Genomic DNA, 57,249 nt, shown 5'->3' on the forward strand with positions numbered 1-57,249 from the left:
GAACATCATTAAACGGTCGAGGACCCCCAACCACGTTGGGGGTCCTCCCGCATTTAACACCCCACCCAAAAACACCCCCACCGGAAACCCCACCCGGCTCAGCCGGGAAACCGCCGCCCATCAATCCACGCCAAGAGCTCGACGGCGTGGGCCGTCCGCTGTTGGCGAAATCGGGGTCGGAAAGGCCCTGATTCCGGGTTTTTTCCTCAAAAAAGGCCGAAAACACGCGGAATTTGCCGCCTCGACCGCGGCAAGCTGGTAAGTTTTCGAACAGTGGCTTGTGCGCATGCCGTGTGCAGGCTCCAAAAATCATGACCGTCCAGGAGGACATAAATGGCTAAGAACCGTAGTGAACTTGTTGCAGAGGTAGCAGGCAAGGCCGGCACCAGCCAGGCAGCCGTCAACTCCGTGCTGGATGCATTGTTCGAGGTCTTCGAGACCTCTGTCGCCGCCGGCGAGAAGATCACCATCCCGGGCTGGCTTGCAGTTGAGCGCACCGACCGTGCCGCTCGCACCGGCCGCAACCCGCAGACGGGCGAGACCATCCAGATCGCCGCGGGCCACAGCGTCAAGCTGACCGCCGGCTCCAAGCTGAAGGCTGCGGTTTCCAAGAAGAAGTAGCTTTCCATAAAGGCTTAAAAGGAGCGGCGACCCATTGGGTCGCCGCTCCTTTTTCCTTGGGGCCCGGCTCCGGCGGCCATACCGAGGCGGCTGGGACGGCGCTCGATTCGGTGAGCAGGCGGGGCGTAGCGGACAATGGAGCTGTGCCTTCCGCAGCAAAACCCCGCCCCGCCGCCGCCGCTCCTGCCCCTACGGGGGGAGCGCGAAGTGCTGTTGCGGGCCCTGCAGCTGTCTCCAGGGGTTGGCTGTACGCCGGACTCGCCGCGTTGTTCCTCGGCCTTGTGGCGGCCCTGCTGTTCTCCGGCGCCGCTGCAGCGCGGTCGGTCTCCGACCCGGGCGCCATGGTGCGCTGGGGCCTGCCGGTCAGCAAGGCAGTGCATAACGTCTCGCTTGCCACCGTGATCGGCGGATTGCTGTTCGCCGTCGGCGTCCTGCCGCGGTCCTTCGCCGGGTCCCGTTCCAAGGCACCGGACGCCCCGGAGCATCCGGCCTTCAGCCGCGCGCTGGCTGTCGCCGCCGCCGCGGGGGCCCTCTGGACATTGTCAGCGGTTGCCGTGCTCGTAATGAGCTACTCGGACATCGCCGGCCAACCGATCTCCGGTGATCCGGAATTCACCCGCTCTTTGGTCTACTTTATGACGGACATCGAAACCGGCCGCGCCTGGCTGGCCGTTGTCATCATCGCAGCCGTGGTCACCACTGCGCTCTTCGGCGTCCGCTCGATGGGAGGACTGGCGGCAACCCTGGTTCTCTCGCTGGTCGGGCTCGTCCCATCGGCGCTGATCGGCCACTCCGCCAGTTCGGCTGATCATGAAGGTGCCATTAACTCGCTCGGGCTGCATCTGGTTGGGGTCTCGGCCTGGGTGGGGGGCATCATCACCCTGGCCTTGCTCTCCGGCGTGCTGGGCGGCACAACGGCGGAGCGGGCGGCCGGTGGCCGCCGGGACATCACCGAGCCGACGCTCAGGCGCTTCTCCGCACTGGCGGGCTTCGCCTTCATCATGGTCTTCGCCTCCGGGGTGATCAACGCCAGCATCCGCCTCACGTCCTGGAACAATCTCCTCGGTTCTTCCTATGGGCAGTTGATCCTGGCCAAGGCAGCGGCCACCCTGGTCCTTGGCGGCATCGGACTAATGCACCGGCGGTGGGTGATCCCGCAGCTCGGTAGCCACGCCGGCGGCCTGTCCGCCCGTCGTGTGCTCTGGCAGCTTGTGGTGGCTGAGCTGCTGATCATGGGCGCGACATCGGGCATCGCCGTCGCGCTTGGCCGATCGGCACCGCCGCAAGATCCGGCCCTGTTGCCGGCCGCCTCGCCGGCCTTCATTCTGTCCGGCTACGAACTGCCACCGGAGCTCACCCCGGAGCGCTGGCTGACAGAGTGGCGTCCTGACTGGCTGTGGCTCACTGCGGCGGCCTTTGGCCTCGCCACCTACATCCTGGGCCTGCGGAAAATCCGCCGGCGTGGGGATTCCTGGTCCTGGTTCCGGGCAGTCAATTGGGTGATCGGGCTTGTGCTCTTGAGCTATGTGACTTCCGGCCCGCCAGCCGTCTACGGCCGGGTGATGTTCTCCGCGCACATGGTGGACCACATGGCACTGACCATGGTGGTTCCCATCTTCCTGGTCCTCGGGGCCCCCATAACGTTGGCACTGCGTGCGCTGACGCCGCGACGGGACAGCTCCCGCGGCCCGCGCGAGTGGCTGCTTATCTTCATCCATTCGAAGTTCTCCCAGCTCGTGACGCATCCGCTGTTCGCCGCCGCCAACTTTGCCGGTTCGATCGTGTTGTTCTACTACTCGGATGCGTTTGGTTACGCGATGCGCGACCACGTGGGTCACGAGCTGATGAACCTGCATTTCGCCCTCACCGGCTACATCTTTGTGCTGACCATGCTCGGAACCGACCCGTTGCCCCGGCGTGCGCCCTACCCGATGCGGCTGCTGCTGCTGCTGGCCACGATGGGTTTTCACGCTTTCTTCGGTGTAGCGATCATGGGCGGTACCGGGCTGCTGGCCGCGGACTACTTCGGCAACCTGGGCCGGGCCTGGGGCCCTTCAGCGCTGCTGGACCAGCAGATGGGCGGCGCGGTGGCCTGGGGCATCGGCGAGGTGCCCACCTTGCTGGTGGCGATCGGCGTCGCCGTGATGTGGTCCCGTTCCGACGCGCGCGAGTCGAAGCGCACCGACCGGGCGGCGGACCGGAATAACAACGCCGATCTCACTGCTTACAACGATATGTTTGCCAAGTTGGCCGAGCGCGATGCCCGGCTGGACGAACGCAGCTCAAAGCTGGAAGGACGCTCATGACCGAAACTGTACGCACCCACCTCCGGGTCCGGGCCTCCGAACTGGTGGGCCGCAACTGGCTCAACACCGGCGGCAAGTCACTGGACCTGGAATCCCTGCGCGGCAAAATCGTGCTGCTGGACTTCTGGACCTTCTGCTGCATCAACTGCCTGCACGTACTTGACGAACTCCGCCCGCTGGAACAGCGGTACTCCGATGTCCTCGTCACCGTCGGGGTGCATTCTCCCAAGTTCGAGCACGAGGCGGATCCGGTGGCCTTGGCGGCTGCCGTCGAACGTTATGAGATCAGCCACCCGGTCCTCGATGATCCAGAGTTGGACACTTGGAAGGCCTACACGGCCCGGGCCTGGCCCACCCTGGTGGTCATTGACCCAGAGGGCTACATCGTGGCGCACCTCTCCGGTGAAGGCCACGCGGATGGTCTCGCCGTTCTGATTCCGGAGCTGATTGCCGAGCACGAAGCCAAGGGCACGCTGCACCGGGGCGACGGGCCCTATGTGGCGCCGGAGCCGACGTCGGACACCCTGAGGTTTCCGGGCAAGGCCCTGTACCTTCCCGCTGGCCGTGGCGCCGGAGATGCTTCGGAAGCAGGTTCCTGGCTCGTCACCGACACCGGGCACCACCGCCTGGTAGAACTCTCCACTGACTTCCAGACTGTGCTTGCCACCTACGGGTCCGGCGAGAAGGGCCATGCCGACGGTAACGCCGCTGCAGCCCGCTTCAACGAACCGCAGGGTCTGGTGCTGCTCCCGGCGGATGCCGCGGCGGCGGCAGGGTACGACGTCGTTATCGCCGATTCCGTGAACCACCGCCTGCGCGGGCTGTCCCTGGCCGACGGAGCCGTCAGCACCTTGGCCGGCAACGGCGTGCAGCGGCTGCTGGAGACCGGACCGGCCCGGGTGGATGAGGAAGGCGCCGCCTACGGCGCCCGGCTCGAGGCGGATCCGCTGCGCGTTTCGCTCAGCTCGCCCTGGGACGTTGTCTGGTCCAGCAAACTCAACGCCGTGGTGGTCGCCATGGCCGGGGTGCACCAGATCTTCAGCTTCGACCCGCGCTCCGGCGCCGTGTCCATCATCGCCGGAAATGGCCTCGAGGGACTCCTTGACGGCCCGGCGGCGGAAGCATGGTTCGCCCAGTCCTCAGGCCTCGCCGAGGACACCGAGGGCAACATCTGGGTGGCGGACTCGGAAACCTCAGCGCTGCGTAAGCTCATAGTCGGCGACGGCGGCGCCATCACCGTCGAGTCGGCCATCGGCAAGGGCCTGTTCGACTTCGGCTTCCGCGACGGGCAGGCCGCCGAGGCCCGGCTGCAGCACCCGCTGGGTGTGACGGTACTGCCGGACGGCTCGGTAGCCATCGCAGACACCTACAACGGTGCGGTCCGCCGCTATGACCCGGTCGCGGGCACCGTCTCCACCCTGGCGCGTGGGCTCTCGGAACCCTCTGACGTGATTGTGGACCACACCCAGGTGGCCGGCGCCGAGCCGCTCCTGGTAGTGGTGGAAGCGAACAAGCACCAACTGGTCTATGTTCCCATCCCCAAGGAAGCGCAACAGGTGGACGAGGGCGCAGCCCAGACCCAGCGGCCCAAGAGCCCGGTGGCGCCCGGGCAGCTTGAGCTCACCGTCCGCTTCACAGCCCCCACCGGCCAGAAACTGGACCACCGCTGGGGCGACCCCACCCAGTTGAAGATCTCCTCCACCCCGCCGGAACTGCTGGTGGCCGGCGGGGGGACTTCGGTGGGCCTGATGCGCACCCTGGAACTAGCCTCCGACGTTCCGGAAGGTGTCCTGCATATTACCGCCCGCGCCGCTGCCTGCGACGGACCCGAGGAAGCTGACGGGGAGATCCCGGACCACGCCGCCTGCCACCTTTACCAGCAGGACTGGGGCATCCCGGTGCTGCTGCAGGCCGACGGCGACACCGAACTGGTACTGGACCTGCGCGGGATGGACTGAAGTCCTGGCTGGTGCCGCCGGACGGAATGTGCCCGGCCCTCCGTGCAGGGTGCGGGCGGCCGGGACCAGGATGCGGCGGTCTTCGCGGTCTGACCCGTGCTAGTAGCTCAGCAGCGGTGTGACCTTGACCGAGTCGGCGTCCACGTCCAGGCGGGTGGTGAAGCTGAAGTCGTGGACGGCGTTCAGTTCGGTGGTTGCCCCGCTAAACAGGTCCACCTGCCGGGCCGTGATCCGCGCCGTGCCGTTCAGTGGGGCAACCACCCAGCGTCCGCCGAACGGTTCGATGCTGATGGTGGGGTATTCGGTGATACTCCAGTCGATCGTGCCGGGAACCACCTGGTTGAAGGTGGTGTGGTAGAACGGACAGTCCGGCTGGAGCTTCTGCTCTTTGTCCGCAGTGTCGGCGCACGTGTCCAGGAACTCCTTTACCTTGGCGTCCACCGCCTGCTTCAGCCCGTCGGTGGCTTCGGTCAGCAGATTCAGCGGAGCGGCGGGGACATCGCGGCCGGAGAGTGTGGCTTTGGTCGGTGCGGCGGAGAAGTACTCACCGGAGAGGGACGCCTCGTACTCGCCCGGGTAAAAAGCCGCGAAGGAATTCCTGCCGCTGGGCATGTTCACCGGAACCCCGTTGAGGATCGCCTCGCTGGAGTTGACCACTGTGACGTTCAAGACCGGCAGCGCAGCGGGAACAATAGCCCACTTGTGGAAGAACAACCACTCGGTTCCCGAGCGTTCCAGCAGGAATTCGGTCCGCAGTTGGCTGCCGTCAATCGTGTAGTCAATCGGGACCATCACCTGGTTGCCGCCGCGGTCCTCGGCCGCGCCGTACTTCACGCCGCTGATCCGGGCCGCGGCCGTTTGGAGCGCGGTGCCGTCCAGCATGGCCGCGTTGCTCTGCGGAACGGAAGCATGCAGTAAGCCGAGGGCCTTCCCGCCCTCGCCGTTTTGCAGGGCAGCCAGATACTCCCGGACAGGTTGCTGCGGGCTTGCCAGGGATCCGTTGACCAGATTGACCGTCACGATGCCCCCGGCCACGGCAAGCATCAGGCCCAGCAGCCACCCGGCTGCGATCCTGACCAACGCCTGACTCATTTGCACTTACCATACGTTACCTGCACCCTGCAGGAATTCCCTTGTCGTTAGGGACGCGCCCGGCCCGCACGGATCGCGTGGGCTGGGGACGCCGTCCCGCCGGACCTTAGCGGCGGCGCTTCGGGGCGGTACCGAAGACGCCGCGCAGCAGTTCGCGGCCGAGCTGGGTTCCCAGCGAGCGTGCCATGCTTTTCAGCCCGCCGCCCAGGGCGCCACCCAGGACACCGGAAAGGTCGCCGGCTCTGCCGCCGTCCGCCGCCGGGCTGCGCTGGGACTGCCGGTGCGACTCGCGGGGTTCGCGTGGTTCGGGCGCCGCGGCGGGCCGGCTGCTGGGACGGCCCAGGATTTCCTCCTCGATCCGCCGGGCTTCGGCGTCGACGTCGGTGCTGGCGGCACCGGCGGGAGCCGGGGCGGCGGGTCCCGTATCCGGCGAAGCTTTCCCGGAGATCTTTTCATAGGCGGAGACATTGTCGACGGCGGTGCCGTACTTGGCCAGCAATGCGGAGCCGGCCACGGTGCTGGCGATCAACGCGTCGGCGCTGGGACCCATCACCGATTCCGGCGCGCGCAGCCGGGTGAGTGCGACCGGCGTCGGGGCACCATTCTCGTTCATCACGGTAACGACCGCCTCGCCGATCCCGGCGGAAGTAAGGGTTTCCGCCAGATCGTAATCGCTCACCGGGAAGGTGGAGACGGTGGCTTTGAGCGCCTTCGCGTCCTCGGGCGTATAGGCCCGGAGGGCATGCTGCACCCGGTTCGCGAGCTGCCCCAGGACGTCGGCGGGAACATCCTTGGGGGTCTGGGTCACGAAGAAGATGCCAACACCCTTGGACCGGATCAGTCGTACGGTGGTGGTGATCGCAGCCAGGAACGCCTTCGAGGCGCCGTTGAAGAGCAGGTGGGCTTCGTCCAGGAAGAACACAAGCTTGGGCTTGTCCAGGTCGCCGGCCTCGGGCAGGTCCTCAAACAGATCGGCCAGCAGCCACATCAGGAACGTCGAGAACAGCATCGGTTTGGTCTGCAGGGTGGGCAGCTCCAGACAGGTGATCACGCCGCGCCCGTCCGGGGCGGTGCGCAAAAGTTCTGCGGTGTCGAACTCGGGTTCGCCGAAGAACTTCTCCATACCCTGCGCCTCAAGGGTGATCAGCTCGCGCAGGATAACGCCGGCGGTCGACTTCGAAAGCCCGCCGAGTTCCTCAAGTTCGTCCTTGCCCTCCGCGGACGTGAGGAACTGGATGACCGCGCGAAGGTCCTTGAGGTCGATCAGTTCGAGCTGGTTCTTGTCCGCGAAGTGAAAGACCAGCTGCAGGCTCGATTCCTGCGTTTCGTTGAGCTCCATAACGCGGGAAAGCAGGACGGGCCCAAAGGAGGTGATAGTGGCGCGGACCGGGATCCCGGTGCCGTCCCCGCCCAGGGCCAGGAACTCCACCGGGAACGTTTTGCCGGACCAGGGCTGCCCGATCCCCGCCGTGCGCGTGATGAGTTTCTCACTGCCGGTGGCGGCTGTAGCCAGCCCGGAGAGATCCCCCTTGATGTCCGCCAGGAACACCGGGACCCCGGCGGTGGAAAGCTGTTCCGCCATCATGTGCAAGGTCACGGTCTTACCCGTGCCCGTTGCCCCGGCCACCAGTCCGTGGCGGTTCATCATGGACAACGGGAGCCGGACAGGAGCGTCCTTGTGGACCTCGCCGTCGACGATCGCGGCACCCAGCTCAATTGTGGGCCCCTGAAGGGTGTAGCCCTGCTGGATGGTGGCGACTTTGTCTGCGGTGGATTTGATGGCCATGCGGACAGCTTAGCCGGGTCCGGCGGCCCGGACCCGGCTTCAGCGGATGTTGTTTTTATGCTGCTATTCGGCGAGGGCCTTGAGAACTTCCTTCGCCACAGCCTCGCTGGACTGCGGGTTCTGGCCGCTGATCAGGTTGCCGTCGCGCACAACGTGGGAGCTCCAGGCAGCCGCCGTTTCGACGATGGCGCCTTTGTCCTTCAGCTCGTCCTCCACGAACCACGGCGTGTTGGGGCCGGTGCCGCCGTTGAGTTCCTCTTCGTTCGTGAACACGGTGAGGCGGCGGCCGGCGAAAGCAAACGCCCCGGCGTCGTCCGTGGCGCTCAACAGGCCGGCCGGGCCGTGGCAGAACGGTGCGATGACTTTGCCGTCGGCGTTCGCCGCAACCAGGAGCTTGCCAAGGTCCTTGTCCTCGTAAAGGTCGGTCATCGGGCCATGGCCGCCGGGCATAATGACCGCGTCGTAGCCGGCGATGCTGACGTCGGCAAGCACCAGCGGCGCGGACAGCTCAGCGTCGATCGTGGCGATGTAGTCGCGGAATCCGTTCGCCCGTTCCTCGCCGCCGGCGGCCTCGGGTGCGAGGCTGACCTGGTCAACAGTGGGCTTGGCGCCGCCCGGGGTGGCGAGGTGGACGGTGTGCCCGGCGTCGAGCAGGGTCTGATGCGAAACGACCAGTTCCTCAGCCCAATAGCCGGTGGGGTGTTCGCTCCCGTCGCGCATGGTGAGGGAATCGGCGGCGGATACGACCATCAGGATGTTAGCCATGTCAGGCTCCTGTTCTGCCGGCCACGGGGCCGGCGTTGATATTGGGGACTTAGTGGGCGGCTTGGAGCTCGGCGTAGGTGGCGTCGTCCAGGACAACGCCGGCAGCGGCCAGGTTCTCTTCGAGGTGTTTGACCGAACCGGTTCCGGGGATCGGCATCATCACTGGGGAGCGGCGCAGCAGCCAGGCGAGGGCCACCTGCGAAGTGGTGGCGCCCAGCCGCTTGGCAGCCTCATCCAGCGGGCCGCCGGGCTGAGCAAGTTCGCCCGCGGAGATCGGCGCCCAGGGGATGAATCCGATCCCGTTCTCCTCGGCGTAGTTCAGCACGTCCTCGGAGCTGCGGTCGGTCAGGTTGTAGCGGTTCTGCACGGTGGAAACGGTGAAGTACTTACCGGCTGCTTCGAGCTCTGCGACGCTGACCTGGGACAGGCCCAAGGCCTTCACCTTGCCCTCGTTTTGCAGGTCACGAAGCACAGCGAACTGCTCCTCCGGGTCTACCTTGGGGTCGATCCGGTGCAGCTGGAGCAGATCCAGGGCGTCGACCTTCAGTTTTCTCAGGCTCAGTTCGGTCTGCTGGCGCAGGTATTCGGCCCGGCCCAGCGGCACCCACTCGTGCGGGCCGGTACGGGTGAACCCGACCTTGGTGGCGATCCTCAACCCCGCCTTGTACGGGTGCAGTGCCTCGGCCAGGATTTCCTCGCTGATATTGGGCCCGTACGAATCAGCGGTGTCAATGAAGTCGACACCGAGCTCAACCGCACGGCGGACGACGGCGATGGCGGCGTTGCGGTCGGCTGGCTCGCCCCAGACGCCGTCCCCAACAATCCTCATGGCGCCGAATCCCAGCCGATGGACGGTGCCCAGGTCCTTGAGCGCGATCGTGGCGGATGTTTGCGGATGCTGTGAGTTGTTATGGCTCATAGGGGCGGCAACTCCCTGAGCCAGCTGAGTATTCCGGACGCGTCGCAGTGCCGGAGTTCGGCTCCGGCGGACGGGGCTGCAACTATCCCCCTCCTTGAGCCTCAGCCCGGAAAGAGCATGGGGGACGCCACAGCTGGCACAGAAATATCCCGGGGCCCGGCGTCGTTGTCTACAGTGTGCCCGCACCGGGATCCGGTGCGGCTACTGAGAATTCCCCGCTACGAAAGGCCGGCTTTTCCGTGACTGTTCCGCTTTCCATCCTTGACCTGGCAACCATCGGTAAGGGCCAGACGGCGGCCGAGAGCCTGGCGGGAAGCGTGGCCATGGCGCAACTCGCCGAGAAGCTGGGGTACCGGCGCGTCTGGTACGCCGAGCACCACAACATGTCGGCCATCGCCTCGTCGGCCACCAGTGTGCTGATCGCCCACGTTGCCGCGCACACCGAAAGTATCCGCCTCGGCGCCGGCGGGGTGATGTTGCCAAACCACTCACCGCTGACTATCGCCGAGCAGTTCGGCACCCTCGAGACCCTGCACCCTGGACGGATCGACCTTGGCTTGGGCCGTGCGCCCGGCAGCGACCAGAATACGCTTCGTGCCCTGCGCCGCGACCCGATGTCTTCGGACAGCTTCCCGCAGGACGTGCTGGAACTCCAGGGCTACCTGACCGGCCCCACCCGCATCCAGGGCGTGGAAGCCACCCCGGGCAAGGGCACCAATGTGCCCCTGTACATCCTGGGATCCTCCCTGTTCGGCGCCAAGCTCGCTGCGCAGCTGGGCCTGCCCTACGCCTTCGCCTCGCATTTTGCGCCGAACGCTCTGCGGGACGCCGTAGCCATCTACCGCCGCGACTTCCAGCCGTCCGCGCAGCTGGACGCCCCGCACGTGATTGCCGGCGTCAACGTGATCGCGGCGGATTCCGCAGCCGAGGCGCAGCAGAACTTCCAAGCGACCAAACGCGCCAGGGTCTCACTGTTCTTCGGCAACGGCCGCGAATTCAGCGACGACGAGGCGGACATGGTCCTGGAGTCGCCGCAGGGCCAGCACATCGCCCAGATGATGAAGTACTCGGCCGTGGGCACCCCCGACGCCGTGTTGGAATACCTGGACGGATTCGCCGCGCATGCTGACGCCGACGAGCTGATCGTCGCGCACCAGAGCAATGCCACCGATTCCAGGCTGCGTTCGGTACAGCTCCTGGCCGACGTCGCAGGACTTGTGCGGGTCTAGGCTCCGGCGTCCAGCCACCGTCGGCGTCCGATGCGGGTCCCGGCAGTTGCGGAATTTACATAACTGCAACCGCCGGGACACCCGAAGGAAACCGGGTGCAGCGAATACTGGGAGTACGCCCGGCAGCGGGCGCACTCAAGGCAGGCATGGGGGACCAACCAAAGGACTCCGCACATGCCCACTCCGCTCAACCAGTCCCTGGCGGACTCTGCCCTCCTGACGAAGTCCCTGCCGCTGGGCCTGCTCCGGGCCTTTGTCCAGACCAACGCCGCCGACGACGGGCTGACGCCGCAACTCCTGGCGGAACTTAAGATCCTGGCCCGCACCCCGGCGCTACTCGTGGCGTGCAACTACGGCGGGACCCTGTGCGCGGCGGAAGGCATTTCCACCGAGACCCTGCCGCTGGGCAGCGCGGCGATTGCCCTCCGTGCGCTGGCGGCGCTCCCCAACACCCATGCCGCCGTCATCTCGGGGCGTTCCCTGCGCGACCTGGCCGCAGTCTCCCGGCTCCCGGCCGAGGTCCACCTGGTCGGCTCGCACGGTGCCGAGTTCGACATGGGTTATGCCCACGGCCTGTCCCTGGCGACCGAATCAGTGTTGCAGCAAGCCGGCCAGGCCCTTGCCGAAACTGTGGGCGCCTACCGGGGAATCACCATCGAACGGAAACCCGTCGCCGTGTCGGTGCACACCCGCCCGGCAGCTGCCGACGTCGTTGCACTCGCCACCGCGCAAGCGCAGGTGATAGCCCGCGCGCATGGGCTGGCCCTGATTGTGGACGGTTCGGTGCTGGACCTTTCCGTGGTGGAACCGGCCAAGGCAGGCGCCCTGGAACAGTTGCGCTCCATGCTCGGCGTCAGCGCAGCCCTCTACGCGGGAGACGCCGCGAGCGATGAGCTGGCAATGGCGACGTTGCGCGGGCCGGACATGGCGCTGCGGGTGGGGGCGGGACCCACCCTGGCGCCGCATCGGCTTCCGGACCCCGAGTCCTTCGCCCGGGTGCTGGCCATCCTCTTTGAACTGCGGCGGGCCTGGCTCTTCGGAGAGGACGCCGTCGGACTGGAGCGGCATTCCATGATCGGCAACGGCTCGTCCACTGCCCTTATCACCCCGGATGCCAAAATCTGCTGGATGACCCACCCGCTGCCGGATTCCGGATCGCTCTTTGCGCATCTGCTCGGCGGTGACGCTGCCGGCCACTTTTCGGTCGAACCGGTCAAGGCCTCGCAGGTCCTGGGGCAGCGCTATGTGGACAGCACGATGATCGTGGAAACCCGCTGGGCCGACGTGACAGTCACCGACTACCTTGAACCGGCGCCGGAGGGTGTCACCAGCCTGGTCCGGGTGCTTTCCGGAACGGGGACTGCGCGGATTGTCTTTGCGCCCCGTCCGGACTATGCCAACGCGCACTTCAGCATGGCGGCCCGTGGATCAGAGCTGCACGTGGTGGGGACCGCCGACCCGATGATCCTGCTTGCCCCAGGTGCCAGCTTCAGGATCACCTCCGACGGCCGCCACGCCAGCGCGACAGCAGAGGTTGAGTTGCGGCACGGTCCGGTGGTGCTGAACCTGCGCTGCGGCGACACGGAACTCCACCGCGCGGCGCCGCCCGAGGAAAACTCCCGCCGTGCCGCCGTCGCGCATCATTCCCGGCGTTGGGTGCAGGCGCTGCAGTTGCCCGCGGTGAAACCGTCCCTGGTCCGCAGGTCCGCCCTGGTGCTCCGGGCCCTGGTGCACGAGCCCACCGGTGCGGTGCTGGCGGCGCCCACCACCTCCCTGCCGGAGGGGATCGGCGGCACGCGGAACTGGGACTACCGGTATTGCTGGCTGCGGGACGGCTCGATGACGGTTAACGCGCTGGTGGACCTCGGCTCGACGTCGGAGGCTGAGGGGTTCCTGGCCTGGCTGGGCCGGATCCTTGCCCACTCTCCGGGCCCGGAGTGGCTGCACCCGCTGTATTCGGTTACCGGGGCTCCGCTGTCAACCGAGGCTATTATCGAGAGCCTGCCCGGTTACGCGGGCTCCCGGCCGGTGCGGATCGGCAATGCCGCCGACCACCAGGTGCAGCTTGACGTCTTCGGGCCGATCGCCGAGCTCATTGATGCCCTGAGCGCGCGGCAGGGGGAACTGGCCGAGGCCCATTGGGAGCTGATGGTCCAGATGGCGGCTGCCGTCCTAACCCGCTGGCAGGAGGCGGACCACGGAATCTGGGAAGCCCGGCGGGCGCCCCGGCACCACATATATACCAAGGTGATGTGCTGGGTGGCTCTGGACCGGGCGCTGCGCACCGCCGCCCGGCACGGACGGACGCCGCTGCCGCAGTGGGCGTCCACTGCGGCGCTCATCCGGGACGAAGTCCTGCGCGAGGGCTGGGATGAGAGCGCCGCGTCCTACACGGTGGCCTACGACAGCCCGGATCTGGACGCTGCGGTGCTGCACATTGGGCTCTCCGGCCTCCTGGACGTCGCGGACCAGCGCTTCCTGGACACCGTCACGGCGGTGGAACGGGAGCTGCGGGTGGGCCCCACGGTGTTCCGCTACCGCTACGACGACGGGCTGCCCGGACTGGAGGGCGGCTTCCACATCTGCACCACCTGGCTCATTGAGGCGTACGTGGCGGTGGGGCGCATCGAGGAGGCATGGGACCTGTTCGACCAGCTGGTCAATCTGTTTGGGCCGACCGGGCTGCTGCCGGAGGAGTACGACCCGGGCACCGAAACGCACCTGGGAAACCATCCGCAGGCGTACTCGCACCTGGGTTTCATCCGGTGCGCCCGTCTGCTGGACGCGCTGCCGAAGAACTAGGTTCCGGACCCCGATATCCCTATTCGCAGGCAACCCCGTCGCGGTCGCCGTCCATCTGCTCGCGGTAGCCCGGCTGGCCGGATCGCAGCGGCGCGGCCCCGGCCGCCCGGGCAGCGGCGCAGTTCGCGTAGAACACGGCCGCCGGCGCTGCGGGGCCCGACGCTGCGGGGCCCGGCGCTGCGGGGCCCGGCGCTGCGGGGCCCGGCGCTGCGGGGCCCGGGGCTGCGGGGCCCGGGGCTGCGGGGCCCGTGGCGGCGGGAACTGGCGCCGCCGGGGCCGGCATGTTGGGGGTGGCCGTACCTGTGCCGGCAGGGATTGTTGTGTCCGGGCAGCCGCCCAGGATCCGTGCCATCGCATCATGCTCGGCCTGGGTGACCCACAGGCCGTAGCCGGACTTGACGGAGATCTGCCGGGCAACATAGTCGCAGCGGAAGGCTTTGTTTGGCGGCAGCCAAGTGGCGGCGTCGCCGTCGCTCTTTTGCTGGTTGTTGGGGCCGTCCACCGCGAGCAGGTTCAGCGGGTCGTTGGCCAGGGACAGCCGCTGGGCCGCGGTGAGTTGCTGGGCGCCCTTTTGCCAGGCGTCGCTGAGGGCCACCACATGGTCAATCTGCACGGCGGCGCTGGTGGTGCTGCCGCGGAGGAAATTGATCAGGGTCCCCGTGTACGGGTCGTTCAGGACGCCGGAGAGGACCACACACTCCCCGGTGCCGGGCTTGAGGGCGAGGGCTGTCAGGTCCCGGCGCAGCACGTCGTTGCGGGTGTCGCACCCGTTGCGGTCGACGTCGGCCCAGGCCTGGCCGAACTCTTCGCGTGAGTAACCCGTCTTGGGTGCCCGGCCCTTGACCGGAATCGTGGCCAATTCGTCAAGGGCGTTGCCGGCGGGCGGGCCGGCGGCGATGTCCGCGGGCGAGGTGGCCGGCGCCGGGGTCCCTGGCTCCGCCTGTGCTGTAGCGCCCGCGGTGGCCGCCGGGGCGGCAGCCGGAGCGGTCCCGGGCGCGGCGCAGGCCGTGGCCGAGACCAGCAGCAGTCCTGCCAGCCCGGCAACGATCCAGTCGACGGCGCCGGATGCGCCGCTGCTGCGCGTTCTGAGTGTGTGCATCTTGTCCCCATATTGTGCTGGTGCCCCGGATCTCCGCGGGCCGGCCAAAGCCGGTCCCAGCCTACCGGCGCGGGAAACAACCCCGGGCACGGCCTGGCCGGTATCAGGCGAGGAGCAGTGCCACGCAGATCATGGCGGGCACGGCAACGACTGTGGTGACGAGCACGGTGTCCTTCGCGACCGTGAGCCCGGTCTGGTAGCGGCTTGCGGCAACGAACACGTTCTGCGCCGTGGGTAACGACGACGTGACCACCACCGCAAAAAGCGCTTGCTCTTCCATGCCAAGGAGGAAGCGCGCGAAAACGTAAGCCAGCGCGGGATGCACAACGAGCTTGAACCCGCTTGCCAGCAGGGTGTCGAGACGCCGGCCCGCCGAGGCCTGCAGGGGCCGGGACCCATTGAGGCTCATGCCAAAGGCGATCAGCATGGCCGGAATCGCGGCGCCGCCGATCAGGTGGATTGGCTGCATCACGAGATCGGGGACCCGCCAGCCGGTCCCCGCCACGAGCAGTCCGAGTCCGGAGCCCACGATCATCGGATTTCGCAGGATCATCAGCCCGAAACCCAGCGGTGTGGTCCGGTGGTTGCTTGTTGTGGCGTCGAGGGCCATCAGGAAAAGCGGCGTAAAGAAGGCCAGCTGGAAGATCAGCAGGGGAGCCACGTAGCTGGCGTCGCCAAGGACGAAGACGGCGATCGGGATGCCTAGGTTGGCGGAATTGGCCAGCGAGGCGCCCATCGAGGACATCAGCGATTCCGGCACGGAACGCTTCAGGAGGACGCGGACAATGACGAAGAAAAGCGCCGCAGTGGTGATGGCACCGGCTGCTGTGACCAGCAGGGGCGCCGCGAAGACGTCGTCCAGACGAGCCTTGCCGAGCGTTTCGAAAAGCAGTGCGGGGCTGGCAACAAAGAAGGTCAACGCACTGAGCACGGAGCGGGCGTTCGTACCCAGGATCCCGCGCCGGCCGACGAACATGCCCACCAGGATGATGCACCACACCACAAAGAATCCGGCGAGAACGCCTAGCATGTGGTGGCCGTCGGCGTCAGGCATAGGGTGGCAGTCACCTGCCAAGAGTAATCAGCTTTATTTACTCCTGGTGCCCGTTACGGCGTGGACACTCCGCCGGCGCGGCGGCTCGGCGTCAGCTAAGTGTTGCGTTATCCAGCGCGAACGGCGGACGCATGGTCCCCGGCGTATGAGCCTCCGCGGGGTCGGAGCCGATCTGGACGATGTTGTTGTCCTTATCCACATGGACCACCCTGGGACGATAGGCCTTGGCCTCGTCCGTGGTCATTTGGGCGTAGGTGATCAGAATGATGATGTCGTTCTCGTGCATCAGGTGTGCGGCGGCACCGTTGATGCCAATGACCCCGGAACCGCGCTCGCCGGCGATTGTGTACGTCTCAAGCCGGGCACCGTTGGTGACGTCGACGATGGATACCAGCTCGCCGGGAAGGATGTCGGCGGCGTCCAGCAGATCCAGGTCCACGGTGACCGATCCGACGTAGTGGAGGTCCGCGTGCGTGACCGTGGCGCGGTGGATTTTGGACTTGAATATTGTGCGGTTCATAACGCCACCAGTCTAGCGCCGGTCCGCCGGCGGCGCTGTGCGCCAGGGGGCGCCGACCCGCCATATTACGGGCCCGCGGGCGGGATGGACGCGGCGGTCTCGGCCAGGATCTCTCGCGCGGCCAGGATTGCCGGGCGCTTGACGCTGGAACGCCGCACCGAAGTGAAGATGGTCCGGTGCGGATCACCCGGCAGGGTGATCAGATCCGCCGTCGTGCCTCTTCCGGTCCAGACGAGGTCAGGCATAAGGGCCACGGCGTTGCCGGATTCGATCAGCCGGATCTGCGCCTGCAGGTCAGCCGTTTCGAACCGGACGTCGGGCTCAAAGCCGGCGCTGCGGCAAGCCTGCTCTGCCCAATGCCGCGACGCGGCCCCGCGGGGTTCCATCACCCACGCCATCCCGGCGGTCTCCGCGAGGGACGTTATTGCCGCGCGGTCGGCGGCGGCGGGCGGAACCGCGAGGCGGATCGCATCGCCTGTGAGCCGGACGCGGTCGAGCTCGGCATACCGGGGTGCTGCGTGTCCGGGGTACTGCTCGGCAATCACCAGGTCGAAATCGCGGGCCCACGTTTCGTGGAGTGCCGTTTCGGGTTCCTGCTGGGTCATTTCAACCCTCACCTCGGGATAGCGTGAGGACATACGGGTGAGCGCGTCAGGCATCAGTGCCAGCGCCGCGGACTGGAAAACGGCCATCCGAACGGTGCCGGTCACTGTCGTGAGGGAGGCTGCCAGGTCCGCCTCGGCCTGTTCCAGCGTTTCCAGCAAATGGGCCGTGTGGGCTACCAGGACTTCGGCCTGCGGGGTGAGCTGAACCCGGCGACCGGTTTTGCGAAGCAGTTCGACGCCGGCCTCCTTTTCCAGCAGTGCCAGCTGCTGCGACACCGACGACGGGCTGTACTGCAGCGCTTCCGCTACCGCGACCAGGGTGCCGCGGATTTTCAGTTCGCGCAACAGGCGCAATCGCCGGACATCCAGCATCGCTATTCCTTTGTGAAATCTAATGGTTATTGATTAGGAGAATTCACTTTATCTAATGCAATCCGGCTTGCATACTGTTGTCGTTGAGTTACCCCCATCACAGGGTGGGTTGATGGGTGCCACACCAAACGGGAGACCCTGAAAATGAACGCACAAGACATGACCAGGTCGATCTTGCGGCGCAAGCCAATCGACGACATCGAGGAAGAAAGCCTTCATAGCGGGCTCTTCAAGAGCCTTGGGCTATGGCAGCTGACGGCCATCGGCGTCGGCGGTATCATCGGCGTCGGCATCTTTTCCCTGGCGGGCCTGGTGGCCCATGGCAGCGAGTCCGAACCCGGCGTCGGACCGGCCGTACTGTTTTCCTTCCTGATCGCGGGCCTCGCCTCCGCGGCTGCCGCGCTGTCCTACGCGGAATTCGCCGGAATGATCCCCCGGGCCGGCTCGGCATACACGTACGGCTACGTGGCCCTCGGGGAAATCATCGGCTGGTTCATCGGCTGGGACCTGCTGCTGGAGTACATTGCGATCGTGGCTGTTGTGGCCATCGGCATTTCCGGGTATTTCGATGCGTTCCTGACCGGCATCGGCGTGCACATGCCCGCCTGGATGACCGCGACGCCGGACGAGGGCACCGGGGGAATCATCAACCTCCCGGCGATCGCCGTCTGCCTGCTCGTGACCTGGATCCTGTCCCGCGGCACCAAGACTTTTGGCCGCTTCGAACTTGTAGCCGTAGGGATCAAGGTCGTCCTGATCCTGTTCATCATCGGCCTGGGCATCTTCTACATCGACACGGGGAACTACAACCCGTTTATGCCCAGCGGCTTCGGTCCGGTGGTGGCAGGCGCGGCCACCGTGTTCTTCGCAGTGTTCGGATACGACGCCATGAGTACCGCAGCGGAAGAGGCGACCGACGGCAAAAAGCACATGCCGAAGGCCATCATTATGTCCCTGATCATCGCGATGCTCCTGTACGTTGCCGCCACCCTGGTGCTCACCGGCATGCAGAATTTCAAGGACATCGACCCCAAGGCCGGCTTCGCCTCCGCGTTCAACGGTGTCGGCCTGCCGGTCATCGCCACGATTATCTCGGTCTTTGCCGTGCTGTCGATCCTGACCGTGATGCTCACCTTCCTGCTCGGCGTCACCCGCGTCTGGTTCTCGATGAGCCGCGACGGCCTGCTCCCCGGCTGGTTCGCCAAGACCGACCGCCACGGCACCCCGCAGCGCGTGACCTGGATTGCCGGCGTCGCTTCGGCACTGCTGGCCGGGGTATTCCCGATCAAGGCAGTCGCCGACCTGACCAACATCGGCATCCTGGCCGCGTTCGTCGTCGTCTGCTTCTCGGTGATCGTGTTCCGCTACAAAAAACCCGACGCCCCGCGCACGTTCCGGCTGCCGCTGATGCCCCTCGTTCCGGCCTTCGGTGTACTGGCTTCCGGGTTCCTGATGTTTCAACTGCACTGGGAGACCTGGCTGCGATTCGGCGTCTGGCTCGTCGTTGGTCTTGTCATCTACTTCGGCTACGGCCGAAAGCACTCACTGATGAATCCCGACAGCCCCCGGCACGAAGAAGCCGTGGAGATGCACCGCCACATCGGCTAGCCCCGACGCTCCCTCAGCTCCGGTCGTGTTTCCCCCGACGCTCCCTCAACTCCGGTCCACGATCGGCGAACCCTCTCTCATCTTGTGGGAGAGGGTTTCGTGGTTTCCCGACGGAAGTGAGGGAGGGCCGTGCGAATCAGCGCCGGAGGTGAGGGAGGGTCGTTTGGCGGGGCGGGCAAAACGTTCGATTTTCTGACCAGTATTGCTCGAAAAACATCGCTTTATCTTATGAAAATCCGGTCGCATACTGAATCAAGAACGGTCCACATTTTTGAGAAAGAACGAGTGCAGCCATGACCAACGTTTCAACGGAGTCCGGTGTGAAGGCCGGCAACGCGGCCGAGCAGACAACCTTTTCGGACGACTCTGCGGTCCTCGAGGCCACCGCCCTGTCGGAAGAGACGATCGGGTTGGTGCGTCGCTGGCTGTCCGCGGCGGCAAGCGTTCCGGTTGATGCCTCGGCTGCCCAGCTCGCCGGGGTGTTGAAGGACCCGAACGGCCTCGACTTCACCGTCGGATTCGTCGACGGCGTCGTCCGTCCCGAGGACCTGGGAGTTGCAGCGCGGAACCTCGCGGCGCTGGCACCCAAGGTACCCGCTTTCCTGCCCTGGTACATGCGAAGCGCCGTCCGGCTCGGCGGCACCATGGCCCCGCTGCTGCCGCGCTTGGTTATCCCGATCGCACGCCGGGTGCTGCGTGAGATGGTGGGGCACCTGATCGTTGACGCGACCCACGCCAAGCTCGGTCCCGCCATCGCGAAGATCCGCAAGGACGGCATCAAGCTCAACGTCAATCTCCTGGGCGAGGCAGTGCTCGGTGAGCACGAGGCCTCCCGCCGGCTTGAGGGCACCCATACGCTCCTTGCCCGTCCGGACGTTGACTACGTCTCGATCAAGGTTTCCTCGACGGTCGCCCCGCACTCGCCGTGGGCGTTTGATGAGGCCGTGGAGCATGTGGTGGAGAAGCTGACCCCGCTGTTCACCAGGGCGGCGTCCTTCCCGGTGGCGAAGTTCATCAATCTGGACATGGAGGAATACAAGGATCTGGATCTGACCATCGCGGTCTTCACCCGGATCCTTGATAAGCCCGAGTTCAAGAACCTGGCGGCCGGAATTGTGCTCCAGGCCTACCTCCCGGACGCGCTGTCGGCGATGATCAGGCTGCAGGACTGGGCTGCCGAGCGCCGCGCCGGTGGGGGTGCCGCGGTCAAGGTCCGTGTGGTGAAGGGCGCGAACCTGCCGATGGAGCAGGTCGAAGCGTCATTGCATGACTGGCCGCTCGCCACCTGGGGAACGAAGCAGGATTCGGATACCAACTACAAGCGCGTCATCAATTACGCGCTGCACCCGGACCGGATCGGCAACATCCGGATCGGTGTGGCCGGTCATAATCTCTTCGATATTGCGTTCGCCTGGTTGCTGGCCAAACAGCGCGGTGTGGAGTCCGGGATCGAGTTCGAGATGCTGTTGGGGATGGCCCAGGGCCAGGCGGAAGCAGTCAGGAAGGACGTCGGTTCGCTGCTGCTCTACACACCAGTGGTGCACCCGGCCGAGTTCGACGTCGCGATTGCGTACCTGATCCGCCGCCTCGAGGAAGGCGCCAGCCAGGAAAACTTCATGTCCGCCGTGTTCGAACTCGGGGGGAACTCCCCAGAAAGCAGATCCCTCTTCGAGCGAGAGAAGGAGCGCTTCCTCGCCTCCCTCGCCGACTTGGACGGCACGGTGCCGGGCCCGAACAGGCGGCAGAACCGCGCCCTCCCGGCCATGCCGATGCCGCGCGACGCTTTTGCGAACACCCCGGACACCGATCCGTCGCTGCCGGCGAACCGCGATTGGGGCCGGGCCATCCTGGAGCGGGTTCCGCACTCGACCCTGGGCAACGCCGCCGTGGAAGCGGCCACCATCCATGACGAGGCTAGCCTCGAGACCGTCATCGCGACCGCCGTGGCGAAAGGCAAGGCCTGGGGCGCACTGTCCGGAGCCGAGCGGGCCGAAATCCTGCACCGCGCCGGCGACGTCCTGGAATCCCGCCGCGCTGAACTGCTTGAGGTCATGGCGAGCGAGACCGGCAAGACCATCGACCAGGGTGACCCCGAGGTCAGCGAGGCGGTTGACTTCGCGCACTACTACGCCGAATCAGCCCGCAAACTCGACGACGTCGACGGCGCCACCTTCGTGCCGGCCACACTCACGGTCGTGACGCCGCCGTGGAACTTCCCGGTGGCCATCCCGGCCGGCTCTACCCTCGCGGCCCTGGCCGCAGGCTCCGCCGTTGTTATAAAACCCGCCCGGCAGGCTTGCCGCAGCGGCGCAGTGATGGTCGAGGCCCTGTGGGAAGCCGGCGTCCCGAGGGACGTCCTGACCATGGTTCAGCTCGGCGAGCGGGAGCTGGGCCGGCAGCTGATCGGCCACCCCGCGGTGGACCGGGTGATCCTCACCGGCGGCTACGAAACGGCCGAATTGTTCCGTTCGTTCCGCCCGGACCTGCCGCTGCTGGCCGAGACCAGCGGTAAGAATGCCATTATTGTGACCCCGAGTGCGGACCTCGACCTCGCCGCCAAAGACGTCGCATACTCCGCGTTTGGCCACGCCGGGCAGAAGTGCTCCGCGGCCTCGCTGGTGATTCTCGTCGGCTCGGTGGCGAAATCCAGGCGCTTCCACCACCAGTTGGTCGACGCCGTGACGTCCCTGCAGGTCGGGTACCCGGAGGATCCGGCCAGCCAGATGGGCCCGATCATCGAACCCGCCAACGGCAAGCTGCTGAGCGCCCTCACCACACTCGGCGAAGGCGAGTCCTGGGCAGTCGAGCCCCGGAAACTTGATGACACCGGCAGGCTCTGGAGCCCGGGCGTGCGCAACGGCGTGCGCCGCGGCTCATATTTCCACCTCACCGAATTCTTCGGCCCCGTGCTTGGGGTTATGACCGCGGACACCCTGGACGAGGCAATCGCGATCCAGAACCAGATCGACTACGGCCTGACGTCCGGTCTGCACTCCCTGGATCCGGAGGAAGTGGGCTTGTGGCTTGACACCGTCCAGGCGGGCAACCTGTACGTCAACCGCGGCATCACCGGCGCCATTGTGCAGCGCCAGCCCTTCGGCGGCTGGAAGAAATCCGCCGTCGGCGCCGGCACCAAGGCCGGCGGTCCGAACTACCTGACCGGACTCGGCACCTGGTCCAGCAAGCCCAGCTCCGCAGCCCAAAGTACCGAACCCGGGCACCCCGGCGTCCAGCGGATCCTGCAGGCTGCCCGGAGCGAGATGGCCGCCGTCGAGTTCGAATCATTGCAGCGTGCACTGGGCTCGGACGCCCGCGCCTGGGCGGACGAGTTTGGCACCGCCAAGGACGCCACCGGGCTGGCCGCCGAGCGGAACATCTTCCGCTACCGGCCCCTGCCCGTCACCATCCGCCGCTCCGACGCTGAACCCCTCACCCACCTTGTACGGACCGTCGCGGCCGGAGTCCTCGCCGGCTCAACCCTGACGGTGTCCACCGGCGAGGCGCTCCCCGCCAAGCTGCACACGGTCTTCTCCGGCCTCGGCATCGACACCACGGTGCAGAACGACGCCGACTGGCTCGCCGCCGCGAAGACAACAACAACCACAAGGATCAGGCTCCTTGGCGGCAACCACACAGTCCTGGCCCAGGCCACCGGCGGACGCCCCGATCTCGCCATCTACCACCAGCCGACTACCGAATCTGGACATGTTGACCTGTTGCCCTTCCTGCACGAGCAAGCCATCAGCATCACCGCCCACCGGTTCGGCACCCCCAACCACATCACCGACGCACTGATCTAAGGCATTGCCTCCCGGGAGGCGGATTAAACGAGCCGGGCGACCACCCTCCAATAGTGGTCGCCCGGCTCATTGATTTTGGGGGCGCGGATTACCCCGGACTGGACTCAGCCGAAGTACCAGCCTGGCGGAACCCACGAGGCAGGAACCGCATGGGCGGAGAAGTCGTCGCATCCGGAGCAGAAGTAGGTGACTTCGCCCAGCTTGTTGATGGAGCCGTCCCTCCGGTGCGTGGCAGGAACAAATGTCTCAAGGTAGATGAACTCGTCGTTCCCGCAGCGTTCGCAGAACGGGCTGCCCACATAGTCGGCCTCAACAAGGGTGGGCGGGTGAGGGTTCAGCTGGCCCCCGCGGGGGTGGTGGGCGGCTGAGCCGCGGTGTACGGCTTGGGAGAGCGGGCTCGCAGTCTTCAGGCCACCGCCTGACGATACTGCGGTGAGCGGACTGTGGTGGGGGTTATTGGCTGGCGTCATTGTCGGCCTATCCCGAACGCCTCCGGAAGTCGCCGTGCGGCAGACCCAAGGACAGCATCCGTATGTTGAATCGATGTTGTTGGCCGCTGCTTGACCGTTAACGTACTCAGGATATGCCACGAATCCGGGTGGATCAATGGCATGCGTAAGTATGCAATCCAAGTAGGTACAGCGCCGGGTCGCGTAGGCCGCAACGGATCGGCGCAGGCGCTGGGCAGGTATCCCCGGCTGCGCCGCTGCTTCCGGCCCCGACGCCGGCGGGTCCGTTCAGGCGGAGCGCTTCAGCGGCCGGCCCGCGATCGTCTGGGTCAAGGCCTCAATCACCTCGGTGTTGGCCAGCGGATTTCGGATCAGGGTGAAGTCCACGTCGCCCACCGGGGGCAGGTCGAAGCGCCGGGTGATGATCTTGAGGTCCTCCGGCACCAGCGAGGACGGCATGACTGCCACCCCGATCCCGGCCCGGACCGCGGCCAGCACCCCGCTGATCTGCCGGGTTGTGCAGGTGATCCGCCAAGTCCTGCCAGCGGACTCCAACGCGTCGATGGCCAGCTTCCGGCTGAGGCTGGGGGCGGGGTAGGCAATCAGCGGCACCGGCTCGGTCGGATCCAGCGAGGTCTGCTCCAAGCCGACCCAGGCGAACGAGTCCTGCTGCACGACCGTGCCGTCCTTGGCCCCGGCAACCCATTTGACGAAGACCAGGTCCAGTTGGCCGGCATTGAGCCGCTTGTAGAGCTGGTCGCTTTGGCCCACTGTCAGTTCCAGGTTGATCTGCGGATAGACCTGCCGAAACTCCCGCAGGATCCGCGGGAGCCCGGTGATGGCCAGGTCGTCGGCGGTACCGAAGCGCAGCCGCCCGCGCATGGCCGATCCGGAGAAATAGCGTGCCGCCGCATCATGGGCGGAGAGGATGCTCCGGGCGAAACCTGCCATCGCGTCCCCGTTGTCGGTGAGGCGCACGTCCCGGGTGTCCCGCGCCACGAGGACCCGTTTTGCGGCGGTCTCCAGCTTGCGGACATGCTGGCTGACCGTCGGCTGTGCCAGGCCCAGCCGTTCCGCGGCCTTGGTAAAGCTCAGAGTCTCAGCCACGGCCAGGAAGGACCGCAGCTGGGCAGGTTCAAACATGGGGCCTCCCGGGCCGTGCGCGCGTTCCCGCATCCCATTGCGTTACGTAATGCGAGTTATGCGGTGAATAAGCTTCCACAATCTATTGCGGCCAGCTTAGCGTTAAGGCATCCCCATTCACCCCGCTCCCTTGAGGACATTCCGTGGCACCCCCACCGCCGTTAGAGGCCACCGTCACCGCACTGCCGGACGCCGTTACCCAGCCTGTCGCCGTCGTAAGCCAAAGGCTGCCGTGGCGCCACACCTTCATATCGTTGAAGGTCCGCAATTTCCGCATCTTCGCGATCGGCCATTTCATCGCCGTCATCGCCCTCTGGATGCAGCGGATTGCGCAGGACTGGCTGGTCCTCCAACTCTCCGGTTCCGTCACCGCCGTCGGGATCACCGTCGCCCTCCAGTTCCTGCCATCGCTGTTTCTGGGGCCGTGGGCAGGGATGATGGCGGATCGGTTCGCGAAGCGCAGGATCCTGATGCTGTGCCAGTCAGTGGCGGCGGCGCTGGCGGCCGTTCTCGCCGTGCTGGCGCTCAGCCAGCGGATTGAGGTGTGGCACGTCTACGTCATCGCCCTGGCGTTGGGCCTGGTGACCGTGCTGGACCAGCCCGCGCGGCAGGTCTTTGTCAACGAACTCGTGGGCCCGGCCTATCTCCGGAACGCCATCAGCGTGAATTCCACAACGTTCCAGCTCGGCGGGCTGATCGGACCCGCGCTCGCCGGCCTGCTGATCACCGCGGTGGGTGCCGGCTGGGCATTCGCCGCGAACGCCGTCGCGTGCTGCTCGACAGTTGCCATGCTGCTCACGTTGCGGAAGGACCAGCTGCACACCAGCGCACCCGTGCCCAAGCGCAAGGGAATGCTGCGTGAAGGGCTGAACTATGCGCTGAGCAAACCAACCATCTACTGGCCGTGGCTGATGGCGGCCTTCGTCGCTGTGTTCGCGATGAGCCTGCCGGTGTTGCTTGCCGCTTTCGCGGACCGGGTGTACGACGTCGGCGCCGGCGGCTACGGGGTGCTCAACGGGACGGTGGCCCTCGGGGCGCTGGCCGGGGCTATCACCTCCGCCCGCCGGCGTGAGCTGCGGCTGCGTTCGGTGATGCTCGCCGCCGGAATGTACGGGCTTATGCTCTGCTTGGCGGCGCTGGCGCCTTCCATCGAATGGTTCGCGGCGGCGATGGTGCTGGCCGGGTTCTGGTGCCTGATGTTCCTGACCGCCGCCAACCAGTTGGTCCAGATCAGCTCAAACATGGCAATCCGTGGACGCGTGATGAGCCTGTACATTATGGTCCTGATCGGCGGGCAGGCCATTGGCGGGCCCATGCTCGGCTGGCTGGCAGAGCACGTGGATCCGCACACGGCCATCCTGGTTTCCGGCGCGGTACCGGCCCTGGCAGCCGCGACGGTCGCCGTTGTGCTGGCCCGCCGCGACCAGCTGATGCTCCGGGTGGACCTGCGGGACCGGCGCAGACTCGTCAAGATCGTCCGCAGGGCTGCCGGTCCGGCGACAGGGCAGTACCCGGGCGGGCGGCCGGCTGCCGCCACACCCTAACGTTGCGCACGGCAGATCGAGGGCCGCTTCGTGGATCCGCGCAGCGGCCCTCGGTTTTTGTAGCGGAAACCCCGGCCGGTCAGCCTGCCAGCGGGCCGTGCGGGTACGCCGGATGCCGTTGCTGGAACTGAAGTACGTCCGGGTTGAGGACGACGCCGTCGCGGACCTCGATGGCGCGCCGGATGGTCTCGTTCGCGGCCCACTCCTCGGGTCCGCTGATCACGGTTTCCAGGAAGGGCAGCAGCGCCTCGCTGATTTCCCAACTGGCGGAATTCCACAGGTAGGACGGGCTGTGGTCCACGCCGTAGTAGGCGATATGGTCCCCGACGGTGAACATCGGCTCGGCAAACGTGGTGCTTTTCGCCCAGCTGAAGCCCATACCCTCATCGCAGGACACGTCCACGATCAGGCTCCCGGGCCGGAACTTGTCGAGATCCTCCGTGCGCAGATACGTCAGTGGTGCGTTCGGATCCTGGAGTGTGCAGTTGACGACGATGTCCGTCCCGGCGAGGAACGGTGCGAGCGGCACACGGCCGCGCTCGGTGATGACTTCGCTCAGAAACGGCGCCTTGTCGCTGTGGTCGAACTGCGCGATCCGCACCGAATGGATGGGGGAGCCAACCGCGGCAACCCCGCGGTTGGTCAGGACCTGGACGTCGTGTACGCCATGGGCGTTCAGCGCCGTGACCGCACCGCGCGCCGTGGCCCCGAAGCCGATCACCACTGCGCTCAGCCGGCGGCCGTAGTCTCCGGTGGAACCAGTTAGGCCCAGGGCGTGCAGCACCGAACAGTAACCGGCCAGTTCGTTGTTCTTGTGGAACACGTGCAAGCCGAAGCCGCCGTCGCTGGCCCAGTGGTTCATCGCCTCGAACGCTATCAGCGTGAGCTTTTTGTCGATCGCCAGTTGGGTGATGGCCCGGTCCTGGACGCAGTGCGGCCAGCCCCAGAGGACCTGACCGTCCCGGAGCTCGGCAAGGTCTTCGGGCTGCGGTTTGGGCAACAGGACGACGTCGGCCTCGGCGAGAAGCTGGGCGCGTGGGACGATGCGCCCCACCAGCGGTGCCAGATGGGCATCCGAGACGCCGAAGCGCTCGCCGTAGCCCTCCTCCAGAATGAGCTGCCGCTGGAGTTCCGGGGCTATGCGGTCCAGGTGGAGAGGGTGGATCGGGAGGCGCTGCTCGTCAGGTTTCCGGGTGCTGGCAAGCACTCCGAGGGTAAGACGGTTCGTCGGACCGCTCACTTTTTCTTCGGACTGGCCGGCTTCGAGCCGGTCGCCTTGTCCAGGGAGCTTGGCGGCAAAGCGGCGGTCCTTTTCTCGGCACGCTTTTCCTTCAGGGATTTCCCGGATTTCTTGGATGCTGCTTGACGGGGGGACTTGTCAGCCATGATCGCTCCTGTAGCGGAACCGAAGAGGTTCCTGACTTCGAACCATACAGGCACGGACCTAACGGCCCCGGAGGAGTCCAAGGCGCAGAAACCCTGGCGACGTGGAGCGGCTGACGGGAATCGAACCCGCGTATCAAGCTTGGGAAGCTAGCGCTCTACCATTGAGCTACAGCCGCAGTGGGAACGGCCGAAATGCTGAAGCCGGTCCCGGGGAACAACGAGATTTACCTTACCCCAGCCACGCGCGTTCGCCGAACACGTCGCCCCTGCGACATCGTGGCCCGGCGCTCCCAGGCTGGCCACACCTGTTCGCTACACCGGCGGCAGAACGGCGAGTCGCGTCAGATGGCCGGGAAGGCCTGAGGAGCCACTGAGCACTAAACAGCCGGGGGATTCCCATAACTGTTCGATAAAGGCCCGTTACAGGAACCGTGCGGGCGGGGCCTTGCTGATTATCCTGAAGGGGTTAGCTGCAGTTCCGGGGAAGCGGGCTACGCCCATCAGCCGTCAGCGCAGCGAGGATTTCAGTGGCAATTGCAGAGTACGACGTCGTGATCCACCGGGACGCAATGTCCGTGTACGACTTCCTGCTCGATGCCCGCAATCTGCCGAGCTGGCGTGACGGAGTCCGCGGCGTTGAACTCGTATCGGGCGCGACCGGGGCCAAGGGTGCCGTTTACCGGCAGAGCCTCGCTGCACCCGCCGGACGGACGGAATGCTGCGACGTCGAGATCACCGAGGCGCGGCCGGGGGCAGAGATCCGGTTCACCGTACTTGCCGGGCCGGAGCGGACCCGCGGCGGCTACTACCTGAGTACCGAAGGCACCAGTACCCGCGTCCGGTTTGCCTTGGAGGGCGAAGCGCGTGGGCTCCTGGCCCGGTTGAGTTCCCGGTTCCGGCGTCGGATGAGGGCGGAAGTCGGCCAGCTGGACCAGCTCAAGGCAGTGCTGGAGCAGGAACCGGAACTGTAACTCCGGGACGGCACACCACTGTTCCCGGTGAGTGCTGTAATTTTGACACTGTGCTGATCTCTGACCGCGACATTCGTGCCGAAATAGCTTCCCACCGGATTGTTCTTGAGCCGTTCGACCCTGCCATGGTTCAGCCGTCCTCGGTTGACGTGCGGATCGATAAGTTTTTCCGACTCTTCGACAACCACAAGTACGCCCACATCGATCCGGCGGAGGAACAACCCGAGCTGACCCGACTGGTGGAGGTCGATTCCGGCGAACCCTTTATTCTGCATCCCGGGGAATTCGTGCTGGGCTCCACCTACGAGACAGTGACGCTCCCGGACGACATCGCCGCCCGGCTGGAAGGAAAGTCATCGCTGGGCCGGCTCGGCCTGCTCACCCACTCCACGGCAGGATTCATCGACCCGGGCTTTTCCGGACACGTGACCCTTGAGCTGTCGAATATGGCGACGCTGCCCATCAAGCTCTGGCCGGGTATGAAGATTGGGCAACTGTGCTTCTTCCGGCTGACCTCGGCCGCCGAGCACCCCTACGGCTCCGGCGAGTACGGTAACCGCTATCAGGGCCAGCGCGGCCCGACGGCGAGCCGGAGCCATTTGAATTTCCACCGCACGGTCATCTGACCCGGCCCGCTGCGCGGACGCCCTGCGGCAGCGGCGTCCAGCCTAGATGCCGTCCGCAGTCCGAACCCTGGACGGCTTGGCCGGGCGGCGCAGCATCGCCACAACCGGTTCCACAAACTTTGCTATCAGCGGGCCAGTGACTGCCATGATCAGCACGTAGGCGGTGGCCAAGGCCGCGAGTTCCTGGGGTACGACGCCGGAGGCGACGGCGAGCCCGGCGATAACGATTGAGAATTCGCCGCGCGCGATTAATGCTGCTCCGGCGCGGAAGCGCCCCGGCACGCCGATCCCGGCACGCTTCGCCGCCCAGATCCCGGTGAGCATCTTGGTGGCAGCGGTGACGATGGCCAGGAGCAACGCCCAGCCAAGCACGGGCGGGATGCTCGTTGGGTCCGTGTTGAGCCCGAAGACCACAAAGAATATGGCTGCGAAGAGATCCCGCAGCGGCTCAAGGATCCGGGTGGCGCTGTGCGCGGTGGCCCCGGAAATGGCGATCCCGAGCATAAAGGCACCCACCGCGGCCGAGACCTGCATGGCCGCTGCCAGTCCTGCCACCAGCAGGGCGGCGCCGAGCAGGTTCAGCAGGAACACCTCGGAGTTCTCGCTGTGCACGGCTTTGGACACGTGGTGCCCGTGTCGTAACGCCACAATCAGGACGATGGTCACGACGGCGAGCGAGATCCCGACCGTCTGCAGTCCGGCCACGAAACTCACGCCGGCCAGGGTTGCCGTCAGCACCGGCAGATACACCGCCATGGCCAGGTCTTCGAAGACAAGGATCGAGAGCACCACCGGAGTCTCGCGGTTACCGATTCGACCAAGGTCGGTGATCACCTTGGCAGCGATCCCGGAGGACGAAATGTAGGTGACGCCACCCATCACCATCGCCCCTACAACGCCCCAGCCCAGCAGTGCCGCCAGCACGGCGCCCGGCAGGAAGTTCAGCACGAGGTCCAGGACACCGGCCTGCCAGGAACGCCGCAGCCCGGTGACCAGCTCAGCCGCCGTATATTCCAATCCGAGCATAAGCAGGAGCAGGATAACGCCGATCTCGCTGGAGAGGTGCGCGAATTCGTGCATACCCTCGAGTTTGACCAGCCCGCCTGCACCGAAGAACAGGCCGCCGACCAAGTACAGCGGAATAGGGGACATCCCGATCCGCCCGGCCAGCCTCGCCAGCAGGCCGAGGCAAAAGACGACGGCCCCGAGTTCGATCAGCGTCAGTGCGAGCGGGTCCATGCTGTCAGCCGTTGCGCAGGATGCTGGCCGCTGTGTCCAGGCCTTCTTGCGTTCCGACTGCTACGAGGAGGTCTCCGGGGTGCAGGACGACGTCGGGCCCGGGGGAGGGAAGAACTTCGCCTTCGCGCATGATCGCGACGATCGAGGCGCCGCTTCGGGTCCGGATGCAGGCTTTGCCCATTGGCTGGTTGTGGAACGGGGAGTCGGCCGCGATGGAGAACTGCCGGGTGACGATTCCCGGGACCTCGCGGTGTGCCTCGGAAAGCTGCATTGCCAGCCGCTGGCCTCCCAGCAGGTTTCCGAGGGCGGCGGCTTCATCGACTGTCAGCGGAATGGACGCCTGGCAGGTGTCCGGATCGTCCCAGGTCGAGACGATGAGTTCAGTCTGGCCTTCGCGGTGTTCCACAACGCCGATCCGCCGTCCCGAGGCGGTCATAAAGTCCTTGCGCCGGCCCAGTCCCGGAAGGTCTGTTTCATCCACATTCATCCCTCCAGCCTAGTGCGCCGCAGGGGATTCCGGGGAGGTTCAGGCTGCCGGGACGACGGCGATCTCGGTCCGGTCCGGTGCCTTGACCGGAAGAAGGAGCAACAGCCCTGCCAGAAGGACCACCATGATGCCAAGAATGCCCCAGCGCTGCGCCCCGCCGGGTTCCACCAGCGGGGCCGCGACGGCGATGCACAGCGTAAAGAGTGCGGGCGCGAGAAAGCTGACGGCCCGGCCCGTCGTGGCGTAGAGACCAAACAGCTCACCGGATTCCCCGTGCGGGGCAAGCCGGGCCAGGTAGGCCCGGGAGGAGGATTGTGCCGGTCCCACAAAGAGGCAGAGGAACAGTCCGAAGATCCAGAACGTGGTGGTGCCGGCCCACTGCATGCCGAAGAAAGAATAGTTTCCGTTGCCGAGGACCAGGATCATCGAGCCGGCGACCAGAAGCCCTGCCAGCGAACCGGTGATGACCGATTTCGGACCGATCCGGTCATCGAGGAAGCCGCCCATGATGGCACCCGCCGCGGCGACAACGTTTCCGAAAATCGCGAAAAAGATGACCTCCGTGAGTTCGAACCCGAACGTACCCGCGGCGATGATGCCGCCGAAGGTAAACACCGCTGCCAGCCCGTCCCTGAACACGGCACTGGCAAGAAGGAAATAGATGGTGTGCGGGCTGGTTCGGTAGATCGCCTTGATCCGCCGCAGCAACAGGCCGTAGGAGGCAAGGAATCCCAGCGCGGCGCCCTGCCTTGTTTTGGGCAGTTCCGGAACGGCGAACAGAACGGGCAACGCGAAAATGAAGAACCACAAGGCGGAGAACACCGCGACCAGCCGGATGTTCAGGCCGTCCGCCGTCGAGCCGCCGAACCACTCGAAGCCGGGCTGGACAAAAAGCTGGAGCACAATCAGCAGGGCCACGATGCCGCCGAGGTATCCCATGCCCCAGCCGAAGCCGCTGACCTTGCCGATGTTCTTAGGGGTGGAGATCTGGGCGAGCATGGCGTTGTAGTTCACGCCGGCAAACTCAAAGAACACGTTCGCCAGCGCAATCAGTGCCACCCCTGGCAGCAAGAACTCAGGGCGCGGGAAAACAAAAAAGCACAGGGCTGTCAGGACCGCGACAGCGGCCGTGTTGACCCCAAGCCACAGCCGGCGCCGGCCACCGTTGTCCGATCGCTGCCCGGTGACTGGTGCCAGCAGCGCGATGGCGGCACCGGCGATCGCCAACGCGCCGCCCAGGACCGCGGAGGCATGGTCCTCGCCGCCGAAGGCTTTGGATGTCAGGTACACGGTGAAGACAAAGGTAGTCATCACCGCATTGAAGGCGGCCGAGCCCCAGTCCCAGGCCGCCCACGCGAGGATGCGCCCCTTGTGGGACGCCTGGTGCCCGGATTCAAGTTCCGATTCTGGGCGCATGGCCTCAGGGACGGCAGCGGAGTTCATAGCGTGAATAATATCCGCAGTCCGCCCAGGACCCGGCCTACCGTGGGAAAAGAATTTGTCAACGCTTGGTAAACTGTCCGGACTGAACCGAACGAATACACCGCCTGCTCCAACTTGTTGATAAATGAAATCCTGACGTTGCGGAGATACCAGTGATCACAGTCCTTGCCGCGCACTTTGCGGCGGCCGCTGTGGCGCCATGGCTCTTCCGAAAGTTCGGCCGGAACTCCTTCTACGCCCTCGCGGCAGTGCCGGCCGGTTCGTTCCTCTGGCTGGTCCTGCAGCACGGCGCCGTTTATGCCAACGCAGCTGCGGCCCAGGGCGGAGCTGCAGGAAACGGAACCGCCGAGGTCCTGCCATGGATCCCCGAGCTGAAGCTTGAGCTCGCCTTCCGGATGGATGCCCTGGCCTGGGTGATGTCCCTGCTGGTCCTCGGGGTCGGCGCGCTGGTCCTCGTCTACTGTGCCCGGTACTTCAAGGACAAAGACGAGTACCTCGGTGGATTTGGCGCCCAGTTGGTGGCCTTCGCCGGGGTGATGTTCGGACTCGTGACGGCAGATGACCTGCTCTTGATGTTTATCTTCTGGGAACTGACCACGGTCCTGTCCTACCTGCTGATTGGCTACGCCCGGGCCCGGCTGTCCGCTCGGCGCTCCGCCCTGCAGGCCCTGATTGTCACCACCGCCGGCGGCTTGGCCATGCTCGTGGGGCTGATCATCCTCGGTTTCAACGCCGGGACCTACCGGATCTCTGCCATTCTGGGCCTGGCGCCTGAGCTCGTCACCGGTCCCGCCGCGGGCGCCGTTGCTGCCGCCGTCCTCCTCATCCTGGTGGGTGCGATCACCAAATCGGCGCTGGTTCCGTTCCACTTCTGGCTTCCCGGCGCGATGGCTGCTCCCACCCCGGTGAGCGCCTATTTGCATGCCGCGGCCATGGTGAAGGCCGGCATCTACCTCGTGGCGCGGCTGGCGCCCGGGTTCACGGAAACCCCGTTCTGGCTGCCGGTGGTGCTTGGCCTCGGTCTGGCCACCATGCTGGTCGGCGGCTACCGGGCGCTGCGGCAAACGGACATAAAGCTCATCCTCGCCTACGGTACGGTCAGCCAACTCGGCTTCCTGACCATGGTCGTGGGACTCGGCACGCCCGAGGCGGCCCTTGCCGGGCTCGCACTTCTCCTCGCCCACGGATTGTTCAAGGCCACGCTCTTCCTGGTGGTGGGCATCATTGACCACCAGGCCGGAACCCGCGATATGCGCAAGCTCTCGGGCGTTTACCGTTCCTCCCGGGCGCTGGCCATTGTGGCCGCCGTCGGGGCCGCCTCAATGGCCGGAATCCCGCCGCTGGCCGGCTTTGTCGCGAAAGAATCAGTCTTTGAAGCCTTCGTCCACTTCAGCGCCGACGCGGCGGCCGGTCCGTGGGGTCTGGTGCTCCTGGCCGGCCTGGTCCTGGGCTCCATCCTGACCTTCGCCTACAGCGCACGGTTTATGTGGGGCGCGTTCGCCGTCAAGTCCGGCGTCAGGACAACGCCTTTCAAACCGATCAGGCCCGCTTTCCTGGCCGCCCCCGCCATCCTGAGCCTACTGACCGTCGCCTACGGGTTGTGGCCTGCGCCGGTAGACGGCTGGATCCAGCCGTACGCTGCACTGTTTGTGCCCGACGGCGAGGATGCAGCGGCCGCTGCCGGCCATCTGGCGCTGTGGCACGGACTTACCCCCAGCCTGGGCCTGACCGCCATCACCTTCGCCCTGGGCCTGGCCATGTTTTACGGCCGGAACACCGTCTCCCGGCTCCAGGCATTGGTCCCCGGCTGGATTGACGGTGACCGCAGCTATCAGCTGGCCATCGGCGCGCTCGACGACGCCGCAGTGTGGATTACCGGCCGGACCCAGCGCGGCTCGCTGTTCTTCTACCTCTCCGTCATCCTGACCGTGGCATTCGTCCTTCCGCTGACGGCCCTTGTGCTGGCGAACAAGCCAGTGCCCCCGAACCTCTACTTCATTGACCCCAATTCCCCGCTGCAGATTGTGGCGGGCGCAGGAATTGTGATCGGGGCGTTGGCCGCGGTGCGGGCCAACAAACGCTTTCTGGCCGTCCTGATGGTGTCCGTTACCGGCTACGGAATCGCCCTGATGTTCGCGCTGCAGGGCGCTCCTGACCTGGCGCTGACCCAGATGCTGGTGGAATCGATCATCCTCGTGGCCTTTGTTCTGGCCATGCGCAGCCTCCCGGCGGAACTGCGCGACAGGACCGGCGGCAAATACCGGGTGGTCCGGGTGATTATCGGAGCGGCGTTTGGCATCACCATGGTCTTTGTCGCCATCTACGCCCTCGGCGCCCGGGTGGCTGCACCCGTCTCGCTCGATTTCCCCAAACTGGCCTACGAGGGCGGCGGCGGGCTGAACATCGTCAACGTGACCCTCGTGGACATCCGGGCCTGGGACACCTTCGGGGAAATCTCCGTGCTGGCGCTGGCGGCCACAGGCGTTGCCAGCCTGATCTTCGTCCACAACCGCGGCGAGGGGATCCGGGCCTCCGCCACAGTGGCCGAGGGGTCCGTCGGCCGCCGCAATTCCGGAGGCGAACGCGGCAATACCCGTGACGAGGCGGCTTTGGCGATCAGCCGACGTTTCGCCGCCTCGAGCCGTGATGCATGGCTTGTGGCCGGCCGGACCCTGGCCCCGGAACGCCGCTCTATCATCTTCGAAGTCGTCACGCGGCTGGTTTTCCACTCCATAATCGTCTTCTCGATCTACCTGCTGCTTGCGGGCCACAACTTTCCCGGCGGCGGCTTCGCCGGTGGCCTCACCGCCGGGCTGGCCCTCACAGTCCGGTACCTCGCCGGCGGTCGTTTCGAGCTGCGCGAGGCGTCGCCCGTCAGTGCCGGCACCCTGCTCGGTATTGGCCTGGCCACCGCGGCGGCATCCGGCCTGGTACCGCTGCTGCTGGGCGGCCAGGTGTTCCAAAGCGCCATCATCGAGTTCTGGCTGCCGGTTTTCGGCGACGTCAAGTTCGTCACCTCCACAATCTTCGATATCGGCGTCTACACGGTCGTCGTCGGCCTGGCCCTGGACGTGCTGCGCAGCCTGGGCGCCGAAATCGACGAACATTTCGAGGAACAGTCACACGAACCGGCCGACGACCAGGAGCCCGGCGGAGTACCGGCCGAAACCACAGCCAAGGGGAAAGCATGAGCGTCAACCTGACCCTGCTGACGGTCATGGGAGCCTTGTACGCCTGCGGCATCTACCTGATCCTCGAACGCAGCCTTACCCGGGTCCTGCTGGGCCTGATGTTGCTCACGAACGCCACAAACCTGCTTATTTTGACCACCGGCGGTTACGCCGGCCTGGCGCCGATGTTCAGCAAGGACACCGCGGCCGGGGACTACAACGATCCGCTGCCTCAGGCCCTCATCCTCACCTCGATCGTGATCTCCTTTGCCGTCACGGCCTTTATGCTCGGCATCATCTACCGGACCTGGGTGCTGGCCCGCGAGGATGAAATCCAGGACGACGCCGAGGACCGCCGCGTGGCGCGGACTCCCAGCTTCGACGTCGAGGACGACTCCGTGATCCCGGTGGAAACCTCCGAGTTTCCCTTGACCATGATCGGTTCGAACGGCCACGGGGTCTCCAATGTCCCAGCCGGCGCCGAAGCCACGGTCCAGGTGGCAGACCGTAAGCTGAACGCCGAGCAGGCGGCGGCGGAGGAGCAACCGGGTTCCTTGAATGTCCAACTACCCGATCCGGAAGGAGGCGGACAGTGAACATTGCCAGTTTCGCCCCGCTCGCCGTCCTCCTTCCCATCCTCGGGGCGGCCCTCACCTTCCTGCTGATCCGACATTCGCGTGCGCAACGGACGGTGAGCATCGCGCTGCTGTCCGTGACGCTGCTGCTGGAGTGTCTGCTGCTGGCCTCCGTCTGGGAGGGCGGAACGTCGGCGGTCAACCTGGGCGGCTGGCTCCCGCCATGGGGCATCGTGATGGTGGTGGACCAGTTTTCTTCGCTGATGCTGGTGGTCTCCTCATCGGTGAGCCTCGCCGTGCTGATTTACGCCACCGGTCAGGGCATGGCCGACGGCGATCGGGATGCGCCGGTCTCGATCTTCCACCCCACCTATCTGATCCTGGTAGCGGGGGTGTCCAATGCGTTCCTCTCCGGTGACCTGTTCAACCTGTATGTGGGCTTCGAGATCCTCCTGACCGCCAGCTATGTGCTGATGACCCTCGGCGGGACGGGCCCGCGGATCCGGGCAGGCGTGACCTACCTGGTGGTCTCGGTGGTGTCCTCGGTGCTCTTCCTGATGGCGATCGCGATGATCTATGGCGCTACCGGCACCATCAACATGGCTGATCTCGCCATCAAGCTGGCGCAATTGGACCAGGGCACCCAAAACCTGCTGCACGTAATGCTCCTGGTGGCGTTTGGCATCAAGGCGGCGGTGTTCCCGCTGTCCTTTTGGCTCCCGGACTCCTACCCCACGGCGCCGGCTCCAGTCACCGCGGTGTTCGCAGGACTGCTCACCAAGGTGGGTGTCTACGCCATTGTCCGTACCGAAACGTTGCTCTTCCCGGGCGACACTTTTAATGCACCGTTGATGGTGGCCGCCTTGCTGACAATGGTTGTCGGAATCCTGGGTGCACTGGCCCAGAACGACATTAAGCGGCTGTTGTCCTTCACCCTGGTCAGCCACATCGGCTACATGGTGTTCGGGCTGGCGATGTCCTCGGTGGCAGGGCTGGGCGCCGCCGTCTTTTACGTCGCCCACCACATCACCATCCAGACCAGCCTGTTCCTGGTGACGGGCTTAATTGAGCGCCGTGGCGGAAGTTCCTCGGTGGACCGCCTGGCCGGGTTGGCCAAGTTGTCGCCCCTGCTGGCGGTGCTGTTTTTTGTCCCGGCAATGAACCTGGCCGGGATCCCGCCGTTCTCCGGCTTCCTGGGCAAGGTGGGCCTGCTTCAGGCCGGGGTGCAACTGGGAACACCACTGGCTTTCGCCCTGGTGGCCGGGGGAGTGCTGACCAGCCTGCTGACGCTGCTTGCCATCGCCAGGGTCTGGAACCGTGCGTTCTGGCGCAAACCGGAGGACGCGGAACACCCGGATCCGGTGCTGCTGGCTGCCCCGGAAGATTCGGCAACGGGGGACCGGGCGGGCAAGACCAACGTCACGCTGCTGCCGCGGACCATGGTGGGTTCCACGCTAGGCCTGGTGCTTTTCGGCGTCGGGCTGACCATCTTCGCCGGCCCGCTGTTCAAGGTCGCGGACCAGTCTGCCTTCGACATGCTGGACCGGACCTCGTACATCCAGGCGGTCCTGGGCGAAAACGCGCCGGTTCCGCCGAGGCCCGGGCCACAGCCGCAGGAGGCCTCCAAATGAGCCGGAAACGGATCTCGTTGCGGCAGGAACTGCCGCTGCTCGTATGGCTCGTAGTGGTTTGGGGCGCCCTCTGGCGGGACTTCAGCCCCGGTAACCTGCTCTTCGGAGCCCTGATTTCGGTCGTTGTCGCCCGGCTGTTCTACCTGCCGCCGGTGGAACTCGGCGGGCGCTTCAACCTGCTTCGTGCAGTGCCGTTTGTACTCGTGTTCCTGGCCAAAGTGGTGGCAGCGAGCTGCCAGGTCCTGTACCTGGCAGCGGCCAAGGGACCCAAGGTGGTCAGTGCCGTTGTGGCCGTCCCGCTCCGGAGCCACTCTGACCTGCTGGTCACGGCGACCGGTCACGTCACCGCGCTGATCCCCGGCTCCATGGTGGTGGAAGTGGATCGCTCCACATCCACGCTCTATGTGCACGGGATCAATGTCCGCAATGCAGCCGGCGCCGCGCAACTGCGCAAGGACGTCCGCGACACGGAGGCCGGGCTGATCCGGATCATGGGTACCAAAGCCGAAGTGTCCGCACTCAACCAGGAGGTGGGGCCGTGATGGCGCTAGTCCTGACCGTAACCGCGGTGGTGCTCTCGTTGGCCGCCGGCGGGGCGATCATCCGGATCGCGCGGGGCCCGTCGCTGCTGGACCGGGTGCTTGCCGCGGACGTGCTCCTGGCCATCGTGGGGGCGGCCATCTGCATCGACATGGCCGTGAACCGGCACCTGAACAACCTTATGCTGCTGGTGGCGGTATCCCTTATCGGGTTCGTCGGCTCCGTCACGGTAGCCCGCTTCGTTGCCGACCGGAGGGAGAAAAGCAGTGCCTCCTGAGACATTTACCGCCGACACCGTGATCGACGCCGTCTCGGCTGTCTTTATGGTGGTCGGTGCCCTGATGTCCCTCGCTGCGGCGGTGGGATTGCTCCGCTTTCCCGACCTGATGACCCGGATGCACGCAGCCACCAAACCCCAGGTGCTGGGACTGTTCCTGTTGCTGTTCGCGCTGGGCCTTCAAATGCGCACCTGGTGGGTCTGGCCGGTGCTGGTGGTGGCATGGATCTTCCAGCTGCTCACAGTTCCGGTTTCCGCGCATATGGTCGGCCGCGCCGGGTACCGGACCAAGCACCTCCACCCGGAGCTGCTCAGCACCGACGACCTGGAGGCCGTGGTGCAGCAGGCAGCCGGCACCCGGGGATTCACTCACGACGACGCCGGGGACGCCGGCAAACGGTGAAGCTAGAGGATGCGCCCTAGACCAGGTCCTGGGTTTTGGCGAAGCGGGCAACCGCTCGCTGGGTGCCGCGATTGGCGAGTACTTGGATGATGGCGCTGACGGACGCGGAGATCAGCGCAAAAGTCAGGGCCGAGCGCAGGGTGGTGGGGACATCGTCCTCGTGGCCCTTGGGTGGCTTATTGCCGGTGGACTTCTCCCAGACGGTGTCCACGAGCTTGGTGCCGACGTAGCCGGCAAGCAGGCTGACGCCGGCGCCGAGCAGTTTGATGAAAATATTCATTCTTCGCAACTCCTTGCGGGAGGGAAACAGGGCTTCCCCTAGCCTAGCGTTCCTCGCCCGACGGTCCAGTTGGGGACCTGCGGGCGGGGCCAACACCCCTGCCGTCGTCGGAGTCTTGGGTTTAACCTCGGCGTAACCCGGGGGTGGCCGGCGCTCCACGGGTGTAAAGTGGGTCACGCCCACAAGGGCGATTTTTAGATACGACAGGGGAGCGCCGCCGTCGGGCATCACCGGGGAAATCCGGGGAGACCACAGGTGGGCGCTGAGAGTGCGGACAGCCGCAGACCCTCGAACCTGATCCGGTTAGTACCGGCGCAAGGGAGTCGAGTTCTCAGAGTGGCCGGAGCGGCAGCGGAAGCTGCAGGCCCGGGCCACTCTCCCCTCCTGTTCCTCAGGAGGACGATATGACTGATACATCTGCCAAGCCCGGATCCGTACAACCCGGATCAGCCGGCGCGCCCGTCCGGTACAGCCACAACTGGCGTGTGGTGGACATTGTGGTGGCGGCGCTCATTGCGGTTGCCGGCGGCGTGATCTTCTGGGCCTGGTCCCAGGGTGCCAACCTGGTTTCTGCCCCCGTTAATGCGTTCTATCCGCCGCTCACCGGGCTCTACGCCGGAGGCTGGATGCTCCCGGCCGTGCTGGGCATGCTGATCATCCGCAAGCCGGGTGCTGCACTGTTCTGCGAATCGGTGGCCGCCACCGGCGAGCTGATCATGGGCTCGCAGTACGGCACCACAGTGCTGATCTCAGGCATCCTGCAGGGCCTCGGCGCCGAGCTGGTTTTTGCCGCGGTGCTCTACAAGAAGTTCAATGTGCCGTCCTTTCACGGGAAATTCAACCTGCCGGTGGCACTGCTGGCCGGCGCCGGGGCGGGCCTGTTCTGCGGCTTGAATGACTCGTTCCTGCCCTGGGGCTGGAACATCGCTTACGCCTCCGGAGACAAGCTGGCCTACATCGTTTTCACTGTGGTCTCCGGCGCCGTGATCGCCGGCGGCCTGTCCTGGCTCGCCACCCGGGCCCTGGCCAGGACCGGGGTGCTGGGCTCTTTCGCCTCCCGCAAGGCGGCCGCGGAGCCGGTCTTTTCCTGACCCGCGCACACGGCTGATGACATCCTCCGACCGGGTCCGCCCGGCTGCGATCACCGCGCGCGGCTGGGGCTGGTGGCACGCGGGCCGGACCCGGCCCGCAGTCCGCGGCCTTGACCTGGACATTCAGGCAGGGGAACGTGTGCTGCTGCTGGGACCATCCGGTGCCGGCAAATCCACGCTCCTCCACGCCCTGGCCGGTGTCCTCGGCGACTCGCCCGGCGGGGACGCCGGGCGAGCCGCCGAGCGTGCCGCTGGCCGCGGGCCGGCGGACGACGGGGATGCCGAGGAGACCGGCAGCTTGCTGATCGACGGGGCATCACCCCGGGAGCGGCGCGGCCGGGCCGGGCTGATGCAGCAGGACCCGGAGACGCAGGTGGTGCTCTCGCGCCTGGGCGACGACGTCGCCTTCGGGGCGGAAAACCTTTCAGTGCCCCCGGCCGACATCTGGACCCGGGCAGCGGAAGCGCTCGACGACGTCGGACTCGGCCGCCTGCCGCTGGACCACCCGACGTCGGCGCTGTCCGGCGGCCAGAAGCAGCGCCTGGCCCTCGCCGGCATCCTGGCGATGCGCCCCGGACTGATTCTCCTCGACGAGCCCACCGCCAACCTGGACCCGGCCGGAGTGCTGGAGCTTCGTGATGCCGTCGGCCGTTGCCTGGACAAGACCGGCGCTACCCTGGTGGTCGTGGAGCACAGGGTTGCCGTCTGGAAAGACCTCGTGAACCGGATTGTGGTGCTGCAGCCGGGCTCGGCGACGGACACCGCGGTGCTGATCGACGGACCGCCGGACCAGGTCCTGGACCAGGCGCGGGACATGCTCACCGCGGCGGGTGTTTGGGTGCCCGGTTACGTGCCGCAGACCCGGACGCGTCACCGGCCGCGGCCCGCCGGCCCGGCATCGGCCGCCGCCTCGGCCGCCGGCAGGGCCGCCGCCGGGGCGCCCGGTGGCCAGATTGCCCGCACCCCGACAGCGGGACTGCTGCTTGCCGCTGAGGACCTGGCCGTGTCCCGCGAACGGCCGCGCCGGGCGGGCCTCCGGGGCGGTTTTCGACCCATTCCGCCGGCGCCCGTCCAGTCCGGCATTGTTGCCCGGGTCCGCGCCGGGGAGGCCTTGACCATTACCGGCCCCAACGGATCGGGAAAGTCCACCTTCGCCCTGACGCTCGCGGGCCTGCTCGCGCCGGTCTCCGGCACGGTCTCGGCCACCCCGGAACTCAGCTCCGGTGCCGGGAGCGATCCGTACAAGTGGAAGGCCCGGCAGCTGATCTCAAGGATCGGCACAGTGTTCCAGGAACCTGAGCACCAGTTCGTCACGGGGCGGGTACTTGATGAGCTGATGTTCGGCCCCCGGCACCTGGGCCGCGGCGAGGAACGCGTCGACGAACTGCTCGAGCGGCTCCGGCTGGCGGAGCTCGTGGACGCGAACCCGTACACACTCTCCGGGGGCGAGAAACGTCGCCTGTCGGTGGCCACCGTCCTGGCAGCCCATCCGGACGTCCTCATCCTCGACGAACCAACCTTCGGCCAGGATGCCAACACCTGGGCCGAACTGGCCTCGTTCCTTTCCGAACTCCTCGACGCCGGCACCGCCGTCGTCTCGGTGACGCACGACGCCGAATTCAGCCACGTCCTCGGAGGGACCGAACTCAGCCTCCAGGTCCCCGATCAAGCGGAGCCCGATGAGCTGGCCCCCGTGCGCCGCGGGCCGGGACGTTGAGCACACCATGAGACAGGAACTGACGCTGCGCGGCAATCATGCCCTGCTGACCCGGGCCAACCCGCTCTCGAAGTTCGCCGCCGTTGTGTTCATTACCCTTGCCCTGGCGCTGTCGATCGACTGGGTGTCGGCCTCGGTGGCATTGGCCCTGGTTCTGGCACTTCTTCCGCTGGCCGGGCTGCGACCCGGGTTACTCTGGCTCCGTGGCTGGCCCTTGATCCTGGCCGCGGCGCTAGGCGGCTGGAGTACCACCATCCTGGCGCCGGACAGCGGCCGTATTCTGCTTGATGCCAGGATTTGGTCCATCAGCGACGGTTCCCTGGAGCTAGGGGTCGGCTTTATGGTCCGCGGGCTGGCCATCGCGCTGCCGGCGGTGCTGCTGATGAGTTGTACGGATCCCACGGACCTGGCGGACGCCCTCGCGCAGAACGCGAAACTCCCGCACCGCTTTGTCCTCGGAACGCTTGCCGCGATGCGTCTTGTGGGATTGATGGCCGAAGAGTGGCACACCATTGGGATGGCCCGCCGTGCCCGCGGTGTGGGTTCCCACGGGAACCCCCTGCAGCGGCTCCGCGCCACCTTGGGGCAGAGCTTCGGGCTGCTGGTGCAGGCCGTCCGGCGCGCCTCCCGCCTCGCTGTCACTATGGAGGCCCGCGGCTTCGGCGATGCGCCGCGGACCTGGGCACGGAAATCCACCTTCAGCGCCCTGGACGTCTGGGTGGTTCTCGGCGGACTCCTGATCGCCGGTTCCGCCGTCGCGGCGTCGTTGGCGGCAGGCACCTGGAACATGGTCTTCCTTGCCCGGCAATAGCGATAATTATCGCACGGAACGGGTATCGCAGCGATTTTTCCGGCGTCTTATCTGAAATGACCGGAGGAATACGTCACCCATGATATTTTTGCGGGATGACTCAACAGACTGCTGAACACGTTGGTGCGTTACTCCGCGATGCCCGCGGGCAAAAAGGCTGGACCCAGGGCCAGCTGGCCGCCGAGCTGGGAACCAGCCAGAGCGCCATCGCCCGAATGGAACAAGGCAAGCAGAATCTGAGCCTGAAAATGATCCAGCGTCTTGAGGTTATTTTTGACCGGAGCATCGTTAAGGTGGGGCGGCCCGCCATGACGCATCTGCGGGTGGAAGGCGGCCGGACCCTGTCCGGTTCGGTGGACGTCAACAGCAGCAAAAACGCAGGTGTCGCCCTGCTGTGCGCCAGCCTGATCAACCGCGGCACCACCACCCTGCGCCGGCTCGCACGCATCGAAGAAGTGAACAGGATCGTCGAGGTGCTGACGAGTATCGGCGTCGAATGCGTTTGGCTCAACGCCAGTGATCTTCAGATCCGGCGCCCCGCGGCCCTGGACCTTGACGCGATGGACATCGAGGCGGCCCGCCGGACCCGCAGCGTCATTATGTTGCTGGGCCCGCTCCTGGACGAATCCGCCGAATACCGGCTGCCCTATGCCGGCGGCTGCGACCTTGGCACCCGCACGGTGCAGCCGCACATGCAGGCGCTGCGCCAGTTCGGCCTCAGCGTGGACGCCAAGTCCGGCTACTACGCCGTGCAGGCGCCGCCCGCGGACGCGGCGGACCGGTCCTTTGTGCTCAGCGAACGCGGCGACACCGTTACCGAAAACGCCATCATGGCAGCCGCCCACCGCGGCGGGACCACAGTCATCCGCAACGCCAGCCCCAACTACATGGTGCAGGACCTTTGCTTCTACCTGGAGATGCTCGGGGTCCGGATCGACGGCGTAGGAACCACCACGCTGAAGATCACCGGCCGCCCCTCCGTCGACGTCGATGTTGAATATTTCCCGTCCGAAGATCCGATCGAGGCGATGAGCCTGATCACCGCCGGCATCGTCACAAACTCGGAAGTGACCGTCCGGCGCGTCCCGATCGAATTTATGGAAATCGAGCTCGCGACGCTGGAACAGATGGGTCAGCAGCTGGAAGTGTCCGGGGAGTATCTGGCCCGCAACGCGCGCACCCGGCTGGTGGATGTCACCACCCGGCCCTCGGTACTGCGGGCACCCGAGGACAAGATCCACCCCATGCCGTTCCCCGGGCTGAACATCGACAACCTGCCCTTCTTCGCGGTCATCGCCGCGAATGCCCAGGGCCAGACGATGATCCACGACTGGGTTTATGACAACCGGGCGATCTACCTGACGGAGCTGAACAAACTCGGCGCGCAGGTGCAGCTGCTGGACCCGCACCGGATCTACGTCAACGGCCCCACCAAATGGCGTGCGGCAGAGGTGGGCTGCCCGCCGGCCCTCCGACCCGCTGCCTGCCTGCTGTTGGCGATGCTCGCCGCCCGCGGCGTATCGGAACTGCGCAATATCTATGTGATCGAACGAGGCTACGAGGACTTGGCCGAGCGGCTCAACACCCTCGGCGCAAAAATCGAGTACTTCCAGGACTGAGCGACCCCGTAGCGAGGCGGCGCGCTTCACGGAGACCTGGCGCACAATGGAATCATGCGCACCTTCGGTGTGGAGGAGGAACTGCTCATCGTGGACCCCGAAACCGGGATGCCGCTTCCCCTCGCCGACGCCATTTTGCCCCGGCTGGAACCCCCGAAGCGGGCCTCCGGCCGGGCCGGTTCCGCGCAGCCGCCGGTCTATGAGGAACCGAACTTCAGCTATGAGCTCAAGCTGGAACAGCTTGAATCCCGGACCCGGCCGTGCCTGGAGTACGCCGAGTTGCTCCGGCAGCTCAGGCAGGGCCGTGCCCTCGCGGACCGCGCCGCCAGGGTGCATGGCGGCCGGATCGCCGCCCTCGGCACGTCGCCGCTCGGCTCGGCAACCCACCTGACGCCGAAGCAGCGGTACCTGACCATGCAGCAGCGTTTTGGGCGCACCGTCCGGAACCAGCTCACCTGCGGCCTGCACGTCCACACCCTTGTGGAGTCTCCGGAAGAGGGTGTGGCAGTGATGGACCGGATCCGCGACAAACTTGCTGTGCTGATTGCCCTGAGCGCAAATTCGCCCTACTGGAACGGTGCTGAGACAGGATTCGAAAGCTACCGCACCCAGGCTTGGAACCGCTGGCCGGGATCGGGCCCCACCATGATCTTCGGCAGCCTTCCGGTCTACCGCCGCGTCGTAAACCGTCTGGTGGAAAGCGGCGTCCTGATGGATGAAGGAATGGTCTACTTCGACTCGAGGCTGTGCCGGCACTATCCCACATTGGAGGTCCGGGTCGCAGACGTTTGCCTGCGGGCCGAGGACGCCGCGCTGATCGCCGTGCTGGTGCGTGCGCTTGTGGAGTCCGCGTCCCGGGAATGGCACGACGGAGTTGATCCCGCCCCGGTGCCGACGCTGCTGCTGCGGATGGCCGCCTGGCAGGCCAGCAACTGCGGACTGCGCGGGCAGCTGCTGGACTTCGGGACCTTCGTCCCAGCCCCGGCTGCCGAAGTGGTCCATGCCCTGGTGGACTTCGTAGCGCCCGTGCTGGTGGATCAGGGCGAGCTGGACTTGGTGCGCCATGGTGTTAGCCGGATGCTCGCCGAGGGCACCGGGTCGCAGCTGCAAAGGGAACCGTTCGACGCCGGCGGCCTGTCCGCCGTCGTTGAACGCGCCGTCGCGGCGACCGTGCCGGGACCGGACACCGGGGAACCCGCCGACGGGAGCACAACGCTGGGCCCGGTCCGGCGGCGCTGAGTGTGCAGTTCACGGCAGTTCTCCGCCAAGGCATCGCCGCTATCTGCCAACTCAAGCACCGCAAACGGCGCTAGCAAGATTTGAGCGCCTGCCCGAGGTCGCGGATCAGGTCCGCAATATCCTCGAGTCCCACCGAGAGGCGCACCACGCCGTCACTGAGCCCGATCGACGCACGGCCCTCCGGCCCCATAGCGCGGTGCGTCGTGGTGGCGGGATGGGTGATCAGCGACTTCGAATCGCCGAGGTTGTTGGAGATATCGATGATCCGCAACCCGTCCAGCAGCGCGAACGCAGCCTCCTTCGCCGAATGCCCGGCGGACGCGGCGAGCTCGAAGGTCAGCACGGTGCCGCCGGCTTTCATCTGCCGGGCGGCCAGCTGATGCTGCGGGTGGGACTGCAGCAGCGGGTACTTGACCCAGCTGACCGCGGGTTGCTCCTCAAGCCACTCGGCCAGCCGCAGCGCGGAGGCACAGGAGTGGTTCACCCGCAGGGCCATCGTCTCCAGGCCCTTGGTCAGCACCCATGCGTTGAAGGCCGAGAGTGCCGGGCCGGTATGGCGCATCAGCTGCTTGACCGGGCCCTCGATGAAATCCCTGGTGCCCAGGATCGCGCCGCCAAGGACGCGACCCTGGCCGTCGATGTGCTTGGTGCCGGAGTAGACGATCACGTCCGCGCCGAGCTCCCCGCAGCGCTGCAGCAGGGGAGTGGCAAAGACATTATCGACGACGACCGTCGCCCCGGCCGCGTGCGCCATTTCGCTCACTGCCGCGATATCCACGATTTCCTGCATTGGGTTCGAGGGCGACTCGAAGAAGACAGCAGTGGTGGGTTTGGCGAGCGCCTCGCGCCACTGCACCAGGTCCGGGCCGTCAACGAAGACCGTTTCGACGCCCCAGCGGGGCAGGATCTCGTTCAGGATCACAAAGCATGAGCCGAACAGCGATCGGGCCGCCACCACCCTGTCGCCGGCGGCCAACAGGGCACCCAGGGCAGTAAAGACAGCGGACATGCCCGACGCCGTGGCAAAGCAGGCCTCGGTGCCTTCGAGCAGCCGGAGCCGCTCCTGGAACGTCGCCACAGAGGGATTGCCGTAGCGGGAGTAGACGAAACGCTCGTCGTGGCCGGCGAAGGCGCGTTCCGCGGCGGCCGCCGATTCGTAGACGAAGCCGGAGTTCAGGAAGACCGGTTCTGACGTCTCCTGAAATCCGGTGCGGTCGAGTCCGCCGCGGACGGCCTGGGTGTCCGCGCTCCAGTCGGCGGCATCAGGGTTGAATGTCACTTAGTGTCTTCCGAGATTGGTGGGGAGGCCGCGGTTTTTCCAGCCGTTGACAGTGCGTTGGCCCTCGCCGTCGGGTTCGCCCTCAAAGCCCTCAAGGATGTTAAAGGAGGTAAAACCGTCCTCGGTGGCGACGATTGCGGCCGCGACGGAGCGCGCGCCCGAGCGGCACAGGAACAACAATTCGGTGCCGCCGGCTTCGGGGGCCTGTTGTCTCAGTTGCGCCAGAAACTGCGAATTGGGGATGCCGCCGGCGAGGCTCCACTGGATGAAGAGCGGATCATTCTCCGTCGCTTTGGTGTCCGGAATTCCGGCGCTGGCCCATTCACCCTCGGTGCGGACGTCCACCAGGATGGCGCCGTCCCCGAGCTTGGACCAGGCCTCCTGCGGGCTGAGGTCCCCGGCGTAGCTCATGCGTGGCCCCCGCCGTCGAAGTCGAGATCGTCCACGGCGCTGGCGACGGCCGCATCGGCGTTGGCGATCGCCGCCGGCAGCACAAGGGCCTGGGCCACGACGACGTTGCTGCCGTTGAACGTGACAGCCGGGCCGCCGTGCAGAACGTAGCCCTCGGTGAGGGCGGCCGATACACGCTCGCAGAAGGCGCGGTCATCGGCTCCGGTGAACAGACGGTACAGCAGTTTCTGCTCGGCGGCACCGGCGACTGCGGGGGACGGGGCCGGGGCTTTGTTCGCTGCTGTCCGGGGGACAGCAGCGGTGGACGCGTCAGGCATGACGAATCTCCTTCTTTCACGCTTGCAGCTCGAATGGTCGATATGCCGAGTACTCACCTGAGGCACCCCGCCGCGGAAGGGAGGGTTGCCGACCGGCCAGTCAGGGCTTGGCGCCGGTTCTCATTACTCCCAAAGAACGTAACACCTGTGACGCCGGACCGCACGGCGGCGGCCGTCATGTTAAGGAGCGGGGTGGAAACGGAGGTTTGTTCAAAAGCCATTCGCCAGCGGTCATGCCAGCGTCCCCATCCACGTACTCGGGGGATTGCACACAGGTACAAACCCCCGGGGCCTCGAATTTGAACCGGGGAGGCTTTCGGGTAGTTCCTACTCGGGACTTTTGGCAGTCGGCGCGACTTTACTGAAGGACCAGCGCCACGGAAGTCACCAGGCCCTAAAACGCCATCCGAGGATCGCTCAGTTTTGCGGCCGGCTCTGATGATCCAGCCAGTTAGGCCGGTGCGGCGCCGTCGACTGCCGGGCCTTTAACAAGGGAAGGGGACTGCTATGGCCGCGATATATGTTCTACTCATTATTCTCCTGAGCACGGCCTTGGCCGCTGTTATCAGCACACCCGGCCGCCAGGTAACGGAAGGGTTGATTCCGAACCGGCCCTCCGGTGCGGACGCCCGCGGCGATGGCCGGGTCCGGGCTGCCAGGACGGCACAGCGGTGAGGCCGCGCGTATTGGTCACCGGCGCCTGCGGCCCTGCGGGCCAGGCCATCGCGGCCCAACTGAAAGCGCGCGACATTCCTGTCCTCGGGACGGACATCCTCGAGCTGCCGGACGGGGCAGGATTCACGGTGTTCCCCGTCCCGCACGCGACGGACGCGGAACGGGTATCAGCACTTCGGCGACTGGTTAGCCAGGAAGGCATCAATCTTGTCATTCCCACGGTCAGCGAGGAACTGCCGCAGCTCGCCGCGTTCCGGGCGGCGTTCGGAGCGGACGTACGTGTGATGATCGGCGATCCGGGCCCGGTGGCGTTGGCCCATGACAAGCTCTTTACGGCCTGGCAACTACATGCAGCGGGCGTTCCCGTGCCCCGGTTCGGCGTGCCCAGCGACTTCGCCGGTGCGGACGCTGCAATGGCCGCCCTGGGCGGACCGGTCGTCGTCTCACCCCGGGCGTCCCGAGGCGGCCGGGTCGTGACAGTCGTCGATGGCCGCACGGAAATGGACTGGCAGCGACTGCCGGACAGCCGCATCGTCCAGGAATTCATCCCCGGAAACGAGTACCGGCCCATGGTTTTCGGTACACCGGCGCACAACGGTGCCGCGCCGTTTGCGGTTGTTGTGGCGAAGGTTGGGCCGGCGGACCGCATCGTTGGCAACGCCGTGACCACTCGCCGGGCCGAGGCGGGCGAAGCGATCGACGTGGGCAACGTGGCGATGGCTGCGGTCCGCGCGCTGGGCCTCACGGGGCCGGTGGAGGTGGACGTTCGTCGACGCGCCGACGGGACACCCGTGGTTCTGGCGGTGAACGCCCGCTTCGGATCGAACAGCGGACTCGCGCCTGAGCTGCTCGATGCGGTGCTGGCGTCCTTTATCCTGCCCTCCTTCAACCCGGCGTCGTTCCGGCACTGCATGGGGCCGTTCGCCGATGCCATGGGTTGAAATGAACGTCACCGCAGCGCTCCCGGCGGCCCAGTTCCCGCTCGTCCTCCTCGGGCTGCCGGTCCTGTTGTTCGGGCTGGTGAAACTGCTCGTTGTGCCGCTTGCCGTCTGGTTCGAACTTCGGAGCGCCCATCGCCGACGCCGCGAAGTCCCCACGATGTTCGATGCGTGGCCCCGTGTGTCGATAATTGTCCCGGCATTCAACGAGGCAGCCGCTATTGAGAACTGCGTCCGATCGATTCAGCGCACCCGCTACGACCGGTACGAGCTGATCCTGGTGGATGACGGTTCAACGGACTGCACCGCCACGATTATGGCGGCTCTCGCTGCCAGGGATCCCCGGATTAAGGTTCTGGCGCAGGCCAACGCCGGCAAGGCGGCGGCCTTGAACTTCGGGATCCGCAACGCCGCCGGCGAGATCCTGATGTTTATCGATGCGGACGTCATTCTTTCCCGGCACACCGTCGGGATGATGCTCCGCGGATTTGACGACGAGCGAACCGGCGCGGTCTGTGGTGATGGCCGGCCGGTGAAGGTCAAAGGGGTCCAGGGCCGGGTGCTAACCTTCACCGGCCACATCGGCGGCGGCCTGGTCCGGCGCGCCCTGGCGGTAGTCGGCTGTATACCCACCGACGTGGGTGCCATCGGCGCCTTCCCGCGCAGTGTGCTCGAACACGTGGGACTGTTCCGGCAGGACACGGTGAGCGAAGACCTGGAACTGGCCTGGCGGGTTCACAAGGCAGGCTACCGGGTGGTATTCGCCCCGAGGGCTGTTGTCCTGGCGGAGTCTCCCTTGACCGTTGGCGGCCTCTGGCGCCGACGGGTCCGCAGGCACCTCGGCCTGTTGCAGACCATGGCCTTGCACAAAGATCTGATCGGCAATCTCCGGTACGGCCCGTTCGGAACGCAGCTGGTGTTCCACGCCATTACCGTGGTGGTCCTTCCTGCGCTTCAGATCCCGTTGCTCCTCGGCGTGGCCGTCCTCCTTGCGGCCGGCTACCGCCCGCCGGCCGGCGTCGACTGGGTGGTCCTGGCCTGGTTGGGCCTGCTTGTGTCTTTGGTCCTGCCGGTGTGCGCGCTGGGCGCCAACCGGGCGTGGAAAGACTTGCGGCATGTATGGGCGCTGCCGCTGATGCCGTTTTATTCGTTGTTTACGAGCCTGGCCGTGATCGCCGCACTGGTCCAGGAAGTCCGGGAGAGGGTACTCCGCCGGAACAATCCCGTCCGAACGGGATCCGGTACCGCCGGCGCCCAGCGGCCACGCGCGCAACTCGGGGCCTGAAAGCTGCCCCGATCACTGTGCCTACCCGATGGTGGCGTACAGCGCGTTGAGCTCCGCGGTGAGCTGCTTGCGCTGTTCCGTGGTGCCGATTTCCCTGCTGTCGATGTGGTTGACGGGCGCCAGCAGCCGGATGCTCGAGATGAGCCACACGGCGTCGGCGTCGTAGAGGTCGCGGGGCTCAAGCGGTCCGTAGCCCAGCTCCCAGCCGGCGGCCTTCGCCGCGGTAAACAGGGCACCCTGCGAGGTGCCGGGCAGGATCCCGCTGTCGAGCTGCGGGGTTATGAGCCGCCGGAGGGTCCGCACGCCGCCGGCACCGTCGTCGGCGGTTTCCAGATGGGCAAGCAGGACAGTCGACGTCGGCCCCTCCAGGACCTTGCCGTCCGCGGAGGTGAAGATAACGTCGTCGGCACCCCGGGCATGCGCGTAGCGCAGCGCGGCCATGTTGACGGCGTAGGAGAGCGTCTTGGCGCCCATGAGCAGCCAGGGCGCCCGTTCCGCGACTTCACTGTCATAGCCGCGGTCCAGCAGGATGACGTCGATCCCGGTCTCACGTTGGCGCCGGCCGGTGGCGCCGGGGACGGAGGCCTGGACCCAGCAGGTGGGCCCGGCCGCGCCTTCAACGCCCCGGGTCACGAGCAGTTTAACAACGAGTTCGTCGTCCGTTGAGTCTCCGGCGCCGGGTACGTGCCGGCCCCGGTACTCGCTGATGGCCGTCGCGATCGCCCGGCGCCAGCGCTCCTCCGCCGGGAGGTCAAGCTCCAGCAACCCGGCGGAACCGGCCAGCCGATTCAGGTGCGCCTGAAGCTTCCGTGGCTGCCCGCCAACGGCCAGCAGCGACTCGAAAACACCGTCGCCGCGGGTGGCCCCCTGGTCCGTCGCCATCAATTGCGGCTTCGTGGCATCGGCCACCCGGCCGCCGTCGAACGCGGGATCCAGGAAGACCAGCACCGGGGCCGGGCCGGGAACACCGGCAGGAGAATTCATGACTTTAGCTTAGCGCCGCGGACCACGGGATAGGATTTGACGGTTGCCCGTTCCGGAAAGGTTCCGCGGGTCTGGAACTTGAGGGGTTCACCTGTGCTGTGGCCATTTTCGCTGGCGGAGACACTCCCGCCCTGGATGCTGCTGATCCTGTCCGTCGTGGACCTGGGGATCCGGGTGCTGGCACTGGGCATCATCCCCGGAAACCGACGTCCCACCACGGCCATGGCCTGGCTCCTGATCATCTTTTTTGTCCCCGCACTGGGCTTGGTCCTGTTCCTGCTTTTTGGCAACTTCAGGCTGTCCCGCAGGCGCCGTGCGCAGCAGGACGCCGTGAATACCCGGGTACGGGCCGGCACCGCCGATCTGGCGATGCAGGAAAGCCGGTACAGCGGCCCGGAATGGGTGGCCTCCGCAGCGGAACTGAACCAAACCCTCGGTTCACTGCCGATGGTGGACGGCAACCAGGTGGAGCTCCTGCCCGGCTACCCGGACTCGATCAAGGCGATGGCAGCGGCCGTCCGTAAAGCAGAGTCATTTGTCAACGCCGAGTTCTATATCCTGAGCTCCGACCACGTCACCGACGATCTGCTGACCGCGATGGAAGAGGCCGCCGAGCGCGGCGTCGAAGTCCGGCTTCTGTTTGACCACCTCGGCACCCTGCGCATCCAGGGTTACAGCAAGCTGATCGCCCGGCTCAAGGCCAGCAAAATCCGCTGGCGGCCGATGTTGCCGCTGCGGCCCGTGCACGGTCAATGGCGCCGGCCGGACCTGCGCAACCACCGCAAGATCATGGTGATCGACGGCGAGCTTGCCTTCACCGGGTCGCAGAACCTGATCGAGCCCTCCTACAACAACCCCAGGCACCGCAAAGTCGGCCGCGAATGGGTCGAACTGATGGCGAGCCTGCGCGGGCCGATTGTCACCACCCTCAACGTCGTCTTCGCCACGGACTGGCTCAGTGAAACGGACGAGTCCCTCGAGGATCAGCTCGCGCACCGGCCCGAAACACACGCAGGCGACGTGACGGCGCAGGTGGTTCCCAGCGGCCCCGGCTTCATCACGGAAAACAACCTGCGGCTTTTCACCACATTGATTTACTCCGCCCAGCACAATATTTCGATCTGCAGCCCCTATTTCGTCCCGGACGATTCACTGCTGTACGCCGTGACGACGGCAGCTCAGCGCGGCGTGGAGGTCGAGCTGTTCGTCTCGGAAAAGGGCGACCAGTTCCTCGTCCACCACGCCCAGCAGTCCTACTATGAGGCGCTCCTCGAAGCCGGGGTACGCATCTACCTGTACAAGGCGCCGTTTGTGCTGCACGCCAAGCACTTCACCATCGATGACGAGGTCGCCGTGCTGGGCTCCAGCAACATGGACATGCGCTCCTTCTCGCTGAACCTCGAGGTTTCAGTGATGCTCCTGGGCGCGGACGTGGTGCGACGCGTCAGCGCCGTGGCGGACACCTACCGGGGGCTCTCGCGCGAACTGACGCTCGAGGACTGGATGCGGCGGCCCGTGGGGGTTAAGTATGTGGACAATGTGGCCCGCCTGACGGCCACATTGCAGTAGCGCCGCAGCGCACGAGTCAGCCGGCCGGGTACTGCGCGCCCAGCGCAGTGAGAACGCCGAAGGCCTTGGTCCGGATCTCTTCGTACTCCGCCTGGGGTGAGGAGTCTGCCGTAATAGCACCGCCGACGCCGAGGCTGAGCCCGGTGCGGCCGCCGGGCAGCTGCCTGAGAACGAGGGCCCGGATGGCGACGGCCAGGTCGGTCGCGCCGTTGAGCGAGAAATAGCCGATCGCGCCGGAGTACACGCCGCGGGGTGCTCCCTCAAGCCGGTCGAGGATGGCCATGGTGCTGACCTTGGGGGCGCCCGTCATGGAGCCGGCGGGAAAACACGCCGCAACGGCCTCGGCCCGGGGCATCCCCGGTTTGAGGCGGGCATCGATGGTGCTGACCAACTGGTGCACTGTGGCGTAGCTTTCGATCGCGCAGAGCCTGCTGACCGATACCGAGCCCGGCACGGCGAAGTGGCTGAGGTCGTTGCGGAGCAGGTCCACGATCATGATGTTCTCGGCGCGGTCCTTCGGGGAGGACTCGAGCTCGGTCCGCAGCAACGCGTCCCGTGCCGGATCCGCATCCCGGGGCCGGGTGCCTTTGATCGGCTCGGCGCGCATGGCACCGTCGGGCGCGATCCGCAGGAACCGCTCCGGCGAGGTGCTCGCCACAGTGAGGTCGCCGAAGCGCAGGTAGCTGGCGAACGGCGCGGGATTGCCCCGCCGCAGCATAAGGTACGCCTGCCAAGGCTCGAGGGTCGCGGCGGGAAGATTGGCGGTCAGTGCGGTGGTCAGGCAGACCTCGTAGCTGTTGCCTTCGGTAATCTCGTGCTGCGCCCGGCTGATTTTGAACTTATAGGATGCTTCCGAGTCCCGGGCCGTAAAGTCCGGGGCGCCGTGGCCGGGTGCGCGGGGGTCGAGGACGTGGCCGGCGCCGGCCGGCTTTCGGTTGCTTGCCTCGGTGATGGCGGAGCGGGCAGTAGCCAGCCAGTCTCCGGCGTCTGCGGCGTCCAGCGCCAGCAGCCAGACCGTGCGCTCCACGTGGTCCAGGACCACTGCGCGACCGGCGAAAAGCAGGCAGGCATCCGGGGTCCCGGCCGGCGCGTCGCTGCCGCCGGTCTCACGTTTGAGTTCGTAGCCGAGGTAGCCGAGCCAGCCCAAGGTGAACCCGCACGGGTAGTCCTTGGGGCCGCGGAGTGTGGGCTGGCCCCAGACGCCGTCGAGCCAGCGGAAGAACGGCCCCTCGGTGGTGACGCTGGCGTTTCCGACGCTCACACAAGTCGTCCCCGAGTTGTGCCGGACCGACTGTCCGTAAGGGCCGCCGTCGTCCGCCAGGATGCTGAAGCGGCTGCGTTCCGCCGCCGCACCGCCGTCGGGCGCCACGGGCGTCAGCGATGAGTCGAGCCAGACGGCATTGGCCGAGCCGCCGAAAAGGGCTTCGAACACCAGGACCGGGTCCGGGACGGCGTCGATCCGTTCGGCCTGCAGCTCCAGCCCGGTGCGTGCACTGCGTTCGGGCAGCAGCACCGGAGCCAGAGCCGGCAGGTACAAGAGGGACTGCAGTACTTCCGCAGGCGCGGCGCCGTCGGCACGGTTCAGCACCCGGACATCGGCGCGGGCCGGAACGTCATCCCCGGCCAGCCACTCCTGCTCCTGGGCGGCCCACTTGTCCCAGAACGGTTCGTACGTTTCACCGTCGCGGGCCAGGGCCCTGCTGCGCCGGTCTTGTTCGGGCGAATCGGCCCAGATCACGGCGGCCAGGAAGGGGAGGGCGGCTGCGGCGGCAGCACCCACGCCTTCCACCAGGACGATTTCAGCGGGCTGGGTGGTGCGGGTGGCGCCGTCGTAGTGGGCTGTCCAGTCCCAACTGACCCATTCGGCGGGCTCGCTGCGGTGCAGCGGGGCCAGGACCGTGGAGACGTAACGCTCGACGCCGGCCACAAGCCCGTTCCAGCCGGGATAGATGTCTTCCAGATGGAAGAGGGAGACCTTGTGGTGCTCGCGGAGCGTCGCCGCCAGCTCGATCGCCAAGGTGGTCTTGCCGGCGCCGGATCGTCCGTCGATGGCGATGATGACGGGTGCGGGACTCATGATTTAGAGCGTACCCGCTGCCCTGCATTGGGTTGATCACTGCCCGGTTGATCACTGCCCGGTTGTTGCCCGCCGGGCCGTTGACGCCGGGACAGCTCCGTCCGGACATGCGCCACGATCCCGGGCAGTGCGGCGTGGATCAGGTCCCAGGTGAGGTCGAAGTCCGCGTGGCCGCCGTACCAGGGGTCGTCGATGCCCTGGTCGAGGGGATCCTTGCCCGCGACGGCCGGATCGAAGCTGCGCAGCATCCGGATCTTGGACCCGGATTCGCGGTCCGGTGCGGCCTGCTGCAACCAGCCGAAATGGTCCACGTCCAGGGCAAGGATGAGGTCGCGGTTGTGGAACCATCTGGTGTCCCATTCGCGTGCCACGTGACGTTCCGAGGAAATGCTGTTGGCGGTGAGTTTGCGGGCGGCCCGCGGATCAATCGGGCGGCCCACTTCGTAGGCCGTGATCCCCGCCGAGTCAACGGCGGCGCCGGCCAGGCCATCCGCGGCGATGGCCTCCGCCAGCATCAGTTCGGCCATCGGCGACCGGCAGATGTTCCCGGTGCAGACCGCGATGATCCGGTACTGGCTCGGCGCTGAGGTCATAGTGCAAGCATGGATGATCGGTGTCCGCTTGGCTAGTTCCCGGCGGTGGATGTTACAGGCTTTGTCACATCATATTTGCAAGGTTTGAACTATTGGCCTGCGGGACTCCCGGACCAGACGGCCTTGCGGAGAATGGACCGCAGAGACGCCACCTCCTCGCCGGTAAGCATGACCAGCTGTCGCGCCTCGGCGGCCTGGGTTGCCTTCTGGGCGGCAGCGTGGAGGGTGCGGCCTGCTTTTGTGGCGGACACCAGTTTCTGCCGCCGGTCTGAGGGTCCCGGCTTTCTTTCCACGAGGCCGCGCTGTTCCAGCTCATCAATGAGTGCCACGATCTGGCTGGGATCCAGGCTGAGGAACTCGGCCAGTTCGCGTTGGGTGGGTCCCAGATTGCCGCAGGCCAGCGCCAGCACGGAGTAGGACCGCTCCTTCAGCCCGAACTCTGCAAGGGCCGCGTTGTTGAGCACGCTGCCGGCGGCGTGCAGCTTGGCCAGCAGGAAGCCTATGTCAGTGCTGATGCTTGATTCCGCCAGCCGGGTGGAAGCCTCGCCGGAGCTTTCGGCGGCGAGGTGTACCTGTTGTGTCATGGTGCCTTTCGGGCGGGTAGCCAGCCGGGTCGTTGAATTATTCAATGATCCCACGTGCACCGCGCCTGCGAAAAGCGTGCACCGGGAGCGGTGAATGCGGCGGGTGGGGAAGCTGATTGGATGCAGAAATAAATCATTGACATTCTCAAGGATTAAGTTTCTAATTGAAGCAGTCAAGGGAGATGTGCATCACACGCAGGCTCCCTGGGATATCCGCCGCAAGGCGCAGTGCAAAGGAGCAGCATGAGCCTGTCAGGGAAAGTAGCAATCGTCACCGGAAGCGGCCGCGGCCTGGGTCTGGCGTACGCCCGGGAACTCGCCCGCCAGGGCGCCGCCGTCGTGATCAACGATGTGGATGCCGACGTGGCCGCTGAAGCGGTCCGGACCATTGAGGCCGACGGCGGCCGCGTCGTCGCCGTCGTCGCTCCGGTGGGCAGCACCGAAGCCGCCCGGCAGCTCGTGCAGAAAGCGGTGGAGGCTTTCGGCCGGCTCGACATCCTGGTCACCAACGCCGGCATCCTGCGGGACAAGTCCCTGCTGAAGATGACGGACGAGGACTTTGACCTCGTCATCAACGTCCACCTCAAGGGCACCTTCACCTGCGCCCGCGAAGCGTTCGCCTACTTCAAGGAACACGGTATCGCCGGCCGCATCATCACCATCGGATCGCCCACCGGCCAGCGCGGCAACTTCGGCCAGACCAACTACGCCGCCGCCAAGGCCGGAATCGTCGGCATGGTCCGCACCTGGGCGCTGGAAATGAAGAAGGCCGGCGTCACCGCCAACGCCGTCATCCCGGTGGCCGCCACCGCCATGACCAAGACCGTCCCGTACTTCCAGAAGGCCGTCGAAGCGGACGAACGCGGCGAGGCCATGCCGGCCTTCTTCCGTCACGATCTGGGGTTCGGAACCGCCGACGACGTCGCCGGACTCGTTGCCTTCCTCGCCTCCGACGCAGCTGCCGGCATCACCGGCCAGGCGATCGGCGCCGGCGGGGACCGTCTGCAGCTCTGGACCCACCCGGGGGCTGCCGTTACCGAGTACCGCGAAGGTGGCTGGGGCTATGCCGACCTGATCGAAAACTTTGGCAAGCTCTTCGGCGACAAGCTGCAAAGCGTCGGCGAGGAATTCCTGCCGCTTCCGGAAGAGCTCAAGCCCGAACCGGCAGAGGTCCGCTGACATGGCCTCCCAGCGCTATGAACTCGGCATCGACGCGGCAAAGCTCGACGCGATCGACATGCACGTCCACCTTGAGGTGGACGGCCACGGCCACGAATCCCTGCCGTCGGCCCTCAGCGAAGCGTCCGCCAAGTACTTCAAGTCCGAGGACCGCACCCCGTCGCTGGACCGGATCGCCGAG

General features: G+C 66.2%; 48 protein-coding genes, 1 tRNA gene and 2 riboswitches (1 of these 51 only partly in view). Of the genes, 26 read left to right on the forward strand and 23 right to left on the reverse strand.

What is annotated here, in order from left to right; genetic code table 11:
* The first annotated feature begins 333 nt into the window (after positions 1–333).
* The 3 genes from ABIB49_RS14290 to ABIB49_RS14300 all read left to right on the forward strand — a co-directional run bounded on the left by ABIB49_RS14290 (position 334) and on the right by ABIB49_RS14300 (position 4,885).
* The gene (locus tag ABIB49_RS14290) at positions 334–621 is read left to right on the forward strand and encodes an HU family DNA-binding protein (protein ID WP_024367639.1); all 288 of its coding nucleotides are present in this window, start codon (positions 334–336) and stop codon (positions 619–621) included.
* A gap of 143 nt (positions 622–764) precedes the next feature.
* On the forward strand, positions 765–2,927 hold the full coding sequence (locus tag ABIB49_RS14295) for a bifunctional copper resistance protein CopD/cytochrome c oxidase assembly protein (protein WP_502913811.1): 2,163 nt from the start codon (positions 765–767) through the stop codon (positions 2,925–2,927).
* A complete protein-coding gene (locus ABIB49_RS14300; protein ID WP_283480810.1) occupies positions 2,924–4,885 on the forward strand; it encodes an NHL domain-containing thioredoxin family protein in 1,962 nt (653 codons plus the stop codon). The genes ABIB49_RS14295 and ABIB49_RS14300 overlap by 4 nt, the downstream gene beginning before the upstream one ends.
* A 99-nt stretch (positions 4,886–4,984) precedes the next feature.
* On the opposite strand, the gene ABIB49_RS14305 is transcribed toward ABIB49_RS14300, so the two are convergent.
* The 4 genes from ABIB49_RS14305 to ABIB49_RS14320 all read right to left on the reverse strand — a co-directional run bounded on the left by ABIB49_RS14305 (position 4,985) and on the right by ABIB49_RS14320 (position 9,447).
* Complete coding sequence (locus ABIB49_RS14305) at positions 4,985–5,977, reverse strand: hypothetical protein (RefSeq protein WP_282359017.1); 993 nt, start codon at positions 5,975–5,977, stop codon at positions 4,985–4,987.
* A gap of 106 nt (positions 5,978–6,083) precedes the next feature.
* Positions 6,084–7,763: a helicase HerA-like domain-containing protein gene (locus ABIB49_RS14310; protein WP_354157185.1), complete on the reverse strand. Its 1,680-nt coding sequence runs from the start codon at positions 7,761–7,763 to the stop codon at positions 6,084–6,086.
* A gap of 63 nt (positions 7,764–7,826) precedes the next feature.
* Positions 7,827–8,528 carry a type 1 glutamine amidotransferase domain-containing protein gene (locus tag ABIB49_RS14315; protein ID WP_226775198.1) on the reverse strand — a complete coding sequence of 234 codons (702 nt, stop codon included), beginning with the start codon at positions 8,526–8,528 and terminating at the stop codon, positions 7,827–7,829.
* Between the two features lie 49 nt (positions 8,529–8,577).
* Positions 8,578–9,447: an aldo/keto reductase gene (locus tag ABIB49_RS14320; RefSeq protein ID WP_282359014.1), complete on the reverse strand. Its 870-nt coding sequence runs from the start codon at positions 9,445–9,447 to the stop codon at positions 8,578–8,580.
* Positions 9,448–9,686: 239 nt separating this feature from the next.
* Between ABIB49_RS14320 and ABIB49_RS14325 the strand changes: the two genes are divergently transcribed.
* Positions 9,687–10,676: an LLM class flavin-dependent oxidoreductase gene (locus ABIB49_RS14325; RefSeq protein ID WP_226775200.1), complete on the forward strand. Its 990-nt coding sequence runs from the start codon at positions 9,687–9,689 to the stop codon at positions 10,674–10,676.
* A gap of 174 nt (positions 10,677–10,850) precedes the next feature.
* Positions 10,851–13,478 carry a trehalase-like domain-containing protein gene (locus ABIB49_RS14330; RefSeq protein WP_354157186.1) on the forward strand — a complete coding sequence of 876 codons (2,628 nt, stop codon included), beginning with the start codon at positions 10,851–10,853 and terminating at the stop codon, positions 13,476–13,478.
* A gap of 19 nt (positions 13,479–13,497) precedes the next feature.
* Here ABIB49_RS14330 and ABIB49_RS14335 read toward each other — a convergent pair whose 3' ends face one another.
* The 4 genes from ABIB49_RS14335 to ABIB49_RS14350 all read right to left on the reverse strand — a co-directional run bounded on the left by ABIB49_RS14335 (position 13,498) and on the right by ABIB49_RS14350 (position 17,128).
* Positions 13,498–14,577, reverse strand: coding sequence for a GmrSD restriction endonuclease domain-containing protein (locus ABIB49_RS14335; protein ID WP_354157187.1), 1,080 nt, complete (start codon positions 14,575–14,577; stop codon positions 13,498–13,500).
* Positions 14,578–14,680: 103 nt separating this feature from the next.
* Positions 14,681–15,607 (reverse strand): AEC family transporter, encoded by a 927-nt coding sequence (locus ABIB49_RS14340; protein WP_354157204.1) that lies wholly within the window; start codon positions 15,605–15,607, stop codon positions 14,681–14,683.
* 115 nt (positions 15,608–15,722) lie between these two features.
* Positions 15,723–16,151, reverse strand: a complete 429-nt coding sequence (gene panD / locus ABIB49_RS14345; RefSeq protein WP_226775203.1) for an aspartate 1-decarboxylase — start codon at positions 16,149–16,151, stop codon at positions 15,723–15,725.
* Positions 16,152–16,216: 65 nt separating this feature from the next.
* The gene (locus tag ABIB49_RS14350) at positions 16,217–17,128 is read right to left on the reverse strand and encodes a LysR substrate-binding domain-containing protein (protein ID WP_226775204.1); all 912 of its coding nucleotides are present in this window, start codon (positions 17,126–17,128) and stop codon (positions 16,217–16,219) included.
* A gap of 159 nt (positions 17,129–17,287) precedes the next feature.
* Here ABIB49_RS14350 and ABIB49_RS14355 point away from each other — a divergent pair, with 159 nt between their 5' ends.
* Positions 17,288–18,736, forward strand: a complete 1,449-nt coding sequence (locus tag ABIB49_RS14355; protein WP_396021294.1) for an amino acid permease — start codon at positions 17,288–17,290, stop codon at positions 18,734–18,736.
* A gap of 293 nt (positions 18,737–19,029) precedes the next feature.
* On the forward strand, positions 19,030–22,536 hold the full coding sequence (locus tag ABIB49_RS14360) for a proline dehydrogenase family protein (RefSeq protein ID WP_354157188.1): 3,507 nt from the start codon (positions 19,030–19,032) through the stop codon (positions 22,534–22,536).
* Between the two features lie 104 nt (positions 22,537–22,640).
* Here the strand turns inward: ABIB49_RS14360 and ABIB49_RS14365 are convergent, their stop codons facing one another.
* Positions 22,641–23,006, reverse strand: a complete 366-nt coding sequence (locus ABIB49_RS14365) for a hypothetical protein (protein WP_253031808.1) — start codon at positions 23,004–23,006, stop codon at positions 22,641–22,643.
* Positions 23,007–23,273: 267 nt separating this feature from the next.
* Positions 23,274–24,128, reverse strand: a complete 855-nt coding sequence (locus ABIB49_RS14370) for a LysR substrate-binding domain-containing protein (RefSeq protein ID WP_253031809.1) — start codon at positions 24,126–24,128, stop codon at positions 23,274–23,276.
* Positions 24,129–24,271: 143 nt separating this feature from the next.
* Here ABIB49_RS14370 and ABIB49_RS14375 point away from each other — a divergent pair, with 143 nt between their 5' ends.
* The gene (locus ABIB49_RS14375; protein ID WP_282359009.1) at positions 24,272–25,672 is read left to right on the forward strand and encodes an MFS transporter; all 1,401 of its coding nucleotides are present in this window, start codon (positions 24,272–24,274) and stop codon (positions 25,670–25,672) included.
* Positions 25,673–25,751: 79 nt separating this feature from the next.
* Here the strand turns inward: ABIB49_RS14375 and ABIB49_RS14380 are convergent, their stop codons facing one another.
* Entirely contained in the window at positions 25,752–26,912 is a 1,161-nt protein-coding gene (locus ABIB49_RS14380; protein ID WP_226775210.1) for a N(5)-(carboxyethyl)ornithine synthase, read from the reverse strand.
* 248 nt (positions 26,913–27,160) lie between these two features.
* Positions 27,161–27,234: transfer RNA gene (locus ABIB49_RS14385), tRNA-Gly, on the reverse strand.
* Between the two features lie 351 nt (positions 27,235–27,585).
* Here ABIB49_RS14385 and ABIB49_RS14390 point away from each other — a divergent pair.
* Positions 27,586–28,029, forward strand: coding sequence for an SRPBCC family protein (locus ABIB49_RS14390; protein WP_354157189.1), 444 nt, complete (start codon positions 27,586–27,588; stop codon positions 28,027–28,029).
* Positions 28,030–28,079: 50 nt separating this feature from the next.
* Entirely contained in the window at positions 28,080–28,655 is a 576-nt protein-coding gene (dcd, locus tag ABIB49_RS14395) for a dCTP deaminase (RefSeq protein ID WP_226775212.1), read from the forward strand.
* A gap of 42 nt (positions 28,656–28,697) precedes the next feature.
* On the opposite strand, the gene ABIB49_RS14400 is transcribed toward dcd, so the two are convergent.
* Genes ABIB49_RS14400 through ABIB49_RS14410 form a run of 3 tightly spaced genes read right to left on the reverse strand, consistent with a single transcriptional unit; the run spans position 28,698 to position 31,824 of the window.
* Positions 28,698–29,894 (reverse strand): cation:proton antiporter, encoded by a 1,197-nt coding sequence (locus ABIB49_RS14400; RefSeq protein WP_226775213.1) that lies wholly within the window; start codon positions 29,892–29,894, stop codon positions 28,698–28,700.
* Between the two features lie 4 nt (positions 29,895–29,898).
* On the reverse strand, positions 29,899–30,381 hold the full coding sequence (locus ABIB49_RS14405; protein WP_354157190.1) for a cation:proton antiporter regulatory subunit: 483 nt from the start codon (positions 30,379–30,381) through the stop codon (positions 29,899–29,901).
* 39 nt (positions 30,382–30,420) lie between these two features.
* Positions 30,421–31,824 carry an MFS transporter gene (locus ABIB49_RS14410; RefSeq protein WP_354157191.1) on the reverse strand — a complete coding sequence of 468 codons (1,404 nt, stop codon included), beginning with the start codon at positions 31,822–31,824 and terminating at the stop codon, positions 30,421–30,423.
* Positions 31,825–31,976: 152 nt separating this feature from the next.
* Between ABIB49_RS14410 and ABIB49_RS14415 the strand changes: the two genes are divergently transcribed.
* Genes ABIB49_RS14415 through mnhG form a run of 6 tightly spaced genes read left to right on the forward strand, consistent with a single transcriptional unit; the run spans position 31,977 to position 38,420 of the window.
* Complete coding sequence (locus ABIB49_RS14415; protein WP_354157192.1) at positions 31,977–35,015, forward strand: Na+/H+ antiporter subunit A; 3,039 nt, start codon at positions 31,977–31,979, stop codon at positions 35,013–35,015.
* The gene (locus tag ABIB49_RS14420) at positions 35,012–35,590 is read left to right on the forward strand and encodes a Na(+)/H(+) antiporter subunit C (protein WP_226775217.1); all 579 of its coding nucleotides are present in this window, start codon (positions 35,012–35,014) and stop codon (positions 35,588–35,590) included. Before ABIB49_RS14415 ends, ABIB49_RS14420 begins: the two co-directional genes overlap by 4 nt.
* A complete protein-coding gene (locus tag ABIB49_RS14425) occupies positions 35,587–37,200 on the forward strand; it encodes a Na+/H+ antiporter subunit D (protein WP_282468043.1) in 1,614 nt (537 codons plus the stop codon). Before ABIB49_RS14420 ends, ABIB49_RS14425 begins: the two co-directional genes overlap by 4 nt.
* Positions 37,197–37,742 (forward strand): Na+/H+ antiporter subunit E, encoded by a 546-nt coding sequence (locus ABIB49_RS14430; protein ID WP_226775219.1) that lies wholly within the window; start codon positions 37,197–37,199, stop codon positions 37,740–37,742. The genes ABIB49_RS14425 and ABIB49_RS14430 overlap by 4 nt, the downstream gene beginning before the upstream one ends.
* Positions 37,742–38,017: an MrpF/PhaF family protein gene (locus ABIB49_RS14435; RefSeq protein ID WP_226775496.1), complete on the forward strand. Its 276-nt coding sequence runs from the start codon at positions 37,742–37,744 to the stop codon at positions 38,015–38,017. The genes ABIB49_RS14430 and ABIB49_RS14435 overlap by 1 nt, the downstream gene beginning before the upstream one ends.
* Positions 38,007–38,420 carry a monovalent cation/H(+) antiporter subunit G gene (gene mnhG, locus ABIB49_RS14440; RefSeq protein WP_226775220.1) on the forward strand — a complete coding sequence of 138 codons (414 nt, stop codon included), beginning with the start codon at positions 38,007–38,009 and terminating at the stop codon, positions 38,418–38,420. The genes ABIB49_RS14435 and mnhG overlap by 11 nt, the downstream gene beginning before the upstream one ends.
* A 16-nt stretch (positions 38,421–38,436) precedes the next feature.
* Here the strand turns inward: mnhG and ABIB49_RS14445 are convergent, their stop codons facing one another.
* A complete protein-coding gene (locus ABIB49_RS14445; RefSeq protein WP_226775221.1) occupies positions 38,437–38,700 on the reverse strand; it encodes a DUF4235 domain-containing protein in 264 nt (87 codons plus the stop codon).
* Positions 38,701–38,895: 195 nt separating this feature from the next.
* Positions 38,896–39,039: riboswitch (TPP riboswitch) on the forward strand.
* A gap of 65 nt (positions 39,040–39,104) precedes the next feature.
* Here ABIB49_RS14445 and ABIB49_RS14450 point away from each other — a divergent pair.
* From ABIB49_RS14450 to ABIB49_RS14470, 5 genes are all read left to right on the forward strand, one after another.
* Positions 39,105–39,791, forward strand: a complete 687-nt coding sequence (locus tag ABIB49_RS14450; protein WP_226775222.1) for an ECF transporter S component — start codon at positions 39,105–39,107, stop codon at positions 39,789–39,791.
* Between the two features lie 16 nt (positions 39,792–39,807).
* Complete coding sequence (locus ABIB49_RS14455; protein ID WP_226775223.1) at positions 39,808–41,508, forward strand: ABC transporter ATP-binding protein; 1,701 nt, start codon at positions 39,808–39,810, stop codon at positions 41,506–41,508.
* A gap of 7 nt (positions 41,509–41,515) precedes the next feature.
* Positions 41,516–42,319, forward strand: a complete 804-nt coding sequence (locus tag ABIB49_RS14460; RefSeq protein WP_226775224.1) for an energy-coupling factor transporter transmembrane component T family protein — start codon at positions 41,516–41,518, stop codon at positions 42,317–42,319.
* A 95-nt stretch (positions 42,320–42,414) separates the two neighbouring features.
* The gene (locus ABIB49_RS14465; protein ID WP_226775225.1) at positions 42,415–43,938 is read left to right on the forward strand and encodes a UDP-N-acetylglucosamine 1-carboxyvinyltransferase; all 1,524 of its coding nucleotides are present in this window, start codon (positions 42,415–42,417) and stop codon (positions 43,936–43,938) included.
* A gap of 54 nt (positions 43,939–43,992) precedes the next feature.
* Entirely contained in the window at positions 43,993–45,177 is a 1,185-nt protein-coding gene (locus ABIB49_RS14470; RefSeq protein WP_282358994.1) for a glutamate--cysteine ligase 2, read from the forward strand.
* Between the two features lie 70 nt (positions 45,178–45,247).
* Here the strand turns inward: ABIB49_RS14470 and ABIB49_RS14475 are convergent, their stop codons facing one another.
* The 3 genes from ABIB49_RS14475 to ABIB49_RS14485 are packed head-to-tail and all read right to left on the reverse strand — an operon-like array spanning position 45,248 to position 47,184.
* Positions 45,248–46,456, reverse strand: coding sequence for an O-succinylhomoserine sulfhydrylase (locus ABIB49_RS14475; RefSeq protein ID WP_282358993.1), 1,209 nt, complete (start codon positions 46,454–46,456; stop codon positions 45,248–45,250).
* Positions 46,457–46,867: a rhodanese-like domain-containing protein gene (locus tag ABIB49_RS14480; protein WP_282358991.1), complete on the reverse strand. Its 411-nt coding sequence runs from the start codon at positions 46,865–46,867 to the stop codon at positions 46,457–46,459.
* Positions 46,864–47,184, reverse strand: a complete 321-nt coding sequence (locus ABIB49_RS14485; RefSeq protein ID WP_253031823.1) for a DUF1737 domain-containing protein — start codon at positions 47,182–47,184, stop codon at positions 46,864–46,866. The genes ABIB49_RS14480 and ABIB49_RS14485 overlap by 4 nt, the downstream gene beginning before the upstream one ends.
* A 13-nt stretch (positions 47,185–47,197) precedes the next feature.
* Positions 47,198–47,312, reverse strand: a riboswitch (SAM riboswitch).
* Between the two features lie 543 nt (positions 47,313–47,855).
* On the opposite strand from ABIB49_RS14485, the gene ABIB49_RS14490 reads away from it, so the two are divergent.
* Positions 47,856–48,800, forward strand: coding sequence for an ATP-grasp domain-containing protein (locus ABIB49_RS14490; protein ID WP_282358988.1), 945 nt, complete (start codon positions 47,856–47,858; stop codon positions 48,798–48,800).
* Between the two features lies 1 nt (position 48,801).
* Positions 48,802–50,082, forward strand: a complete 1,281-nt coding sequence (locus tag ABIB49_RS14495) for a glycosyltransferase family 2 protein (protein ID WP_354157193.1) — start codon at positions 48,802–48,804, stop codon at positions 50,080–50,082.
* Positions 50,083–50,103: 21 nt separating this feature from the next.
* Here the strand turns inward: ABIB49_RS14495 and ABIB49_RS14500 are convergent, their stop codons facing one another.
* On the reverse strand, positions 50,104–51,066 hold the full coding sequence (locus ABIB49_RS14500; RefSeq protein ID WP_354157194.1) for an aminodeoxychorismate lyase: 963 nt from the start codon (positions 51,064–51,066) through the stop codon (positions 50,104–50,106).
* Positions 51,067–51,201: 135 nt separating this feature from the next.
* Between ABIB49_RS14500 and cls the strand changes: the two genes are divergently transcribed.
* The gene (cls, locus tag ABIB49_RS14505) at positions 51,202–52,635 is read left to right on the forward strand and encodes a cardiolipin synthase (RefSeq protein ID WP_283480814.1); all 1,434 of its coding nucleotides are present in this window, start codon (positions 51,202–51,204) and stop codon (positions 52,633–52,635) included.
* Between the two features lie 16 nt (positions 52,636–52,651).
* On the opposite strand, the gene pabB is transcribed toward cls, so the two are convergent.
* From pabB to ABIB49_RS14520, 3 genes are all read right to left on the reverse strand, one after another.
* The gene (gene pabB / locus ABIB49_RS14510; RefSeq protein ID WP_282358983.1) at positions 52,652–54,712 is read right to left on the reverse strand and encodes an aminodeoxychorismate synthase component I; all 2,061 of its coding nucleotides are present in this window, start codon (positions 54,710–54,712) and stop codon (positions 52,652–52,654) included.
* Positions 54,709–55,305, reverse strand: a complete 597-nt coding sequence (locus tag ABIB49_RS14515; protein ID WP_354157195.1) for a low molecular weight protein-tyrosine-phosphatase — start codon at positions 55,303–55,305, stop codon at positions 54,709–54,711. The genes pabB and ABIB49_RS14515 overlap by 4 nt, the downstream gene beginning before the upstream one ends.
* An 89-nt stretch (positions 55,306–55,394) precedes the next feature.
* Positions 55,395–55,889, reverse strand: coding sequence for a MarR family winged helix-turn-helix transcriptional regulator (locus tag ABIB49_RS14520; RefSeq protein WP_253031829.1), 495 nt, complete (start codon positions 55,887–55,889; stop codon positions 55,395–55,397).
* A 243-nt stretch (positions 55,890–56,132) separates the two neighbouring features.
* On the opposite strand from ABIB49_RS14520, the gene ABIB49_RS14525 reads away from it, so the two are divergent.
* Both ABIB49_RS14525 and ABIB49_RS14530 read left to right on the forward strand, forming a co-directional pair.
* Entirely contained in the window at positions 56,133–57,068 is a 936-nt protein-coding gene (locus tag ABIB49_RS14525) for an SDR family NAD(P)-dependent oxidoreductase (RefSeq protein ID WP_354157196.1), read from the forward strand.
* 1 nt (position 57,069) lies between these two features.
* Positions 57,070–57,249 carry the beginning of an amidohydrolase family protein gene (locus ABIB49_RS14530; RefSeq protein ID WP_282358980.1) on the forward strand. It continues 714 nt past the right edge of the window, so the window shows 180 of its 894 coding nt (coding positions 1–180); its start codon is at positions 57,070–57,072; its stop codon lies off the right edge, out of view.

The sequence above is a fragment of the Arthrobacter sp. UYCu512 genome, from assembly GCF_040547075.1.
Lineage (GTDB): Bacteria > Actinomycetota > Actinomycetes > Actinomycetales > Micrococcaceae > Arthrobacter.

What these genes read in the sequence shown, in the direction of transcription:
- ABIB49_RS14310 (WP_354157185.1), bottom strand. Translation starts at nt 7,763, where the DNA reads ATGGCCATCAAATCCACCGCAGACAAAGTCGCCACCATCCAGCAGGGC.
- ABIB49_RS14445 (WP_226775221.1), bottom strand. Translation starts at nt 38,700, where the DNA reads ATGAATATTTTCATCAAACTGCTCGGCGCCGGCGTCAGCCTGCTTGCC.
- ABIB49_RS14350 (WP_226775204.1), bottom strand. Translation starts at nt 17,128, where the DNA reads ATGCTGGATGTCCGGCGATTGCGCCTGTTGCGCGAACTGAAAATCCGC.
- ABIB49_RS14480 (WP_282358991.1), bottom strand. Translation starts at nt 46,867, where the DNA reads ATGAGCTACGCCGGGGACCTCAGCCCGCAGGAGGCCTGGTCCAAGCTC.
- ABIB49_RS14320 (WP_282359014.1), bottom strand. Translation starts at nt 9,447, where the DNA reads ATGAGCCATAACAACTCACAGCATCCGCAAACATCCGCCACGATCGCG.
- ABIB49_RS14290 (WP_024367639.1), top strand. Translation starts at nt 334, where the DNA reads ATGGCTAAGAACCGTAGTGAACTTGTTGCAGAGGTAGCAGGCAAGGCC.
- ABIB49_RS14365 (WP_253031808.1), bottom strand. Translation starts at nt 23,006, where the DNA reads ATGACGCCAGCCAATAACCCCCACCACAGTCCGCTCACCGCAGTATCG.
- panD (WP_226775203.1), bottom strand. Translation starts at nt 16,151, where the DNA reads ATGAACCGCACAATATTCAAGTCCAAAATCCACCGCGCCACGGTCACG.
- ABIB49_RS14525 (WP_354157196.1), top strand. Translation starts at nt 56,133, where the DNA reads ATGAGCCTGTCAGGGAAAGTAGCAATCGTCACCGGAAGCGGCCGCGGC.
- ABIB49_RS14455 (WP_226775223.1), top strand. Translation starts at nt 39,808, where the DNA reads ATGACATCCTCCGACCGGGTCCGCCCGGCTGCGATCACCGCGCGCGGC.
- ABIB49_RS14430 (WP_226775219.1), top strand. Translation starts at nt 37,197, where the DNA reads ATGAGCCGGAAACGGATCTCGTTGCGGCAGGAACTGCCGCTGCTCGTA.
- ABIB49_RS14420 (WP_226775217.1), top strand. Translation starts at nt 35,012, where the DNA reads ATGAGCGTCAACCTGACCCTGCTGACGGTCATGGGAGCCTTGTACGCC.
- ABIB49_RS14410 (WP_354157191.1), bottom strand. Translation starts at nt 31,824, where the DNA reads ATGAACTCCGCTGCCGTCCCTGAGGCCATGCGCCCAGAATCGGAACTT.
- ABIB49_RS14405 (WP_354157190.1), bottom strand. Translation starts at nt 30,381, where the DNA reads ATGAATGTGGATGAAACAGACCTTCCGGGACTGGGCCGGCGCAAGGAC.
- ABIB49_RS14500 (WP_354157194.1), bottom strand. Translation starts at nt 51,066, where the DNA reads ATGAATTCTCCTGCCGGTGTTCCCGGCCCGGCCCCGGTGCTGGTCTTC.
- ABIB49_RS14370 (WP_253031809.1), bottom strand. Translation starts at nt 24,128, where the DNA reads ATGTTTGAACCTGCCCAGCTGCGGTCCTTCCTGGCCGTGGCTGAGACT.
- ABIB49_RS14470 (WP_282358994.1), top strand. Translation starts at nt 43,993, where the DNA reads ATGCGCACCTTCGGTGTGGAGGAGGAACTGCTCATCGTGGACCCCGAA.
- ABIB49_RS14355 (WP_396021294.1), top strand. Translation starts at nt 17,288, where the DNA reads ATGACCAGGTCGATCTTGCGGCGCAAGCCAATCGACGACATCGAGGAA.
- ABIB49_RS14300 (WP_283480810.1), top strand. Translation starts at nt 2,924, where the DNA reads ATGACCGAAACTGTACGCACCCACCTCCGGGTCCGGGCCTCCGAACTG.
- ABIB49_RS14400 (WP_226775213.1), bottom strand. Translation starts at nt 29,894, where the DNA reads ATGGACCCGCTCGCACTGACGCTGATCGAACTCGGGGCCGTCGTCTTT.
- ABIB49_RS14520 (WP_253031829.1), bottom strand. Translation starts at nt 55,889, where the DNA reads ATGACACAACAGGTACACCTCGCCGCCGAAAGCTCCGGCGAGGCTTCC.
- ABIB49_RS14340 (WP_354157204.1), bottom strand. Translation starts at nt 15,607, where the DNA reads ATGCTAGGCGTTCTCGCCGGATTCTTTGTGGTGTGGTGCATCATCCTG.
- ABIB49_RS14485 (WP_253031823.1), bottom strand. Translation starts at nt 47,184, where the DNA reads ATGCCTGACGCGTCCACCGCTGCTGTCCCCCGGACAGCAGCGAACAAA.
- ABIB49_RS14495 (WP_354157193.1), top strand. Translation starts at nt 48,802, where the DNA reads ATGAACGTCACCGCAGCGCTCCCGGCGGCCCAGTTCCCGCTCGTCCTC.
- ABIB49_RS14450 (WP_226775222.1), top strand. Translation starts at nt 39,105, where the DNA reads ATGACTGATACATCTGCCAAGCCCGGATCCGTACAACCCGGATCAGCC.
- cls (WP_283480814.1), top strand. Translation starts at nt 51,202, where the DNA reads ATGCTGCTGATCCTGTCCGTCGTGGACCTGGGGATCCGGGTGCTGGCA.
- ABIB49_RS14360 (WP_354157188.1), top strand. Translation starts at nt 19,030, where the DNA reads ATGACCAACGTTTCAACGGAGTCCGGTGTGAAGGCCGGCAACGCGGCC.
- ABIB49_RS14460 (WP_226775224.1), top strand. Translation starts at nt 41,516, where the DNA reads ATGAGACAGGAACTGACGCTGCGCGGCAATCATGCCCTGCTGACCCGG.
- ABIB49_RS14335 (WP_354157187.1), bottom strand. Translation starts at nt 14,577, where the DNA reads ATGCACACACTCAGAACGCGCAGCAGCGGCGCATCCGGCGCCGTCGAC.
- ABIB49_RS14465 (WP_226775225.1), top strand. Translation starts at nt 42,415, where the DNA reads ATGACTCAACAGACTGCTGAACACGTTGGTGCGTTACTCCGCGATGCC.
- ABIB49_RS14515 (WP_354157195.1), bottom strand. Translation starts at nt 55,305, where the DNA reads ATGACCTCAGCGCCGAGCCAGTACCGGATCATCGCGGTCTGCACCGGG.
- ABIB49_RS14315 (WP_226775198.1), bottom strand. Translation starts at nt 8,528, where the DNA reads ATGGCTAACATCCTGATGGTCGTATCCGCCGCCGATTCCCTCACCATG.
- ABIB49_RS14330 (WP_354157186.1), top strand. Translation starts at nt 10,851, where the DNA reads ATGCCCACTCCGCTCAACCAGTCCCTGGCGGACTCTGCCCTCCTGACG.
- ABIB49_RS14305 (WP_282359017.1), bottom strand. Translation starts at nt 5,977, where the DNA reads ATGAGTCAGGCGTTGGTCAGGATCGCAGCCGGGTGGCTGCTGGGCCTG.
- ABIB49_RS14435 (WP_226775496.1), top strand. Translation starts at nt 37,742, where the DNA reads ATGGCGCTAGTCCTGACCGTAACCGCGGTGGTGCTCTCGTTGGCCGCC.
- pabB (WP_282358983.1), bottom strand. Translation starts at nt 54,712, where the DNA reads ATGAGTCCCGCACCCGTCATCATCGCCATCGACGGACGATCCGGCGCC.